50 protein-coding genes (1 of these 50 cut by a window edge) are annotated in these 56,350 nt (G+C 66.4%); 26 read left to right on the plus strand and 24 right to left on the minus strand.

What is annotated here, in order from left to right:
• From AC3WON_RS20175 to AC3WON_RS20190, 4 genes are all read left to right on the plus strand, one after another.
• Positions 1-1,027 (plus strand): fumarylacetoacetate hydrolase family protein (locus tag AC3WON_RS20175; protein ID WP_492352585.1); only part of this gene is annotated, 1,027 nt, incomplete at its 5' end.
• A 56-nt stretch (positions 1,028-1,083) separates the two neighbouring features.
• Entirely contained in the window at positions 1,084-2,076 is a 993-nt protein-coding gene (locus tag AC3WON_RS20180; RefSeq protein ID WP_492352586.1) for a Bug family tripartite tricarboxylate transporter substrate binding protein, read from the plus strand.
• A gap of 119 nt (positions 2,077-2,195) precedes the next feature.
• Entirely contained in the window at positions 2,196-4,070 is a 1,875-nt protein-coding gene (locus AC3WON_RS20185) for an amidohydrolase family protein (RefSeq protein ID WP_492352587.1), read from the plus strand.
• A 310-nt stretch (positions 4,071-4,380) separates the two neighbouring features.
• Positions 4,381-5,523 carry a porin gene (locus AC3WON_RS20190; protein ID WP_492352588.1) on the plus strand — a complete coding sequence of 381 codons (1,143 nt, stop codon included), beginning with the start codon at positions 4,381-4,383 and terminating at the stop codon, positions 5,521-5,523.
• Between the two features lie 114 nt (positions 5,524-5,637).
• On the opposite strand, the gene AC3WON_RS20195 is transcribed toward AC3WON_RS20190, so the two are convergent.
• Entirely contained in the window at positions 5,638-6,510 is an 873-nt protein-coding gene (locus AC3WON_RS20195; RefSeq protein ID WP_492352589.1) for an alkane 1-monooxygenase, read from the minus strand.
• Between AC3WON_RS20195 and AC3WON_RS20200 the strand changes: the two genes are divergently transcribed.
• Both AC3WON_RS20200 and AC3WON_RS20205 read left to right on the plus strand, forming a co-directional pair.
• Positions 6,497-6,727 carry a helix-turn-helix domain-containing protein gene (locus tag AC3WON_RS20200; RefSeq protein WP_492317721.1) on the plus strand — a complete coding sequence of 77 codons (231 nt, stop codon included), beginning with the start codon at positions 6,497-6,499 and terminating at the stop codon, positions 6,725-6,727. The genes AC3WON_RS20195 and AC3WON_RS20200 overlap by 14 nt on opposite strands.
• Before the next feature lie 118 nt (positions 6,728-6,845).
• On the plus strand, positions 6,846-8,546 hold the full coding sequence (locus tag AC3WON_RS20205; protein ID WP_492317722.1) for a site-specific integrase: 1,701 nt from the start codon (positions 6,846-6,848) through the stop codon (positions 8,544-8,546).
• Between the two features lie 91 nt (positions 8,547-8,637).
• On the opposite strand, the gene AC3WON_RS20210 is transcribed toward AC3WON_RS20205, so the two are convergent.
• Complete coding sequence (locus tag AC3WON_RS20210; RefSeq protein ID WP_492352590.1) at positions 8,638-10,179, minus strand: cryptochrome/photolyase family protein; 1,542 nt, start codon at positions 10,177-10,179, stop codon at positions 8,638-8,640.
• Positions 10,180-10,798: 619 nt separating this feature from the next.
• Here AC3WON_RS20210 and AC3WON_RS20215 point away from each other — a divergent pair.
• Together AC3WON_RS20215 and AC3WON_RS20220 are read left to right on the plus strand one after the other, a co-directional pair.
• Entirely contained in the window at positions 10,799-12,391 is a 1,593-nt protein-coding gene (locus tag AC3WON_RS20215) for an aspartate:alanine exchanger family transporter (protein WP_492317724.1), read from the plus strand.
• 53 nt (positions 12,392-12,444) lie between these two features.
• Positions 12,445-13,440, plus strand: coding sequence for a 2-hydroxyacid dehydrogenase (locus AC3WON_RS20220; protein ID WP_492352591.1), 996 nt, complete (start codon positions 12,445-12,447; stop codon positions 13,438-13,440).
• A gap of 266 nt (positions 13,441-13,706) precedes the next feature.
• Here AC3WON_RS20220 and AC3WON_RS20225 read toward each other — a convergent pair whose 3' ends face one another.
• A complete protein-coding gene (locus AC3WON_RS20225; protein ID WP_492352592.1) occupies positions 13,707-14,150 on the minus strand; it encodes a GNAT family N-acetyltransferase in 444 nt (147 codons plus the stop codon).
• A gap of 242 nt (positions 14,151-14,392) precedes the next feature.
• A complete protein-coding gene (locus AC3WON_RS20230) occupies positions 14,393-14,764 on the minus strand; it encodes a PHA-granule associated protein 4 (RefSeq protein WP_492317727.1) in 372 nt (123 codons plus the stop codon).
• A gap of 226 nt (positions 14,765-14,990) precedes the next feature.
• Between AC3WON_RS20230 and AC3WON_RS20235 the strand changes: the two genes are divergently transcribed.
• Complete coding sequence (locus tag AC3WON_RS20235) at positions 14,991-15,239, plus strand: diguanylate cyclase domain-containing protein (protein ID WP_492317938.1); 249 nt, start codon at positions 14,991-14,993, stop codon at positions 15,237-15,239.
• On the opposite strand, the gene AC3WON_RS20240 is transcribed toward AC3WON_RS20235, so the two are convergent.
• Both AC3WON_RS20240 and AC3WON_RS20245 read right to left on the minus strand, forming a co-directional pair.
• Positions 15,178-15,744, minus strand: coding sequence for a DUF6036 family nucleotidyltransferase (locus tag AC3WON_RS20240; RefSeq protein WP_492317728.1), 567 nt, complete (start codon positions 15,742-15,744; stop codon positions 15,178-15,180). The genes AC3WON_RS20235 and AC3WON_RS20240 overlap by 62 nt on opposite strands.
• On the minus strand, positions 15,741-16,406 hold the full coding sequence (locus tag AC3WON_RS20245; RefSeq protein ID WP_492317729.1) for a helix-turn-helix transcriptional regulator: 666 nt from the start codon (positions 16,404-16,406) through the stop codon (positions 15,741-15,743). The genes AC3WON_RS20240 and AC3WON_RS20245 overlap by 4 nt, the downstream gene beginning before the upstream one ends.
• Positions 16,407-16,721: 315 nt before the next feature.
• Here AC3WON_RS20245 and AC3WON_RS20250 point away from each other — a divergent pair, with 315 nt between their 5' ends.
• Genes AC3WON_RS20250 through AC3WON_RS20270 form a run of 5 tightly spaced genes read left to right on the plus strand, consistent with a single transcriptional unit; the run spans position 16,722 to position 21,988 of the window.
• On the plus strand, positions 16,722-17,762 hold the full coding sequence (locus tag AC3WON_RS20250; RefSeq protein ID WP_492352593.1) for a hypothetical protein: 1,041 nt from the start codon (positions 16,722-16,724) through the stop codon (positions 17,760-17,762).
• A complete protein-coding gene (locus AC3WON_RS20255; protein WP_492352594.1) occupies positions 17,759-18,643 on the plus strand; it encodes a HesA/MoeB/ThiF family protein in 885 nt (294 codons plus the stop codon). Before AC3WON_RS20250 ends, AC3WON_RS20255 begins: the two co-directional genes overlap by 4 nt.
• Before the next feature lie 3 nt (positions 18,644-18,646).
• Positions 18,647-19,870, plus strand: a complete 1,224-nt coding sequence (locus AC3WON_RS20260) for a hypothetical protein (protein ID WP_492352595.1) — start codon at positions 18,647-18,649, stop codon at positions 19,868-19,870.
• Complete coding sequence (locus AC3WON_RS20265) at positions 19,867-20,976, plus strand: GNAT family N-acetyltransferase (protein WP_492352596.1); 1,110 nt, start codon at positions 19,867-19,869, stop codon at positions 20,974-20,976. Before AC3WON_RS20260 ends, AC3WON_RS20265 begins: the two co-directional genes overlap by 4 nt.
• Before the next feature lie 4 nt (positions 20,977-20,980).
• Complete coding sequence (locus tag AC3WON_RS20270) at positions 20,981-21,988, plus strand: nitroreductase family protein (protein ID WP_492352597.1); 1,008 nt, start codon at positions 20,981-20,983, stop codon at positions 21,986-21,988.
• Between the two features lie 49 nt (positions 21,989-22,037).
• On the opposite strand, the gene AC3WON_RS20275 is transcribed toward AC3WON_RS20270, so the two are convergent.
• From AC3WON_RS20275 to AC3WON_RS20315, 9 genes are all read right to left on the minus strand, one after another.
• Positions 22,038-22,724, minus strand: coding sequence for a cyclase family protein (locus tag AC3WON_RS20275; RefSeq protein WP_492352598.1), 687 nt, complete (start codon positions 22,722-22,724; stop codon positions 22,038-22,040).
• A gap of 118 nt (positions 22,725-22,842) precedes the next feature.
• A complete protein-coding gene (locus tag AC3WON_RS20280; protein WP_492352599.1) occupies positions 22,843-24,603 on the minus strand; it encodes a c-type cytochrome in 1,761 nt (586 codons plus the stop codon).
• 37 nt (positions 24,604-24,640) lie between these two features.
• On the minus strand, positions 24,641-25,468 hold the full coding sequence (locus AC3WON_RS20285; RefSeq protein WP_492352600.1) for a class I SAM-dependent methyltransferase: 828 nt from the start codon (positions 25,466-25,468) through the stop codon (positions 24,641-24,643).
• An 89-nt stretch (positions 25,469-25,557) separates the two neighbouring features.
• Positions 25,558-25,902, minus strand: a complete 345-nt coding sequence (locus AC3WON_RS20290; RefSeq protein ID WP_013956828.1) for a Na+/H+ antiporter subunit G — start codon at positions 25,900-25,902, stop codon at positions 25,558-25,560.
• A 10-nt stretch (positions 25,903-25,912) separates the two neighbouring features.
• Positions 25,913-26,185 carry a K+/H+ antiporter subunit F gene (locus AC3WON_RS20295; RefSeq protein ID WP_013956829.1) on the minus strand — a complete coding sequence of 91 codons (273 nt, stop codon included), beginning with the start codon at positions 26,183-26,185 and terminating at the stop codon, positions 25,913-25,915.
• Complete coding sequence (locus AC3WON_RS20300; protein WP_010812079.1) at positions 26,170-26,673, minus strand: Na+/H+ antiporter subunit E; 504 nt, start codon at positions 26,671-26,673, stop codon at positions 26,170-26,172. Before AC3WON_RS20300 ends, AC3WON_RS20295 begins: the two co-directional genes overlap by 16 nt.
• Before the next feature lie 3 nt (positions 26,674-26,676).
• Entirely contained in the window at positions 26,677-28,218 is a 1,542-nt protein-coding gene (locus AC3WON_RS20305) for a monovalent cation/H+ antiporter subunit D (protein ID WP_492352601.1), read from the minus strand.
• Positions 28,215-28,583: a Na+/H+ antiporter subunit C gene (locus AC3WON_RS20310; protein WP_492317738.1), complete on the minus strand. Its 369-nt coding sequence runs from the start codon at positions 28,581-28,583 to the stop codon at positions 28,215-28,217. The genes AC3WON_RS20305 and AC3WON_RS20310 overlap by 4 nt, the downstream gene beginning before the upstream one ends.
• Complete coding sequence (locus AC3WON_RS20315; RefSeq protein WP_492352602.1) at positions 28,583-31,387, minus strand: monovalent cation/H+ antiporter subunit A; 2,805 nt, start codon at positions 31,385-31,387, stop codon at positions 28,583-28,585. Before AC3WON_RS20315 ends, AC3WON_RS20310 begins: the two co-directional genes overlap by 1 nt.
• A 316-nt stretch (positions 31,388-31,703) precedes the next feature.
• Between AC3WON_RS20315 and AC3WON_RS20320 the strand changes: the two genes are divergently transcribed.
• The gene (locus tag AC3WON_RS20320; protein WP_492352603.1) at positions 31,704-33,272 is read left to right on the plus strand and encodes an EAL domain-containing protein; all 1,569 of its coding nucleotides are present in this window, start codon (positions 31,704-31,706) and stop codon (positions 33,270-33,272) included.
• 21 nt (positions 33,273-33,293) lie between these two features.
• Here AC3WON_RS20320 and AC3WON_RS20325 read toward each other — a convergent pair whose 3' ends face one another.
• The 3 genes from AC3WON_RS20325 to AC3WON_RS20335 are packed head-to-tail and all read right to left on the minus strand — an operon-like array spanning position 33,294 to position 36,724.
• Positions 33,294-34,298 carry a Bug family tripartite tricarboxylate transporter substrate binding protein gene (locus AC3WON_RS20325; protein ID WP_492317741.1) on the minus strand — a complete coding sequence of 335 codons (1,005 nt, stop codon included), beginning with the start codon at positions 34,296-34,298 and terminating at the stop codon, positions 33,294-33,296.
• 51 nt (positions 34,299-34,349) lie between these two features.
• Entirely contained in the window at positions 34,350-35,498 is a 1,149-nt protein-coding gene (locus AC3WON_RS20330; protein ID WP_492352604.1) for an NAD(P)H-dependent flavin oxidoreductase, read from the minus strand.
• Entirely contained in the window at positions 35,495-36,724 is a 1,230-nt protein-coding gene (locus AC3WON_RS20335; protein ID WP_492352605.1) for an acyl-CoA dehydrogenase family protein, read from the minus strand. The genes AC3WON_RS20330 and AC3WON_RS20335 overlap by 4 nt, the downstream gene beginning before the upstream one ends.
• Before the next feature lie 148 nt (positions 36,725-36,872).
• Between AC3WON_RS20335 and AC3WON_RS20340 the strand changes: the two genes are divergently transcribed.
• The 3 genes from AC3WON_RS20340 (at position 36,873) to AC3WON_RS20350 (ending at position 40,420) form a co-directional block, all read left to right on the plus strand.
• Complete coding sequence (locus AC3WON_RS20340; RefSeq protein ID WP_492352606.1) at positions 36,873-37,820, plus strand: LysR family transcriptional regulator; 948 nt, start codon at positions 36,873-36,875, stop codon at positions 37,818-37,820.
• Positions 37,821-37,970: 150 nt separating this feature from the next.
• Positions 37,971-39,398 carry an amidase gene (locus AC3WON_RS20345; RefSeq protein WP_492352607.1) on the plus strand — a complete coding sequence of 476 codons (1,428 nt, stop codon included), beginning with the start codon at positions 37,971-37,973 and terminating at the stop codon, positions 39,396-39,398.
• 68 nt (positions 39,399-39,466) lie between these two features.
• The gene (locus tag AC3WON_RS20350) at positions 39,467-40,420 is read left to right on the plus strand and encodes a Bug family tripartite tricarboxylate transporter substrate binding protein (protein ID WP_492317939.1); all 954 of its coding nucleotides are present in this window, start codon (positions 39,467-39,469) and stop codon (positions 40,418-40,420) included.
• Positions 40,421-40,440: 20 nt separating this feature from the next.
• Here the strand turns inward: AC3WON_RS20350 and AC3WON_RS20355 are convergent, their stop codons facing one another.
• Positions 40,441-42,600, minus strand: a complete 2,160-nt coding sequence (locus AC3WON_RS20355; RefSeq protein WP_492352608.1) for a PQQ-dependent dehydrogenase, methanol/ethanol family — start codon at positions 42,598-42,600, stop codon at positions 40,441-40,443.
• A 299-nt stretch (positions 42,601-42,899) separates the two neighbouring features.
• Between AC3WON_RS20355 and AC3WON_RS20360 the strand changes: the two genes are divergently transcribed.
• On the plus strand, positions 42,900-43,697 hold the full coding sequence (locus AC3WON_RS20360; RefSeq protein WP_010812087.1) for a crotonase/enoyl-CoA hydratase family protein: 798 nt from the start codon (positions 42,900-42,902) through the stop codon (positions 43,695-43,697).
• Positions 43,698-43,711: 14 nt separating this feature from the next.
• Here AC3WON_RS20360 and AC3WON_RS20365 read toward each other — a convergent pair whose 3' ends face one another.
• The 3 genes from AC3WON_RS20365 to AC3WON_RS20375 all read right to left on the minus strand — a co-directional run bounded on the left by AC3WON_RS20365 (position 43,712) and on the right by AC3WON_RS20375 (position 47,364).
• Positions 43,712-45,190 (minus strand): acyl-CoA-binding protein, encoded by a 1,479-nt coding sequence (locus AC3WON_RS20365; protein WP_492352609.1) that lies wholly within the window; start codon positions 45,188-45,190, stop codon positions 43,712-43,714.
• Complete coding sequence (locus AC3WON_RS20370) at positions 45,183-46,460, minus strand: MASE1 domain-containing protein (RefSeq protein ID WP_492352610.1); 1,278 nt, start codon at positions 46,458-46,460, stop codon at positions 45,183-45,185. The genes AC3WON_RS20365 and AC3WON_RS20370 overlap by 8 nt, the downstream gene beginning before the upstream one ends.
• Positions 46,461-46,548: 88 nt before the next feature.
• Positions 46,549-47,364, minus strand: coding sequence for an IclR family transcriptional regulator (locus AC3WON_RS20375; protein ID WP_492352611.1), 816 nt, complete (start codon positions 47,362-47,364; stop codon positions 46,549-46,551).
• 217 nt (positions 47,365-47,581) lie between these two features.
• Between AC3WON_RS20375 and AC3WON_RS20380 the strand changes: the two genes are divergently transcribed.
• From AC3WON_RS20380 to purT, 6 genes are all read left to right on the plus strand, one after another.
• Complete coding sequence (locus AC3WON_RS20380) at positions 47,582-48,760, plus strand: thiolase family protein (protein ID WP_492352612.1); 1,179 nt, start codon at positions 47,582-47,584, stop codon at positions 48,758-48,760.
• Between the two features lie 39 nt (positions 48,761-48,799).
• Entirely contained in the window at positions 48,800-49,564 is a 765-nt protein-coding gene (locus tag AC3WON_RS20385; protein WP_492317751.1) for an SDR family NAD(P)-dependent oxidoreductase, read from the plus strand.
• A 29-nt stretch (positions 49,565-49,593) separates the two neighbouring features.
• Complete coding sequence (locus AC3WON_RS20390; protein ID WP_456807027.1) at positions 49,594-50,358, plus strand: crotonase/enoyl-CoA hydratase family protein; 765 nt, start codon at positions 49,594-49,596, stop codon at positions 50,356-50,358.
• Positions 50,359-50,476: 118 nt separating this feature from the next.
• The gene (locus AC3WON_RS20395) at positions 50,477-51,469 is read left to right on the plus strand and encodes a Bug family tripartite tricarboxylate transporter substrate binding protein (RefSeq protein WP_492352613.1); all 993 of its coding nucleotides are present in this window, start codon (positions 50,477-50,479) and stop codon (positions 51,467-51,469) included.
• Positions 51,470-51,650: 181 nt separating this feature from the next.
• Positions 51,651-52,895, plus strand: a complete 1,245-nt coding sequence (locus tag AC3WON_RS20400) for an MFS transporter (RefSeq protein ID WP_492352614.1) — start codon at positions 51,651-51,653, stop codon at positions 52,893-52,895.
• 262 nt (positions 52,896-53,157) lie between these two features.
• Positions 53,158-54,363, plus strand: coding sequence for a formate-dependent phosphoribosylglycinamide formyltransferase (gene purT, locus AC3WON_RS20405; RefSeq protein ID WP_492352615.1), 1,206 nt, complete (start codon positions 53,158-53,160; stop codon positions 54,361-54,363).
• Between the two features lie 14 nt (positions 54,364-54,377).
• On the opposite strand, the gene AC3WON_RS20410 is transcribed toward purT, so the two are convergent.
• Both AC3WON_RS20410 and AC3WON_RS20415 read right to left on the minus strand, forming a co-directional pair.
• Positions 54,378-55,709, minus strand: a complete 1,332-nt coding sequence (locus AC3WON_RS20410) for a mechanosensitive ion channel family protein (protein WP_492317755.1) — start codon at positions 55,707-55,709, stop codon at positions 54,378-54,380.
• Between the two features lie 92 nt (positions 55,710-55,801).
• Positions 55,802-56,119 (minus strand): DMT family transporter, encoded by a 318-nt coding sequence (locus AC3WON_RS20415; protein ID WP_492352619.1) that lies wholly within the window; start codon positions 56,117-56,119, stop codon positions 55,802-55,804.
• A gap of 117 nt (positions 56,120-56,236) precedes the next feature.
• Between AC3WON_RS20415 and AC3WON_RS20420 the strand changes: the two genes are divergently transcribed.
• Positions 56,237-56,350 carry the 5' portion of a LysR family transcriptional regulator gene (locus AC3WON_RS20420; protein ID WP_492352616.1) on the plus strand. Its footprint extends 795 nt past the window's final position, so the window shows 114 of its 909 coding nt (coding positions 1-114); it begins with the start codon at positions 56,237-56,239; the stop codon falls past the right edge of the window.

Genomic DNA, 56,350 nt, shown 5'->3' on the forward strand with positions numbered 1-56,350 from the left:
ATCGCTTCGGCGATGCCGACTCCGACCTGCATGGCGATCTCGGCGGCAACCGATAAGCAGTAACGACAAGACAGAAAACAAGGAAGGAGACAACATGGATTACCGTTTATTGACGTTCATGTCAGAAACAGGCCCGCGTGCCGGCATCCTGGTGGGCGAGCGTATCTATGACGTGGCGCACCTGACCACCGTGTCATCGTGGAGCACCGTGCTCGGCATCCTGGAGCAGTGGAGTATGGCCGGGAGCGCGCTCGAGGAAGCTGCCCGCCGCATCGAGGCCGGGGCCGCAAGGTCGGGCGGCCAGCCGCTTGCGCAAGCCCACCTGCTGGCCCCGGTGCTGCACCCCGGCACCATCTACTGTGCCGGCGCCAACTACAGCGATCACCGCGAAGAGATGGCGCGTGCGCTTGGCCTGGAGCCGACCCCGGATATGAAGGAGCTTGGCGAAACGCCATGGCATTTCATCAAGACAGGCCGCAGTTCCGTGGTCGGTCCCAACGCCGCCGTCACGCTGCCGGCATACGCCAAAAACGTCGACTGGGAAATCGAGCTTGCCGTAGTGATTGGAAAGCCCGCCAAGGACGTCCCGGTGGAGAAGGCGCTTGATCATGTTGCCGGATACACCATTGCCAACGACCTGTCGGCACGCGACGCGATGCGACGGGCCAAGATGCCGCCGACCAGCCCTTTTCACCTGGACTGGATTGGACACAAGAGCTTCGATGGCTCATGCCCGATCGGGCCGTGGATCGTGCCGGCGAGCCAGATCGCCGATCCGCATCGGCTTGCGCTCAAGCTCTGGGTATCCGGCGAGCTGATGCAGGACTCGAGCACGGACAAGCTGATCTTTGACATTCCAGAGCAGATCTCGATGCTGTCGTCGCGCGTCACGCTGCAGCCTGGCGACATGATCCTGACCGGCACGCCGGCCGGCACTGGCGCGCCGCAAAAGCGCTTCCTTCGCCCTGGCGAAACCGTGCGGCTGTCAATTGAAGGCATTGGCGAGTTCGAACACAGCATGGCCTGAACCTGCGCTGTTTCCTCCAATCGCCTTGCCATCTCAATTGCAGGAGAAGACCACACATGTCGGGCCTCAAATCAATCATGCTGTCCACGCTGGCCGGTATTGCGCTATGCGGAACAGGATCCAGCGTTTCAGCGGAAGAGTTTCCATCCAGGGTCGTCCGGGTGCTGTCCCCGTACGCACCAGGGCTGGCTCCGGACGTCGCGTTGCGCATTGTCGCGGGAAAACTCGAGCGGAGCTGGCAGGGGAAGCCGGTCGTGATCGAATCGCGCCCCGGTGCGAACGGCACGCTGGCGATCGGTGCTGCCAAGAAAGGCGACGCCAGCGGGCACACTTTGCTGCTGCTCGGCCATTCTCATCTCACCATCAATCCGGTGCTGCATTCGAATCTCAACTATGACGCGCAGCAGGACTTCATTCCGCTGGGCATGCTCTACCGGGCGCCGTTCTATATTTGCGTGGCGACAAACAGTCCGTACAAGACCGTGGGGGACTTGCTTGCCGCGGCCAGGGAGAAACCCGGCAAGCTGACCTACGCAACCAGCTACATCGGAAGCCCTTCGCACTTTGCCACCGCCAAGCTCGAATTCATGACCGGAACCGACATGCTCCCGGTCCACTATGCGACCGAAGGCACGCAGGCATATACCTCGATTGTCAATGGCGATGTGGTGTTCACGCTGGCGTCGGCAGCATCTGTCGAGCCGCTGGTGAAGTCCGGCCGCCTGCGCATGCTTGCCACGACTTCTCCCACGCGCGTGCCCAGTCACCCGGAGGTTCCCACGATCCGCGAATCCGGTGGGCCGGCGGACTACGAGTTCGAGACCTGGTCGGCCCTGGTGGCGCCGCGCGGCACCTCGGAGAGCGTGGTTCGCAAGATTCGCGCCGATATCAGCAAGGCACTGGCTGACCCTGAGGCGAGGGCGCGCCTCCAGTCCCTGGGCTTTGAACCGGCGCGGGAACGGACCCAGGAAGAATTCTCCTCGCTCATTCGCGATGACCTGAAGCGAAACCAGGACCTGATCAAGCGCACCGGCATTTCGCTGCAGTAGCGGTTGTCAGCGGGCGCCGCTTCGCCTCACAGATCAAGGAATTCCGGGAGCTGCCGCCATCGACTGCGGCAGCATCGCAACGCGTGTACTGAATGGCAAATCCATTGCGGGAGAATGACGTGTACGGCCACGACAAGAACGATGTTGATGAACGGGAAGCGCGGGATGGCGGAGGACGCCCGGCCGCACCAGCCGATCGCGGCGGCTTTTCCAGGCGCGATTTTCTACGAGGCGGCCTGGCCGGTGTAGGCGCGGTGGCGGGTGCCGCCGTGGCTGGCAACAGCCTTGCACAGAAGCCGGGGGGCATGGCCCCGCTTCATGGCCGTTACGGCGCGGCGGAGGCGACCGTGCCAGGACGGAGGATCCTGCTGAAGGGTGGGATCGTACTGACGCTTGACAAGAAAGTAGGCGACTTCGAAGTTGCGGATGTGCTGATCGAGGGAAAGAAGATCGTCGCAGTTGGCCCGAACCTCAAGGCCGAGGCGCAAACGATCGACTGCTCCGGCACCATTGTCATGCCAGGATTCATCAGCACCCATCATCACCAGTATGAAAGCCTGCTCCGCAGCCTGACCACCGACGTGCTGCACATCCGGAACATTCCCACCGACGCCGAGCAGCCAAAGGCGGTATGGCCGCTGGAGACCTATACCACGGTGGTCCAGCAGATCTGGACGCCAGGGCGCATTCCGAATCCCGCCGGCGGCGGGACGCCCGTATGGGATCTGGGACGCCCGCCCTATGATCCCGAGGATTGCTATCTCGCGGAGTTGCTTGCCAGCCTGAGCCAGATCACCCAGGGCATCACGACAAGCACTGACACCTCGCAGTCGTCGCATACGCCTGCCTATACCGACGCGATGATCCGGGGCCTGATGGATTCAGGGCAGCGCGCCGTCTTTGCCTATTCACCGGGGACTGACAGGTCCGCGCAGTTTCCGGACCAGCCCTATGAGTGGCCCGGCCGCAGCGGCGATACGTCGTTCGGCCTTGGCCGGCTGGCCAAGAAGTACTTCAGTTCGCGCGACCAGCTGGTGACGCTGGGCGCATGGGCCAGCTGGAAGCCGGTAGTCGATCCCAGGACGAAGCAGGAGCAGAACTATACGGGGTGGCAACTGGCGCGCGAATTCGGGGCGTTGATCAACAACCATGCCGCGCATGGCCAGATGGTCAAGGACATGGCTGCGGATCCGCGCAACGGCACCGACTGGTCTGACGTCACGCTGGTGCACTGCAACCTCTGGCAGGACGAGCCCGTGGCCCAGATCGGCGTCAACAACGTCACCTCCCGGGCCTGGCAGATCCTGTCTGAGAGGGGCGGGCATGCGTCCATCTCGCCGCTGGTCGAGATGCAGATGCGGCACGGGATGCCGCCGTTCCAGCTATGCCTGAACTATGGCATCTTGCCCAGCCTGAGCCCGGATATCGAGGCGAACATGACGGCGAATCCGTTTTCGCTGATGCGCAGCGCCTACACACTGCAGAGAGGCCTCGCCAATGACCTGGTCTATCTGCTCAGTGACCCCAACCAGCTCTCGGTACCGCAGCTCGTGACATCGCGGCAAGTCATCGAGATGATGACGGTCGCCGGCGCGGCGGGTTCCGGGCTGCTGGATAAGGTCGGGACACTGACGCCGGGCAAGGAAGCCGATATTGTCATCCTGGACGCGAACACCATCAATACCGCGCCAATGAACAACGTGCCCGGGACGATCGTGACCCTGATGGAATCGCGCAACGTCCGCGATGTACTGATTGCCGGAAAAGTCATGTACCGAAACGGCAAGCTGGTCGGTTGGGATGTCGGCAAGCTGGTGCGCGATATCAACAAGGCTCGCGACCGCATCCTCGCACGCATCAACGGCCCGGCGCTGGTGGGCTCCATTCCCAAGGGCCTGAACAGCCAGTCCGATCCCTACCGGCCGAACTTCCTCGGGTCAAACGGATATCACGGACAGAACAAGACCGCGCCGGAGTACGTGCTGCGGCCGTAGTCGCACGCAACCTTCTTGCGGCCGGTGCCGGGACCCCGCCGGTCCGGCCCGCAGTCATCCTTGATCCAGCTTCCATGGTGGCGGTTCGGCCAGGCCGAACCTGCCATGGGGACGGCCGCGTGCGCCGTGGAGAAATCGATTTCCGATCACGCGTCTTTGCGTGCCAAAGATGGAAGTGATCTGCCTTTCCTTTGTCGTCTTACAGATTGTGAGCAGGTAATTTGTTCTTGGAGGAGCGCTGTCGCCGGGAAGTACGAGGGCGGTTGGCCGGCGGCAAGCAAATTATTCTTATATATGGAGAGCATTGGACATGAAGAGATCACAGGCTTCGCTGGCGGCACTGACGCTGTTTTCCGGCGCCGCGTATTCGCAATCGAACGTCACCTTATATGGCGTGCTGGACGCCAATATCGAATACGTCAGCAATATCTCGCAGGCCCCCACGACCGTGAATCCCGCCACCGGGCAAGTCAACGCCGGCCCTGCGGAGAACAAGATCGGGCTTTCCAGCGGCGCACTGTCCGCTGCGCGCTGGGGCCTGCGCGGGGCTGAGGACCTTGGGGGAGGCATGCAGGCAGTGTTTTCGCTGGAGAACGGTTTTGGCGTGGACGATGGCAAGCTCAAGCAAGGCGGCCGCCTGTTCGGACGCCAGGCCTTCGTTGGCCTGAAAAGCGGGCTTGGCACGATTACCTTCGGCCGCCAGATGACCGCGCTCAGTACCGCGCTTGGCAATTACTCGCCGACGGCATTCGCGTATCAGTATGAGCCCGTTGATGTGATGACCGGCGTGAACTACCGGTCAGACAACACCGTCAAGTATGTGGGAACATTCGGCGGCCTCACCGCCGCGGCGCACTGGACCTTCGGCAATGGTGCCGCCGGCGCGGGCGAGGTGCCCGGCCAGCTCCGCAGGGACAGCGGCTATGGTGCCGGCCTGTCCTATGACAGCGGGCCTTTCGGTGTCAGTCTTGCCTATGACCAGTATGACCCGACCATCAATGCCGCGACCGGTGCCACCGGCAAGTTCCGCAAGGCTGCCAGCGCGGTCAAGTACAGCTTCAAGCGAGGCGTGGTCATGGCGGGCTATCGTTGGGAAAAGAACCTGTTCCCTGACGATTCCACGGCATTGCGCGATGATTTCTGGTGGATTGGCGGCAACTACGAAGTCCTTCCGGCGCTGACCCTGACGCTGGCTTACTACTACCAGAACATGAAGACCCTGAAGCTGGTGCCGACGGCGCCGACGACCAATCCGGCCAATCCCTGGCAAGTGTCCTTCATGGCCGACTACAATCTCTCCAAGCGGACAGACATTTACCTGACCGCCGCCTACGCCAAGAACGCCGGTCTGGCGCTTCACAATGCCACCCTCGGCTTCGCCAACATCTATGCGCTGGGGCAAGGCAAGAACAGCATGACGGGCGTCGCAGTCGGCCTTCGACACAAGTTCTGATTTCTGTCGAAGGGCGCGGTGCGCTGATGACGCGCGAAGTGAAGCAGGTGCAGACCAGCTCCCCTTCGCGCAATGCTTGCGAGCCGGCCGCGGTCACGTGGGGGTATCCCCGGCTTATCTGGCGTTCGTGAAGGCGGGGATACCGCTCCGCGCATTCGCCTGCCTTGCCAGCTCAAGCTCCTGCGCCGAAGCACGGTCGCGGACCCAAGCCAGCACCTTCGGCGTCATCAGCTTGTGCCATAACGGCGGAATCATCGCGATCACCATCGTTGTCAGGTAGCCGATCATCATCGGCGCCGCCGGAAATGGCCGCAGGTCCTGGAAGGGCACCTCACCCTGGGCATGACGATGCGAGTGCCGGGTCAGGTTGAACATGGCCCATGAGCTGACACGCTTGTTGGTATTCCATGAATGGTGCGGCAGGACCGGCGTATCCGGATCGCGAACCATGCCGTAGTGCTCCATATAGTTCACGACCTCGAGCAGGGCCTTGCCAAGGAGTGTGCTCACGGCAAAATTGCCCGCGCCTTGCCAGCCACCGATCGCATAGGCGGCAACCAGCAGGATTGCGCTCATCAGCTGGCCGCGGATGACGGCGTTATAGGCGGAAAAAATGCCATGACCCTCGCGTTTCAGGCGCTCCTCCTCGATCTTCCATGCACTGATATTGCCCTTGATGGTCGATGCGACGCTATGGAAGTAGACATTGCGTCCGCGCGGCGCCGTGGCAGGATCGTGCCTTGTCGACACATAGCGGTGGTGGCCATAGACGTGCTCGATCGAGAAGGTGGTGTCGAAGCTGAACGCCAGCAGCCATCTGCCAACCAGCATCGATACCGGGTCCCAGGTGCGATGCGTCAGTTCATGGCCCGGGATGGTGCCGATCATGCCGATCATCAGGCCGGTGAGGAGTGCACCGCAGACATGGTGCCCCCAATGCGTGGCAGCTCGCGCGGCGAGTGCGTCGTAGCCGATGAGTTGGTGCACGAGAGCGCCGATACTGGACGATATCCGCCGCCGGCTGGCAATAGAGCACCTGAAGGCGAATCGCCTGACCATCCAGGAGATCGCATTCACGCTCGGCTTCAGCGACCTGGCGAATTTCAGGCGCGCCTTCAGGCGCTGGGAGGGTATGGCGCCTTCCGATTACCAACGGCAAGTCCCCGGGATCGCTGCAACACCATCGGAACGTCGACGGCCCTGACCGTTGCGCGCATGGCGCAGCGATCCGGCATCAGCCCTTGCGCTACAAGCTACCAATCCAGCTATTACGATAAGTATCCTTATCGTAATAGCAACATCGATGCGCTAAACTGGCGTATATGAAAACTCGCTTGACCCTGACCGCCCCGGAACCGACCCCGCCATCCGGCTTCCCCGATGCCACCTCACTCGCCGCGCTGCGCGCCTGGCATGCCGGGCTGACGACGCGCGAAGCCGTCGCACGATATCTGGGCGAGGAGCGGGCGCAGGGCCAGTCGTCGCGCGGCATCCTCGGGCGCATCCGCCGCCAGCTTGCGGCATACGCCCGCAGCCGCCAGCGCGAGGACCTGGCTGCGCTGTTTGAAATTTCCGCAGCCGAGCGGGCGGAGAAGGGCAGGGCAGGGGACCATGCCATCGAGACGCTGCGCACGCTGCCGCCGCCGGCACCGGCCATCAGTGACGACATCGGCTTGTGGCTGGCGCCGCGCACGGTCGCTGCATTGCGGGCGCAGGGCATCGACACGCTGGCGGCACTGACCGTTCGGGTGCCGCGCCGGCGCCGCTGGTGGGCCGCGATCCCGGGCCTGGGCGCGGCCGGGGCCCGGCAGGTCGAAGCCTTCTTTGCCCGGCACCCGCAACTGACCGAACGCGCCCGGGCGCTGCTCGCGCAGGCGCCGCGGGGCATGGTCGTGCCATGGGAGCAACTGCGGCTGCCGCATGACGTGGATGGGTCGCAGGGGAAGTTCCGCGCGCCGCGTGCGACCTGCGCCCTCAATGCGGACAACGATTACGCGGCGATCCAGGCGTGGCTGGCCTTGCATGAGTCGCCAGCGACGCAGCGCACCTATCGCAAAGAGGCCGAGCGGCTGATCCTGTGGGCGATTGTCGAGCGCGAACGGCCGTTGTCGTCGCTGACCACTGAGGATGCGACGGCCTATCGCAGCTTCCTGCGGCGGCCGGCGCCCCGGGAACGCTGGGTAGGGCCAGCGAGACCACGTACCTCGCCCGACTGGCGTCCGTTCACCGGCAGCCTCTCGGCGCGCTCCACCGCCCATGCCTTGTCCATACTGGGGGCGATGTTCCGCTGGCTGATCCAGCAGCGCTATGTGCTGGCCAATCCGTTCGCCGGGATCAAGGTGCGCGGAGGAGGGCGGTCGGCGGCGCTGGACAGCTCGCACGCGTTCACGGAAGGCGAATGGCTGCTGATCCGCACCATTGCTGACGGCCTCGAATGGTCCTATGGCTGGGACGGCCCGGCGGCCCAGCGCCTGCGCTTTGTGCTGGACTTCGGCTACGCCACCGGACTGCGCGCCAGCGAGCTCGTCGGTGCGACGCTCGGGGACGTTGAAAGCGATCCCCATGGCGACCATTGGCTCAAGCTGGTTGGCAAAGGAGCCAAGGCTGGCAAGGTGGCACTGCCACCGTTGGCGCGCCTGGCGCTCGACAGCTATCTGGTGGAGCGAGGCCTGCCAGTCACGCCGGCGCGATGGGATCCGCATACCCCGCTGATCGGCGGCCTTGGCCAGGATCCGGCCAGTGGCATCACCGGCACGCGCCTGTGGGGCGTGTTGCGGCGCTTCTTCAGGCAAGTGGCGGACTTGATCCAGGCGGATCACCCTTCCGCCGCCGACAAGCTGCGGCAGGCGAGCCCGCACTGGATGCGGCACACCCATGCGACTCATGCACTAGCGCGCGGCGCGGAATTGACGACAGTGAGGGACAACCTGCGCCACGCCTCGATCTCGACCACCTCGATCTACCTGCACGGCGACGAGATGAAACGGGCCCGGCAAATCGGCGCGGCGTTTTCCGCGCCCTAGTGGCTTGGTGCGATGGCCCGGAGAACAGCCGGGGAGTGGAGGGCGCTCGAGCCGGTCGAACGCCATTAGCCGGAATCGCGGTCTGCAACGGCTATATCGATTTCTTTATCGCCGCATACCTTTCAAGGGTCTCTTTCCGCGCAACTTCGTGCTGCACGATCGGGGGTGGATAGTTCTCCCCAAGCTTCACCCCCGCTGTAGCCAGTACATTCACAGGCGCCGTCCATGGCGCATGGATGTACTTGTCTGGCATCTGTGTCAGCACCGGCAAGTACTTGCGGATAAATCGCCCCTGTGGATCAAATGTCTCCGATTGCTTGACCGGATTGAAGATACGGAAGTACGGCTGTGCATCGCAGCCCGTTGACGCAGCCCACTGCCACCCGCCGTTGTTGGCCGAGAAATCGAAATCATTGAGCTGGTCGGCGAAATATTGCTCGCCGCGTCGCCAGTCGACGCCGAGATCCTTGACGAGAAAGCTCGCAGTCACCATCCGTAGACGATTATGCATGTAGCCGCTCTGGCGGATCTGCAGCATCGCGGCGTCGACCAGCGGATAGCCGGTCTGCGCGTCGCACCATGCCTGAAAGTACCTGTCGCCCGTGACAGAGTCGACCCACTGCAGCGCATCGTATTCGGGGCGGAAAGACTTGCCGTCGGCCACGCGGGGATGGTGGTGGAGGATCATGAAATAGAAGTCGCGCCAGATCAGTTCGGATAGCCAGACGGCCGCGCCGGCGCTTTCGCTGCCGCCGCGCAGTACGGCGTCAAGCGCGGCTCGCGCCAGCGTGCGGATCGAGATCGTGCCGAAGCGCAGGTGTACCGACAGGTAGCTCGGGCCGCGCAGCGAGGGGAAATCCCGCCGGTAGCCATAATCGCCGATGCGGTCGATGAATTCATCGAACAGTGCATGGGCGCCATCCATGCCGGTGGGCATTGCAATCTCGGCAAGATTGCTGACAGCGAAGCCGAGATCGTGCAGCATTGGCGAAGCCTTTGGATACTGGCGGGGCGCCGGTGCCAGGGCGCCCAGATACTTGTCGACTGGATACGGTCGAAGGTCGAACGGCTGCACTGCGCGTAACCACGCGTTCTTGTACGGCGTGAAGACGCTGAACGGCTGGCCTTGGCCGGTCAAGAGCTCGTCAGCCTCGAAGATAACCTGGTCCTTGAATGTGAACAGCACCCGGGAGTCGGAAGCCAGTGCCTGACGCACGGCCGTGTCACGCCGCTTCGCGGCAGGTTCGTAGTCGTGGTTCGTGAAGACGGCTTCGGCATCGAGTTCGGCCGCCAGCCTGGGATTGGCATCGCGCGCGATATCGTCAAGCACAATCAGGCCGCCGCCCGCGTCGGTCAGCGTCCTGCGTAACGGCTCTAACGACCTCAGGATGAACTCTACACGTCGATCGACCTTGCGTCCGCGTGCAATCAGCGGGTCAAGGATTTCGCGATCGAAGACAAACACGCACCACACTTGGCGGCAGTGCTTGAGGGCATAGTGCAGCGCTGCATGGTCATCGGCGCGCAGGTCGCGCCGGAACCAGACCAGGCCACCCGCGAACTCCAGGTCGATTCGGTATGGCAGGCGTCCGGTGCCGGCTGTTTCGGGAGCAGGAGTAAGGGGATTCGGCATTGCCGTAATTTAGTCCCATGTAGCGTTGTCGCACAGCCCGATTTGCGGGTATTGCCTGCACCGCAGCCTGGCAGGATCAGCGTGACGCCAGAAACCGGGCTGTCTTCTGATGAATCCTGGAAGCTGAGCCGTACGTTGAATTGACCGGCGATAGCCTGCATATTCCGCACGGATTCGTGCCCGTTCCCACCCGACATACCGGATGCCAGCAGATTGGTGGATTTCCGGCGGCTTTGGATGCGCTGCGAAGATCTCGCCGACGCGATGATCGCCTCGATTGGTTAGCGCGCGGTTGGCCGCAGCATGTGGGGGGAAAGTAAGGCCGGCGCTACCGTAAGGTGGAGATAGGGCTTGAAGTCTGGAGGTGCCAACCGGCTGTTTGACCGCGCGCCGCTTCAATTCTTGAACTTGTGCGGCGCATCGTATATTTTCGAGGGGCATTCCGGTGGTTGCCGCCGTGCCGGCCGGTGCCTGTCACGATGATCGGGTTCATACAAGCCGCACTCGATAACGCATGCCCGGAACAACGGTTGTCAACCCCGTCCGCGCAGTCCGCGCGTGACCCTGCGCAGTTGCGTATCGCTGCCCCCTTGCTCCTGCCCATCAGAAAGGAGCTGCCATGGATGCAGTCCGGACATTGCTCGAAACCCAGCCGCTGCTCACGCTGTTCCTCACGGTTGCACTGGGCTATGTCTTCGGCGAGATCAATATCAAGGGCGTGTCGCTCGGTTCGGGCGCGGTGCTGTTCGTGGGGCTGGCGATCGGCGGGTTCGCGCCGAAGTCCGCGCCGCCTGCCATCCTTGGCACCCTAGGGCTGCTGCTCTTTCTCTATGGCATTGGGATCCAGTACGGGGAGCAGTTTTTTAAGGGTCTGACCAGCCCCGATGGCATCAAGGCCAACGCCGCTGCGGTCCTTGGCGTGGTTGGCTCCGGACTGCTCGCGGTTGCGTTGGTGCCGCTGGTCGGCGTGAAGCTAGACGAGTCGCTAGGCATGTTCGCCGGCGCGGGCACCAGCACGGCAAGCCTGCAGGCCGCGATGGCGGCGATGAAGAGCGACGGCGCCGCGGTGGGCTACAGCGTCGCATACCCAGTCGGCGTGGCAGGGCCGATCCTGTTTCTGTATGCCCTCACCGCGCTGCTCAAGCCGAATATCGTGCGGCCGCCGCCAAAGCTGATCGAGACCGCCGAGATTGCGCTGACGAACCCGGCGTTTATCGGCGCGCGGCTGTCGGAGGTGGTAGCGCGCCTACCGGACGGGGTGGCGATTGCCGCCGTGCGTCGCGCCCACCACAACCACCCCTCCGCCGACGACCTGGTCCTGCAGGCCAACGACGTGCTGCTCGCAACCGCCACCGACCCGGCCGTGCTGCGTGAAGCCACCTCGCTGTGCGGGGAACTGCAGCCGGGCCGCATGACAAGCCATCGCGAAGACCTGGACTATATGCGCGTGTTCGCCTCAAGCCGGCTCGTGGTCGGGCACACGCTGCGCGATATCCGTTTTCCCGAAGGCATGGTCTGCTCGATCGCCCATGTGCGGCGCGGTGATGCGGACCTGATGCCCCGCGATGACCTCACCCTCGAGTTCGGTGACCGCGTCGGCCTGCTGGTCAATCGCGCCCACATGAAGCCGATTCGCGCGCTGTTCGGCGACTCCATCAAGGGCACCGCCGAGCTGAGCTTTATCTCAATCGGCATCGGCGCGGCCCTCGGGCTGCTGGTGGGGCTGATCCCGGTGCCGATTCCCGGCGTCGGCACCCTGGCGCTGGGGCTAGCGGCGCTGCTGCTGGTCGCCCTCGTGCTCGGCCGGGTGCGCCGTCTCGGGCCGTTCGTCTGGACCATGCCGCTGTCGGCCAACCTGGTGCTGCGCAACTTCGGGCTGACCATCTTTCTCGCACAGGTGGGCATTGCATCCGGGCCGAAGTTCTTCGCCACCATCGGCGTGACCGGGGTGTCCTTCCTGATCTATGGCGTGGTGATTCTGCTTGCCCTGCTGCTGATTACTGCGATTTTCTGCCTCTGGGTCTTCAGGCTGCCGTTCGACCTGGCGGTGGGCGTGATCTGCGGCGCGACCGGCAATCCCGCCATCCTTGCCTTTGCCAACCGCGTCGCGCCCACCGACCGACCCGACCTCGGCTACTCGATGATCTTCCCGTCAATGACCATCGTGAAAATCCTGTTCGTACAGGTCGCCGCCACACTGGCTGGCGGATAGTGCAGGGCAACCTGGGCGAAGCGCGCCATGCGATTCGCCGCGGAGACCACATCATGGAAATCGCCGTCTTCAGCGCAAAGTCCTACGATCGTCAACATCTCGATGCCGCGAATGCGGCCGAAGGCCATCAGCTCAAGTACTTCGAAGTTTCCTTGGACAATGAGACGGTGGGCCTCGCCGCGGGCCACGGCGCAGTGTGCATCTTCGTCAATGACCGGGCCGATGCGACCGTGCTGGAAGCGCTCGGACGCGGCGGCACCAAGCTGGTCGCGCTGCGCTGCACGGGGTTCAATAACGTCGACCTGAACGCCGCGCAGGCGCTCGGGATCAAGGTAGTGCGCGTTGTCGACTACTCGCCCAACGCGGTCGCCGAGCACGCGGCGGCCCTGCTGATGGCGGTCAACCGCAAGATCCACCGGGCCTACAACCGCACGCGGGACTTCAATTTCTCGCTCGAAGGCCTGATGGGCTTCGACCTGTGCGGCAAGACCGTGGCCGTGATCGGCACCGGCAAGATCGGGCGCGTGTTTGCGAAAATCATGGTCGGGTTCGGTTGCAACGTGATCGGCTACGACAAGTACCCGTCCCCGGAATTCGAGGCCCTTGGTGGACGCTACGCGGACGAGGGAGAAATCGGCGCAAGCGCGGACTGCATCTCGCTGCATTGCCCGCTCACGCCCGAGACCCATCACATCATCAATGCCGAAACGCTGTCGCGCGCCAAGCCGGGGGCCTTGCTCATCAACACTAGCCGCGGCGGGCTGATCGACACGGAAGCAGTCATCGAAGCGCTCCGGAGCGGGCAACTCGGCGGGCTGGCGATCGACGTGTACGAGCAGGAGGCGGGCCTGTTCTTCCGCGACCTGTCCGGCACCATCGTCGACGACTCCGTGCTGCAGCAGCTAATCACGTTTCCTAACGTGATCGTGACCGGGCACCAAGCCTTCCTCACGCGCGAGGCCGTGACGACCATTTGCGAAACAACCTTGCGCAGCGTGACGGAGTTCGAAAGCGGCAAGCCGCTCACGAACGAAGTCGGTGCCGGTTGAACACGGCTGTCGGCCTCAAATCGTGCCCCGCTAATGGCTTAAACCGCTCCCCGAAAAGCCCACGGTCGGGAGAATGGCGCATGAAGAAGACTGCGGGAAATCAAGCCGCTCGAAGGGAATAGGGCAGCAAGGTCAAGGAAGCCAAAGCCGCGATGAGCCTGGCGTGGTGGAAATTCTTGCATCGACTTCAACCTTGCGAGCCGTCCTCCGTGGCTCCGCAACGCGCCTGGCTGCCCGCTCCGGCGAATGAACTTGCGAGCGAGCTACTACAAGGCAATTTGCATCAGCGTCCCGACATCGGCTGGGGGACAGTTGAGTTCCTGCGAGTGCATTACGGCAGGCGGCAGGTCAGAAAGGTTGATTGGCGCGAAGCCGAGGCGCGCGAAATAGCCGGATGCGGTCTTGGTCTGCAACACTATTGATGCGACCCCTTGCAGCCGGACGTCTGCCACGATTGCGGAAAGCAGAAGCTCGCCGAGACCTGCAGACCTTGCGCGCTGCGCAACAGCCAGTCCTCGAAGAAGTCCTGTTTCCCCATAGCGCTCCACGCCGGCACATCCGAGAAGCCCGGCATTGTCGCGGACCATGATGAAATGGGTGATATGTTCGCGTACCCCCTCGACGCAAAGTGAGGAAGCACGCAGGAGGGCCTCAACCTCAGGCCAATCCTTCTCAGTCGCATAGCGGGGACGCATGACATATTCCTTCATGCAAAGTTCGTCCCCGTCATCCTACTTTTGCCGGGATGCTTCCGCCCGTAGGGATTCTTCTTAAGTAGATTTGCTATCTCCCGGAAGCAGTCTGGCTGGCATGGCGGGCAGACAACATTCTTGCTCTTCAGCGGAGTTCTTTTGCGATGGCATGCGAGCGCGAAGTCCCTTGCCTGCGTCAGCCGGTGGCCCGACATGCGAGATGCCGCCCAACGTATCGCTGTTGGGACAGCATGAACTGGCTAGTTCCAGATGAGCGTGGCTTCTTGCAGCAAGTGACCAGGCAGGATGTAGTCGCCGTGCTCGATAGCGAGTGCCTCGAGTTCGCACAGACAGTCCTCGGACAATGCCGTCATGTCGAACCGGCAGTAGAGGTGTCGCTGTCGGAATGTGAGTTTTTCTCCGCGGAGCCCTCTGGCTAGCGCATCTGCAGACTCCACACAGACATGTTCGATGGTTCGGAACTGTACGACGATGCCGCGCTGTTGCCCAAGTCGTCCGAGTTCGAGCGCGTCTTCCCACGCGGTTTCATAGTCTAGATCGACAGTACTATCTATGCGCGAACTGATGTGCTCAAGCGCGCTTGCTCGATCACGTGCGACGTATACGCTCATAGGGGAGTCTCCCCGATGGGGTCCTTGTGGAGAGGAATATATTCCGAAATAGGGGGCTGGGCAACCCGACGCAGGCTCCAGCCGCAGCCCGAACGCATCAGATATCGTGGGCATCTGAAGATGGCCGATTCTGATTGCGCCGGGGGCATCCGCGAGGAAGCCCGGCAGACGCTGATGAATATCCACATAACCGGCGTAGCAGCGACCAGCCACCTCGTTGCTGCTGATGGATATCCACCACGTCAAGCGCATCAATGATCAGCACGGACACCTGGTGGGTGACCGCGTACTTGCTCGTTTCGCACAAACCGTGGGCCGGGCGCCGCCTTGCCGGCGCTGGCAGGCCCCTGGACGACGGCACGACAAGGCCGAAAGTGTCACGGCGAGAGTTGAGGCGTTTGCTGAAAGCAGAGCTAGGCTTCGTCTGCGGGAACCGCATGACCTTGATCCCGCAAGGCCTTTGTCCAGCGCTTGATACGTGCACGCAGTCGTCCCTGTGCAGCTCTTTCTATCGGCATGTCATTGACGCGGCTGATCGCTGTGCCGGGCAAGACGTAGCCGTGCTGCATCAGGGCCATACAGAAGACACGATCTTTGTCGCGATCCGCTGCCGCCTTGGCCATAAAGAGATCAACGACGTCCAGGCAATAGCCAACCCGCCCGTTCGTGCCCACGGTCTGGATACGCTGCAAGCGGCGTTGCCACCCGGCTGGAAGACACGCTGTCTCTGGCCCGACGCCCTGCGCGTAGTAACCGTATGTCTCGTGAAAGCGCGAGCCTTCGCCGATCGCCGCATCAATCGCATCCGCCTTGTGGGTGGCATTGAGCGGGTAGATGTCGGCCTCCGCGGACATCGTGAAGACCGCCGGGGGATTAGGGATCGGCCCCAGGATTGATTGGCTGCCAACGACAACGAACTCATATTCGTCTGTGATGTCGGCTGCAGCCCGAATGATGTGTTCCAGATTTTCCCGGTTCATTCCTGGTCTCCCAGGACAACGCCTGTCTTCAACGCTTGGACCTGTGCGAGCACATCCTGCCGAAGGGCATCTGGTAGAACTGTGGGCAGGGGAGAGGCCTGGCGAAGCTCTTGAGCACGCCGAGTCCGGCCGAGCGCTTTGCGCCACGACCGGTTCGCAAGAATCGTTTCCCACTCGGACCAGAGCGAATCGGACCGTGAGTCTCCCTGCGCACGCCATCGTCTGAGGACCTCTTGGGCCCGGGCCAGTAGCGCGGGGTCATCCTGAATCAGGCGGATCGCTTCCTTGTGAAGCGCCATGCTCTGCAAGTCCTGAACTTCATGGCGGCTGGGATCAGTCCTGACCCGAACCTGAACCTGCGGTATGGCCCGCTTGGATGAGGCGGCAGCGGAATTCGCCGGCGCCGGTTGGAAAGTATCGCTGACTAACAGGGCAAGGTCACCGGCAACTCCCAGGACGGACATGACGCGCAGGTATGTGCCCATGGTCGGCGCGGGGTCGCCTGCCTCAACGGCAGCGAGAGTCGTCCGGGAGATGCCAACGCGCTTGGACATCTCGACCGTGCCAAGCCCTTTGGCCTTCCGCAGGCGTTTGATGCGGTCGCCGAGTTGCAGCAGCAAGTGACGCTCGAGGACTGAGGTGGTATCAGTGAAGGCTGGCATATGTCCAGTATTTTAGGCAAAATCTGCAGATTCGACTAGTTTACTGAACAAATTATGGCATTTGGCTCATGCAGTAACCTTTGATCCGAATGCGCATTGTGGACACATAGAGTTTCGCTCCATCGGGCCGCTAAGGCAGAAGACCCTGAAACTGCCACCCAGGCCATCGCTAACGATCGAATCACAATTTAACATAATATACATTATGCGAGTATCGAGATATGGGCCAATTAGTATTGGCATACTTGGCCAAACAGCATGTCATACCCTTGCCAAAACTGACCTGCTGCCGGCTTTCTTCCGGTGGCTACGCCCGTGACACCACAGACCGGCTGTTATATGCTCCAAGCCACACTTGCCTTTCAGGCCGGCACACAAGAACAAGGCATCAGCCAAACCTGCATGTTCAAATTCATCGGGCGTTTTCGACAGCGGCTGCGCTACCTGGACCTGAGCCTGAAGGCCAGCCGGTCCGTCCGGATCCGCGTCGTCGAACGGCCTGGCTTGTGGATGGATGCCCGGCAGCTTGAAGCCATGCTGGCCGAGATGCGCGGCATCGTGCAGCGGGGAATCGGCAAGGATCTCGATTACGGGGTGCTTTCCGGCGACCCTGAAAGGCTGCGGCGGGCCGTGATCACGCTGCTTTATGACCGGGACAGCGGCCGGCCGATTGCGTTCAATGCGCTGTCGGTCATGCCGATCGAGGTCAAGGGCCGTCCGGTCGAGGCGATTCACCTTGGGCTGGTGATGGTCGATCCGGGCTATCGCACGCAAGGACTGTCCTGGGTGCTGTACGGGCTGACCTGCATCCTGCTTTTCTTCCGCCGCGGCCTGCGCCCGATCTGGATCAGCAATGTGACCCAGGTGCCGGCCATTATCGGCAAGGTCGCCGAGGTCTTTGTCACGGCCTATCCCAATCCCTTTGAGCCGTCGCGGCGCAGCTTTGAACACCTGAGCGTGGCCCGCGAGATCATGAAATCGCATCGGCATGTCTTTGGCGTTGACGGGGCGGCGGGATTTGACGAGGCGCGGTTCGTGATTACCGATGCCTATACCGGCGGCTCGGACAATCTCAAGAAGACGTTCGAGCAGGCGCCGAAGCATCGGGACGAGCGCGCCAACGAACTCTGCCGGCGGGAACTCGATTACCAGCGCGGCGACGATTTCCTGCAGGTCGCCTGCCTGGACCTGGCCAGCGCGCGGAAATACCTGTTGCGGGAAGTGCCTCGGGACTCGTTGCCCGCCATCCTTTATCAGATTGCGTTCCTGGCTGTCGGTCGGATCGTCCTGCCATTGTTCCACTGGCTGAATCCGCGCGAGCCGCTGGGAGACCTGCGCGCCAGGAAGAGTCAATGATTCCACCCTTCTCCTACGAGGAATTCACGACCCGCAACATCGGTTTCGTGACCGAGGCGGAACAGCAGCAATTGCGCAATGCACGGGTGCTGATCTGTGGCGTCGGCGGCATGGGCGGCGCCTGCCTGCAGGCGCTGGCACGGGTGGGCATTGGCGGCTTTGCGCTGGCGGACTTCGATGCGTTCGACGTGTCGAACCTGAACCGCCAGGTGTTTGCCAGCCTGGATACCGTTGGCGTGAACAAGGTCGAGGCCACCGTGGCGCAGATCCGGCGCATCAACCCGGAACTTGCCATCGAGACCTTCGGCGCCGAGTGGACCGACAGGCTCGATGACCTGCTGGGCCGTTACAAGATCGTGGTCAACGGCATGGATGACATGGCCGCGGGCCTCGCGCTCTATCGCAAGGCGCGGGAGCATGGTGCGACCGTCATCGACGCCTATACCGCTCCCCTGCCCTCCGTCACGGTTGTCCGTCCGCAAGATCCCCGGCCCGAGGAGCGTCTTTCCTATCCCACGGCCGGCATGGACTGGAAGTCCCTGACGCCGGAGCTCAGGCAGGAATGCCTGGGCAAGGAACTGGAATACGTGATGGTCCACTCGAGTTCGGTCCGGCATGTGGAGCTCGGCATCGCCAAGGACCTGCTGACCGGCAAGCGCAAGCGCATGTCGTTTGCGCCGATGGTGATCACCACCGGCAACCTGATGGCGTTCGAGGCGATCAAGCTGGTGCTCGGCCGGCCGCGGCTGGCCGGTGTGCGCGGCTATTTCTTCAATCCCTGGACCATGCGTGTCGAGACGCCGCGCAATGCGCTGACGGCATGGGCGGTGCGCGCGCTGGTACGGCGCTTCATGGCGAGGTTGATGCGAGATGAGGGTTGACGCGTGATTGACGCCCTGGCAAGCGATGTGGCCGTTACCTGGCTCGGCGCGGTGGGCTGTGGGCTCTGCCTGCATTTCCTTTGGTCCCGGCGCGAGGCCGGGGCCGGCACGGGCCTGTTTCTGTTCGGGGTGCTGACGGCGCTGCTGGCAGTGCGGGGCTTTTCCTGGCTGCTTGGCGGCACGGTGCTGGCTCAGCTGGTGTTTGCGGCGGCAACCCTGCTGCCCATTGCCATGACCCTGTTTGCCGAGCACCTGGTGCGGCGCCACCACCCGTTGTGGCTGAAACTGCTGGCGCTGGGCGTGTCGGTGGTGTTCTTCGTCATCAATCTCTTTACTGATCTGCCGGGCAATACGCCGCTGCTGCTGATGTTCCTTGGCTGCTTCGCCGTGGTGACCGCAAGCAATGGCTGGTTCCTGCTGTGGCTGCGCGATGCCGAACTGTCCGACAACGAGGAACGCCTGGCCCGGGCGGTAGTGGTGGTCGTGGCCCTGGCCGTCCCGCTCGCGGCCACCGACTTCCGCGAGGAGCTCGGCCATGTGCCGGTTCGCCTGGGGGCGCTCGGGGCGCTGGCATTTGTCTATGTGTTCCTGAACCTGTCGGAATCGCAGCGGGTCGTGCGCGGGCTGCTGGTGCATATCGCAGCGGCCCTGCTCTTCGCCGTCGTGCTGGCCAGCGTGATGGCGCTGGCTTCGCGCGGGCCCGGCCCGGGCTTTGCCGAGGCCGGCCTGCGCGGCATGCCGGTTGCCATCGCGTGGGTGCTGCTGACTGCGATCTTTGTCCGCATTCGCGCCGTTTCGCTGGCCGGTGAAGGCAACGCGTTCCTGCGCTGGCTGCTCCACGCCCGGCTGGATACGCCAGAGGGTTTCCTGCATTCGCTCAGGCGCCTGCCGCAGACCACCGACCATGTGGTGCTCGGCAACGCGGAGCTTGCGGGCTACGCGCTGGACGCGTTGTTCGACCTGGCAGGAAGGCGGCGTGAGCCCGTCTCGATCGGCGACGCCAGGGCCTGGGCCAGGATCCGGGAAGGCGATGGGGTCGAGGCCGCGGAACAGCTGGTAGACCTGCTCGAGCGCCATGAAATGACCCATGCCCTGCTGATCGCGCGCCAGCCCGCGCAGGTGGTGCTGCTGAACCTGCCGCAAGGCGCCAACGCGGCGATCGGCGAGCTGCGCGCGGCGGTGATCCTGCGGCTGGCGCGCCATCTCGGGCAGCGGGAGGCCGCATGACAACCGTGCTGCGTGAAGGCGATTTCGACGCGTTCTTTGAGGCGCCCTTCGCCTGCTATGGCCGTGATACCCATTTTGTCTCGCCGATGAAGGGGGATCTTGCGCGCGCACTGGACCCGGCGAAGAACCCGCTGTTCCGGCAGTTTGCGCGCCGCACCTGGTTCACCGCCCATCGGGACGGACGGATCGTGGGCCGTATCCTGGCCCATATCCACGATGCATCCAATCATCAATACGGCCAGAAGCGCGGCTGCTTCGGCATGTTCGACTGCGTCGATGACGTGGAGGTCGCGCAAGCGCTGCTCGACGCGGCGGCGGCCTGGGTGAAGCGCAACGGCTGTGACGAACTGGCTGGCAGCTTCAACCTGACGATCACGCAGATGATCGGCATCGTCACCGAGGGCTTCGAGCATCCGCCATACACCTACCAGGAATACACACCGCCGCATATTGCCAGGCTGCTCCAGGCATGCGGCTTCGAGCCGTTCTTTCCGATGCGCACGTTCGAGCTCGACGTGCGCAGCTACGATCCGCAGCAGTTGATCGGCAACAAGCAACGCGCGCTGCTGGATGATCCCGCCTGGCAATTCAAGCCGATCCGGCGGCGCGGCTTTGACCGGCGCCTGCTGGAGGCATGCGCTGTCCTGAACGATGGTTTCTCCGGCAACCCGATGTTCGTGCCGCTGACGGCGGAGGAATTCCTGTTTCCCTGCGCCGGCATGATGTGGATCATCGACGAGCGGCTGTCCTGTACCGCTTATTTCAACGGGGAGCCGATCGGGGTGCTGCTGTGCGTGCCGGATCTCAACCCGTTTCTGCGCGCCACCGGCTTCCGCCTGAAGCTGTCCACGCTCTGGCATCTGATCAGGTTCCGCGCCAGCCGCAAGCGTGCGGCGATCATCTTCTTTTCCGTGCGCAGGGACTACCACAGCCGCGGCGTCAACGGCGTCATGCTGCACCATCTGCTCACGGCGATGCGCGGTGCCGGGTACTCGCACCTGGGCATCAGCTGGGTGTCGGATTCGAATGGCGCCAGCCAGAAGCAAATGGAGAAGATGTGCGCCAGGCCACTGCATCGGCTGCATCTCTTCAAAAAGGCCATCTAGCGACATGCTCACGCTCGATCAGCATCTCACCCTGGTTGCCCAGGCTGGCCGCGCTCCCAGCGCGCACAATATCCAGCCCGCGCGCTGGCGCTTTGCCGGCGACAAGGTTGAACTGTTTGAAGAGCCTGCGCGATGGCTGTCCGTGGGCGACCCCACCGGGCGGGACAACCAGATCGCCCTGGGCATGGCCTGGGAAGGCATGGCCATGGCGTTGTCGACGCTCGGGTTGGGGCTCACGCAGCCTGCGGTCTCCGGCCTGCCCTACCCGCCCGCTACCCCGGGCTTGCGCGCGGCCGCATCCGGCCTGATCACATCAGGTGCGGGCCCGGATCCCCTAGCCGCCTTCGTGGACGCGCGCCGCGCCTATCGAGGCAAGTTTCTCCGTGCGACCCCGGCACAGATCAAGTCGTTGGGCGAATGCGCTGCAGCCCACGCGGAGTTCGTCACGCTGGCCAGCGAGAACAGCACGGCGCAAATCGCCAGATGGTATGACGACGCCGCGGCTGCGGGATTGAATGACCCACGGTTTGCCGAGGAGCTCTGCCACTGGCTGCGCTTGTCACCGCACGATCCAGGCTGGCCGCGCGACGGGCTTTCGGCCGAATGCATGGCACTGTCGCGGTGGGAAGCCTGGGGCGCGTCGATTGCGCTGAGACCTCGTGTGCTCCGGCTGCTCTCGGCGCTTTCGCTAAGCGGCCTGCTGACATCGGAAAGCGCAAAAGTGAAAAGCGCGGCGCGGATCGTCCTGATCCATGCCGCACCCGAGGTCACGAGCTTTGACATCGGGCGCCGCTGGTACCGGTTCTGGCTGGCCATGACTGCCAGGGGCTTTGCCGGCGTGCCGATGTCGGCGCTGGCCGATTCACCTGGCCATGCCGCCATGCTTGCCGAAAGCCAGCGCTTGCCGCGGGGGAATCGGCTCGTGAACATCATGCGCTTTGGGCCTGTGCCGGTCCGCGGCATCCCCCGGAGCGCAAGACTTCCCACCGCGGAGCTGATGCAGGCATCCTGAGCCAACGACGCTTGCGGGGTTGCGGCCCTTACCCAGGGCCCGGCCCTGGCTATGCGTGTTCGCGCACCTCGGCGAAGGCGCGGACAGGGAAAGCCGCCGCGTCCCGCGCCTTCAGCGGGATAGAAAAGAAGCGAAACGGCACGCCATGCAAGCGCGACAGTCCGGTGAGGTTCTCGACGATCAGGATGCCTCGTCCCAGCAACCGGGTGTGCGCCGGGCGTTCCGGATCCTGGGTCGAGTCGACGTTGGCGCAGTCCACCCCGAACAAGGCAATGCCCGCATCGCAGAGCCGACTGATCACGTCGCGTGAGATAAACGGGTGCGATCGATAGATCTCCGTCCCCCAATGGCGGTCCCAGTCGAAATTCACCAGCACGGCCCGGCCTGCGAGATGCTCGGGAAACTGCAGGTCATTCCACGCCAGTTGTTGCCCGGGGGTTGCGTGGCGGGCATCGATGACCACGCCGTCAAGCACCAGCCGGCTGAGATCGAGGGCAGCAATGTCTTCCGCGCCTTCGAAGCGGTGACGGGGTGCATCCAGCTTGGTGCCGACCGATGTCTGGAACGCCACCTCGGAAATCTCGAACGAGGCTTTGCCCTCGTAGTGCCAGCCTGATTGCGCATGTGTCATGAACGGCCGGATATGCGCGGTCAGCTCGACCGCTTCGCCGGTTTCGCGCTTGAAGAGGACGCCAGGCATCCCGTCGTGGAACACATGAGAGAGATCGACAATCATCGCCTGCGCTCCATCCTGGTTGCGCTGAACTGATGCTACTGCCGTGCCTTCATCCGGGTCAAGCTGCCGAAGGGGGCATCGTGAGCCATTCAGTCATGACCCGGGACAACCCACAAGGCTAAAGCAGCTTCAGGAATTCCAGCAGCGCATCCTTGTCGCTTTCGGCAAGGGCCGAGAACGCCCGTTCATGGCCGCGGTTGTCGCGCCCCGCGGTCGCCGTGTCGTAGAGCACGGGTTTCGACCACGGCTGGTAGCTGGCCGGATAGGCCCAGGTACCGTCGGCATCAAGCCTGCCGGCGATGCCCAGCTTGCCGTAGTCCAGTGCATGACCGCCGACCCAGAAGCGCCTGGGCCGCGCCTGCGGATGCATGAGATGCCAGAGCGTGGGCACGGAGCCGTTGTGAAGGTACGGTGCCGTCGCCCACACGCCGGAGAGGATGGGCGCGACATAGCCCCCGGTGTTTGCCGCGTCGATATGCTTGCCCAGCTCGGAGCGCGAGATGGCTTGCAGCAGGCCGGGATCGATCGCTTGCCAGCGTGTCGGGTCAGTACCGATATCCGCCTGTGCCACCAGCCGGTTGGGGAAGCTGACAAGGCGCGGGCGCTCTGGGTCCTGGCTGTAGCTGCCATGGCACTGCGCGCAGTTGGCATCAAAGACGGCGCGGCCGCGCGCGGCGCGGGGGCGGTCAACCGGCCCCGGAAACGGCGGCGGGGTGTAGCCCGCCATGAACCGCATGACGTCTTCCACCTGCGGAATCGCGCGGCCGGCGCGATCCGGTGGCATGCCCATGGTCGGCACGGTAAAGAAGGCCACGATATGCGCCAGCCTCCCGGCATCGCTGGCGGCACCGGGTGCCACCGGCGCAAAGCGCGGCGTGCCATTGCTGGTATAGACGCCGTCGTAGAGCAGCGATGAGCGCAGGCTGCGGTAGCCCAGTTCCGGAATCGAGGTGGAACCACTGGCGGCCGTGCCCGCCGAGAGCAGATGAAACTGGAACTTGAGTGCCGCGACCCCATTGGTGCTGCCGGCCGCGCCGTTGCTGAACGGCAGCGGCTCGTCACCGCTGGCTTCGAGTTCCGCCACCCGTTTTACCAGCCGCGGCCAGACGAATTTCCGGATGGTATCCAGTTCCTCCTTGCTGGTTTCGGGGTAAAGCTGGTGGATGGCCGAGAGGAGCTTTTCCGGATCGGATTTCACCCGCTTCACCGCCTGATAGACCGCGGCGACGAAGGCGTCGAGGTTGAGGGAGGTATTCGGCAGGCCCAGCCAGACATCGTTGGTGGGACGCCCGTCCTTGCCGTAGGTGATGCCCGCATGGCACGATGCGCATCCCAGGTTGGACACTTCCAGGCGGATCTTCGGTAGGTCCCGGCCGATCATTCCGCTGACCACGCCCAGGGGCTTGTCGAACCTGGGCTGTTGCTGGCGCGGCCAGTTGCGGACCGCATCGGGATAGATGAAGCCGAACTCGCGCAGGGCCCGGCGCAAGGCATCCTGGGTGACCGGAACGCCGGGGCCGCCGGCCAGCAGCAGCGCCGTCGTCGCCAGCTTCCACGGCAGTGCATTGGTCTCAAGGGTATCGGTGCTCAGGCCGCCGAAGTCATCGAAGACAAAGCGCGCCGCCCCGAGGTCATCGGCACGATCCCCGGCCCGGAAGTCCCGCATGACCGCGGATTCGCCTTCAGCATAGCCGCGCAGGAAATCGCATCCCGACAGCGAAGCCAGGGACAGACCGATCGCGAGCACGCGTACAAGGGGCATCGTAGTCAACGTCCGACAGTGCGCGCCAGGGAATCCGGACCGCGCCGCGCTGATGGTAGCCGACGATCCGTGCTGTCTCAAGCCAGCCGCTGCAGCCAGCCGCTGCAGCCAGGCCACTGCCCAGGTGGCGCCGCGACGAACTGCCGAGGCAGGTTTACCCGGCGGGCGCCGTTACCATCACCACGTGCGCCTGCATCGGCACAGCCAGTGGACCCGCGCCGTAAGCCTTCAGGAGTGCCTGTTCGCAGTGGTCGGTTGCCCGGCCGAGCGCATCCGGCCCGCGCCGCTCAAGGTCGGCGCGCAACGGCGTGCCCTGGCAGAATGCGACCGCCGGGATGCGGGCGGCGCTGGCGCGGCTGGTTGCCGCGACGGTTTCAAAGACCGGGGATGACTGGAAGCCGCCCAGGCACAGGTCCTGCTCGATGGCGGACTGGCTGTGGTAGCCATGCGGAACGCGGGCCATGAACTCGGGCGGTGAGTCGGGAAACAGCGTGGCGAGCGCCGCGGTGACATCGCGGGCAAATGCGTTGAACTCCAGCTGGTCCCAGACATTGAAGATCAGCGTGCCGCCCGGCACCAGCACACGGCGGGCTTCGGCGAAGGCGCGGCCCTTGTCGGGGAAGAACATCACGCCAAACTGGCAGGCGACCATGTCGAAGCTGCCATCAGCGAACGGCAGCGCCATGGCGTCGGCCTCGCGCCAGTGCACCGGACGGCTGGTGCCGGCCTGCTCCGCCCGCGCCAGCATCGGCGCGTTGAGGTCGGTGGCAACGATCAGGGTATCGGCCGGCAGCCGCCCGGCGATTTCCCGGGTCAGCACGCCGGTGCCGGCGGCCAGTTCCAGCACCCGGCGCGGCTGCAGCGCGGCGATGCGGGCAGCCATGTCGGCAGCGTATGGCGCAAAGATCATCGGCACCATCAGGGCCTCATAGACTTCCGGAATCGCGCCCGCGAAGACTTTGTCCGAGTGTTGCAAGTCCATGAAACCCCCTGCCCTGGCGTGGAAGATGCCGGCATCGCCTGACTGGGTGTAGGACACATTGGAGCGAAAGTAAACCGTGGCGGCCATTCCTAATCGCGGATGCGCGGCATCCAGCCGCTGCCGCGCGTGCGCGGATCCACCGGCAGCTGGCGCTGCAGCGCGGCCTTGGCCAGCATGTGGGCACTGATCGGCGCGGTCAGGAACAGGAAGGCGGTCACCAGCAGTTCATGCAGGCTGGCATCGCCCCGGAAGCTGAAGTACGCCACCGAGGCCAGCACCACCCCGCCCACGCCCAGCGTGGTCGACTTGGTCGGCCCATGCAGCCGCATGAAGAAGTCCGGCAGCCGGAACAGCCCGATCGCCCCGACCAGCATGAACACGCTGCCCACCAGCAGCAGCGCGCACACAATAAATTCCGCAACAGGATGCAGCATCTGACATTCCCTAGTATTCGATGATGTCGCCGCGCTGCAGGTACTTGGACAGCGCCACGGTGCCGACGAAGCCCATCACCGCGATCAGCAGCGCGGCCTCGAAGAACAGTGCCGAATCCAGGCTGATGCCTAGCACCACGATCAGCGCGATGGCGTTGATATTCAGCGTGTCCAGCGCCACGATGCGGTCCGGCAGGCTGGGTCCGCGCAGCAGCCGCGCCAGGGTCAGCAGGAAGGCCAGGCCCAGGATCACCAGGCAGACCGGTATCACGATGGCAAGCATTGGAAGATCTCCTTGAGCGGGGTTTCATAGCGCGACTTGATCAGCTCGACCAGCGCGGCTTCTTCCTCCAGATCCAGCACGTGCACGAGCAAGGCGCGGCGGTCGTCGCTCAGTTCTGCGCACAGCGTGCCGGGGCTGAGCGAGACGATGCTGATCAGTGCGGTGGTGGCGAGTTCGTGCTCGACATCGAGCGGCACCACGATAAAGGCGGGGCGCAGGCGCGCGGTGGGGCCCAGCACCATGATGGCCACTTCCACGTTGGCTTTCACGATATCGAACAGCACATGGATGCTGAGCCGCAGGATCAGGTCCGGCCGCGACAAGCGGAAGGCGCCCAGCACCAGCCAGCGGTCGGCCAGCCGGCCGATGGCCCAGCCCAGCAGTGCCCCCAGCAGCCAGTGCCCGGGGGCCAGGCTGTTGGTCAGCAGCAGCCACATGATCATCAGGATCAGGCTCAGCCAGGGATGGGGAAGCAGGCGCTGCAGCATGGCCTACCCCGGCTGCCCGGGCAGCACTGCCCGGAGATAGGCGGCGCGGTCCAGCAACTGCGCCGCCGCGTCGGCCACATAGTCGCTGACCGGCCGCGCGCATACCGTCAGCGCGACATTGCCCGCCAGCAGCAGTGCGCAGCAGGCCAGCTTGCGCGCGTCGGGCCGCACGCGCACGCGTGCCGCGCCGGGATGGTCTTCGTCGAGGTATTCATCCCCTTCCGGCACGCGCTCCGCCTCATGCGGCAGCCGCCACAGCAGCCGCGTGCCGGTGCGGGACACGGCAATCAGCAGCAGCAGGCCCGACACCAGCACCGCGGACCACAGCGCAGGCACCCACGGCGGCGGGGTCGCGCGCAGCACAATGGCCTTGCCGAGGAAGCCCGACAGCGGCGGCAGCCCCACCGCTGCCACCACGCCCACCAGGTACAGCAGCCCGGCCAGCCGCGAGGCACTGACCGGGGCCCCGTCCTCGCGCCCAGGCTCCGGCTCCAGCGCGTCGGCCAGCAGGAACAGCGCGGCGGTGCACAGCGTGGTGCTGAGCAGGTAGAACATCGCCGCGGCCCAGCCGGCTTGCGTCTGCATCGATACGCAGGCGGCCAGCAATCCGACCGATGCCACCACCAGGTAGCTGGTCATCGCGCGCAGCGTGCCGGCGGCGACCGCGCCCAGTGCGCCGACCGCCAGCGTGACCAGCGCCAGCACGAACACCCAGTCATGCAGGAACGGCCCCAACAGCCCCTGCGGGCCGCCGAAGATCAGCGCATCGCAACGCAGCATCGCGTAGATGCCGACCTTGGTCATGATGGCAAACAGCGCCGCGACCGGGCCGGTGGCGCTGGCGTAGGCGCGCGGCAGCCAGAAATACAGCGGAAACAACGCCGCCTTCAGCGCAAAGACCAGCATCAGCATGGCGCCGGCGGCCACCGCCAGCGGCAGGTCCTGGGCCGGCAGGCCGGCCAGGCGCAGGCCCAGGTGCGCCATGTTCAGCGTGCCCGACAGCCCGTACAGCACGCCGACCGCCACCAGGAAGAACGACGACGCCACCAGGTTCAGGATCACGTAGTGCAGCCCGGCGCCGACCCGCGCCCGCCCTGCCCCATGCACCAGCAGGGCATAGGACGCGATCAGCAGGATCTCGAAGAAGACGAACAGGTTGAACAGGTCGCCCGCCAGGAAGGCGCCGTTCAGGCCCATCACCTGGAACTGGAACAGCGCATGGAAATGCCGGCCCTGCCGGGCCGTGCCCTCTCCCGCCGCCGCCAGCGCTGCCACGGCCAGCACCACGGTCAGGGCTAGCATCATCGCGCCGGTGCGGTCCAGTTGCAGCACGATGCCGAACGGGGCGGACCAGTTGCCCACCGCATAGACCGCAATCTCGCCGCCAGCCGCCTGGCGCAGCAGGTGCACCGCCACTGGTGCCAGCATCAGCGTGGCCACGGCGCAGACGATGCGCTGCGCGCGCAGCCGCTGGGCCGGCATCGCGGTCAGCAGCGCACCGGCAAACATGGGGATCAGGATGGGCAGCAGCACGGCGTGGTTCATGGCCGCGGCCCCTGCTTACCGCCATCGGCGGCGCGCCCCTCGGGCTGGCCGGCGGCGTCGACGTGGTCGCTGCCGGTAAGCCCCAGCGAGCGCAGCGCCAGCACCACCGCGAACGCCGTCATGCCGAACGCGATCACGATCGCGGTCAGCACCAGCGCCTGGGGCAGCGGATCGGCATAGCTGGCGCCCGCCACGATCACCGGCGGCCGCCCGATCGACAGGCGGCCCATGCCCAGCAGGAACAGGCTGACCGCATACGACAGCAGCGTCAGCCCCAGCACCACGGTGAAGACGCGCTCGCGCAGCAGCAGGTAGATGCCGCCCGCGGCCAGGATGCCGACGGTGATGGCGTAGAGCGCGGCCATCAGGCGTCCTCCGCGGCCTGTGCCGGCGGCAGGTTGCGCACGCCCAGGTGCGATACGATCACCAGCGTGGTTCCGGTCACGGTGCAGAAGACTCCCAGGTCAAAGAGCATCGCCGTGGCCAGTTCCACCTCGCCGATGCCCGGTATGTGGAAATGCCCGAAGGCAGTGGTCAGGAACGGATAGCCGAAGGCCAGGCTGCCCAGTCCGGTCAGGCCCGCCAGCAGGATGCCCCCGCCGGCAATAGCGCGATAGTCCGGCGCAATGCGCGCTTCGGTCCAGCGCACGCCGCTGGCAACGTACTGCAGCAGCAGCGCCACCGATGTGATCAGCGCCGCGACAAAGCCGCCGCCCGGCAGGTTGTGCCCGCGCAGCAGGATAAAGACCGCCACCAGCAGCGTCAGCGGCAGCATCAGCCGCGCCAGCATGGCCAGCAGCAGCGGATGCGCCTGGCTGCTCCACGGCAGGCCATCGGGCGCTGCCGACGGCGTGTCCAGCCGCATGCCCTTGAGCAGCGCCTGCACCGCCAGCCCTGCGATCAGCAGCACGCAGATCTCGCCCATGGTGTCGAAGCCCCGGAAATCCACCAGCAGCACGTTGACCACGTTGTGCCCGCCGCCGCCGGGCACGGACTGGTCGATGTAGAAGGCAGACACCGGGTCATAAGGCCGTGTCATCACCGCGTAGGCCGCCACTGCCAGCAAAGTGCCGCCGCCGAGCGCCAGCACCGCATCCCGCCCGCGGCGCGCAGCCCCGGCGTGCTCCGGCGTGTCGCGCGGCAGGTAGAACAGCGCCAGCACCAGCACCAGGATCGTCACCACCTCAACCGAGATCTGCGTCAGCGCCAGGTCCGGCGCGGAGAACCGCAGGAACGCCATCGACACCATCAACCCGCAGCCGCCCAGCAGCACCAGCGCGAGCAGCCGCTGGCGGTGCGTCACCACCACGCCTACCCCGAACAGCCCGAGCAGCGCCAGCGTGGCGGCCCCGATCAGGTCGATGGCGCCCGCCGGCACGCTGCCGCCGAGCCATTCCAGGTCGGCCAGGAAGTATGCCGGCACGGCCAGCAGCGCCAGCAGCATCCAGGCGACATAGGTCTGCAGCGAGCCGTTCTCGAGCCAGCGCGTGACGGCCGCGGCAAAGCGTTCCAGCGCATGCATGCCATGCTCGAACGACTGGCGCGCGCTCAGGTGGTCGATCGCCTGCTGCAGGCGCCGCAGCGCGTCGCGGCGCAGGAAGAACAGCGCCGCGCCGCCGGCCATCGACACCAGGCTCATCAGCAGCGGCAGGTTGACCCCGTGCCACAGGTTCAGGCTGTACTCCGGCAGGGGCGCGCGCAGCGTGGCCAGCGAAGCCGCCGCCAGCAGGTCGCCCACGGTATAGGCCGGCACCAGTCCGACCACCAGGCAGATCACCACCAGGAACTCCACCGGCACCTTCATGAAGCGCGGCGGCTCGTGCGGCGGGTAGTTGGGCACGTCGGGCTGCCGGGCGCCGAAGAACACCCCGTAGATAAAGCGCAGCGAATAGGCCATCGTCAGCGCCCCCGCCAGCGTCGCCGCGGTCGGGATCACCCAGTTGAAGTCGCCCAGCAGGCCCTGCGCCAGGGTCTCGCCGAAGAACATTTCCTTGCTGAGGAAGCCATTGAACAACGGCACCCCCGCCATCGACAGCGATGCCACGATGGCCAGCACCGCGGTGTGCGGCATGTAGCGCGCCAGCCCGTGCAGGCGGTCCAGGTCGCGCGTGCCGGTTTCATGGTCGATGATGCCTGCCGCCATGAACAGCGACGCCTTGAACACCGCGTGGTTGATGATATGGAAGATGGCCGCCACCGTGCTGAGCTGGGTATCGAGCCCGAACAGCAGCGTGATCAGGCCCAGGTGGCTGATGGTGGAATAAGCCAGCAGCCCTTTCAGGTCCCGCTGCAGCAGCGCCAGGCCGGCGCCCACGATGAGCGTGGCCAGCCCCGTCATGCTGACCAGGTAGAACCAGCCGTTGGTGCCGTCCAGCACCGGATAGAGCCGCGCCAGCAGGAACACGCCGGCCTTGACCATGGTGGCCGAGTGCAGGTAGGCCGAGACCGGCGTGGGCGCGGCCATGGCATGCGGCAGCCAGAAGCTGAACGGGAACTGCGCTGACTTGGTGAAGACCGCCAGCAGGACCAGCACCAGCATCGGCAGGTACAGCGGGTGGTGCTGCACCTTGCCGGCCTGCGCCAGCACCACGGACAGCTCGAAGCTGCCGCAGATATGGCCCAGCAGCAGCACCCCGGCCAGCAGCGCCAGCCCGCCGCCGCCCGTGACCGCCAGCGCCATGCGCGCGCCCTGGCGCGCATCGGTGCGCCATGACCAGAAGCCGATCAGCAGGAACGACAGGATGCTGGTCAGCTCCCAGAACACCACCAGCAGCAGCAGGTTGCCTGCCAGCACCACGCCCAGCATGGCCGCCATGAACAGCAGCAGCAGGCAGAAGAAGCGCACCGCGGATTCATTGCGCGCGAGGTAGTAGCGCGCGTACAGGATCACCAGCAGGCCCACGCCGAGCACCAGCAGCGCAAACAGGTACGACAGGCCGTCCAGCCGCAGCGACAGGTCCAGCCCGAGCTGCGGCAGCCACGCCACGCGCCAGCCCAGCGCATGCCCCGGCTGCTCGAAGACCGCGCCGCGCAGGCTCAGCAGCAGCACCAGCGCGGCCAGCGGCAAGCCGATGACGACAGGCGCCAGCATGCGCGCGGCGCGCATGCCGATCAACCACGTCAGCGCCGCGGCCAGCAGGGGCAGCGCGATCAGCAGCACCAGCGCCATGCGCCCCCCTCAGCCGTTGCCCGGGGGCACGGCCGGCGCGTGCCGGCCGCCGACGCGCCGGGCGGCAAGCCGGGCCGATGGTAATTGTCTTGCAAATGGGGCGGTGGTCATGGGCCAAGTCCTCTATGCGGGCATTCGTGCCCCCTACTTTCCGGATTCTGCCGGCATTGCGCAAGTCATGCTTGCCTTATTGCGCGGCGCACGAAAAAATTCATCGCTTTGCAAAAAGAATCTGAATGCGCGCGACGATGGCGCATGCTGCGCAGCAGCGACGGCGCGTAGTACCCTTCGACAACGCATGGCTGACAGGACAACAATGAAGCGGCCTTTGTTCCTTGCGATGGCAGTGATACTGGCGTTTGCCGCGGCCGTGTTGCCGATTGCGGCCAGCATGCGCGTGGCCGAAGAGGAGGTCGCACGGCGCGAGGTGGCGGAACTGCAGATGCTTGCCAATGCTGCCGTCGCCCGCATGGGGATGGTCATGGCAGACGCCACCGGCGCGCTGCATGAAATGGAAGACCTGCCCGACGCGCCTTGCTCAGACGGCAACCTGGCCAGCCTGAGGCGAATCACCTTCACCTTCCACCACCTGCGCGATGCCGGGCGCTATGCCGGCAATTACCGCTTGTGCTCGGCACTGCTGGGCGACGTCTTCCGGCGGCATATGACATTGCCAGAGCCAGACTGGCGCGACACCCAGGGCTTTGAATACTGGTTCGACCTCGACAACCCGTTTGGCGCGCCCGGCCCCGCCATGCTGGTAGGGCGCCACGGCCACTACGTATCGATCGACCCCAAGTCATTCGTCGACATCGTTGAGCTCGATGGCCGGCACATCGGTGCAGTCAATACCGCCACGGGCGTCTTCATCGCCACCACCACCGGCTCCGACGTGGCGCAGATGGAGCGGGAATACCGGCGCAACGCCAACGGCGCCGACGAACTCGACAATCCCGGCAGTTCCGTGCGCCGTTCCACCCGGATTCCGTTCGCGGCCGTGGTTCTGGCGCCGCCCACCGCGCTGCTGGCCACCTGGCCAATGCTGGTAGGCTCCTTCGTCGTGGCCGGGCTGGCGATCGGCGTGCTGCTGGCCGCGCTGGTGTTTCGCGCCATGTCGCGCCGCGTGACCATGGAGGGCGCGCTGCGCAATGCCGTGCGCCGCCGCCGGCTGGAGGTGCATTACCAGCCGATCGTCGCGCTGCACGACGGCCGCTGCGTGGGCGCGGAGGCACTGCTGCGCTGGAAGCGCGACGGCCAGCCGGTGCCGCCCGACCTGCTGATCACGCTGGCCGAGCAGGCCGGGCTGATGCCGCAGATCACCGACCTCGTGCTCGACCGCACCATCGCCGAACTGGGTCCGCTGCTGCGCGCCAGGCCCGGCTTCTATGTGTCGATCAATGTTTGCGCGGATGACGTCAGCTCGCCGCGTTTTCTCGACGTACTTACCGCGCGCCTGAGGGGCACCGGGATCGCGCCCCGGCAGATCCGCATCGAGATCACCGAACGCAGCTTCCTGCACGCCGAGACCGCGCTCGAAGTGATCCAGGCCTTCCGCGATGCCGGGCACCCGATCTACATCGACGACTTCGGCACCGGCTACTCCAGCCTGTCTTACCTGCAGGTGTTCAAGGTCGATGTGCTGAAAATCGACAAGTCGTTCATCGACACCATCGGCCGCGAGGCGGCTTCCAGCTCGGTGGCGCCGCACATCATCGCCATGGCCGAGGCGCTGGGCTTCGAGGTCGTGGCCGAGGGCATCGAGCATGAGGAGCAGGCGCGCTTCCTGCGCGAGCGCGGTGCGCAGTTCGGCCAGGGGTGGCTGTTTTCACGCGCCTTGCCGGCAGACGGCCTTCAGGCGTACCTGGCATCCCCGGCGCGTCCCTGAGTTGTGACGCGCCGCGAGACACTAGGCACTTGCCTGGATATTGCGGGCCTTGATCAGCGCGGCCCAGCGGACCTGCTCCGCCGCGATCAGCCGGTCGAAGGCCGGCGCGTCTAGCGCCAGGATCTCCGCATCGAGTCCGGCCAGCTTGGTGCGCACGTCGGCCGTTCCCATGGCCTGCTGCAGCACCCCGCTCAGGTAGGCGATCACCTTGTCCGGGGTGCGCGCCGGCGCCGCCAGGCCATACCAGGAGCGCACCAGCACGCCGGGGTAGCCGGCCTCGGCAATGGTTGGCACCTCGGGCAGCGACTGGGTGCGCTGCCCGGCGTTGGCGGCCAGCGCGCGCACGCGCCCGGCCTTGATCAGCGGCAAGGCAATCGACTGCGACAACAGCGCGAAATGCAGCTGCCCCTGGCCCAGGTCCGGAACGGACGGCGGCTGCCCCTTGTAGCCGATATTGACGGCCTTGATGCCGGTGGCCTCGAAGAACAGCTCCTGCCCCAGGTGGATGGAGCTGCCGGTGCCGGGATTGGGCACGTTGATGCGGCCGGGCCGTTCGCGGGCCCAGGCGACAAACTCCGCCAGCGTCCTGGCAGGCACCGAGTCCGCCACCACGAATATGGCCGGCACCGCGGCCACGGCGCCGATGGCACGGAAGTCCCTGACCCGGATCGATGTCTGCGAATACAGGCTCTCGCTCACCGACAGTACCGGCGTGGCCGCCAGCAAGGTGTAGCCGTCCGGCTCGGCCCGCGACACGGCCTCAACGCCGATCTTGCCATCGGCGCCTGGCCGGTTTTCCACCAGGATGCGCTGCGGCATGGCCAGCGACATGCGGTCCGTGGCGGTGCGGATGGTGATATCGACCACGCCGCCGGCCGGATATGGCACCACGGCGTGCACCACGCGGCCCGGGTAGCCAGCCGGCGGGGGCGGCGCGGACGCGCGCGCCGCGGCTGGCAGCCATGCCGGCACGGACAGTCCCAGTGCCGCCTGCATTGTCGAAATGGTGAATTGTCTGCGGTTCATGCGGGTCTCCATGCGTGTCACGGTCTTTGCCGTTTGAGGGTCTGCGGGACGTCAGGCGCTGCGGGCCTCCAGGTAAGGCCGCAGCGCCGCCAGTGCCTCGCGCGTCTGCTGCACCAGGCGGTGCATCACGGTTGCCACCGGTTCGACCTGGCGGACCCAGGCCACGCTCTGGCCGGCTGCTTCGTACATCAGCGGCGCCACGGCATGCTGTTCAACGGCTGCCAGCAGCCGCCCGGTGAGCGCCTGCTGGTATGGCATCTCCAGCGGGGCAGGCGCGCCCGGTTCCTCCCACGCGTCCGAGAAGGCGCTGCGCACCACGCGGCAAGGCTTGCCGCTATGTGCGCGCGTGATGACGGTGTCTTCGCTGCCGGCGGCGATCAGCTTGTCGGCCAGCGGGCCGGCCAGCTGTTGCTCGCTGGTGCCCAGCCACAGCGTGCCCAGCCATGCGCCTTGCGCACCCATTGCCAGCGCCGCGGCAATCTGCGCTCCGGTGCCGACCCCGCCGGCGGCCAGCACCGGCCGCCCCTGCGCCGCGGCAATGATCTGCGGCACCAGGGTGAAGGTGCCGATCGGGCCGGTATGGCCCCCGGCGTCATAGCCCTGTGCCACCAGGATATCGACGCCGGCCTCGATGGCCTTGTGCGCATGCCGCGCCGAGCCGACCAGCGCCATAGTGGTCCTGCCGGCCTTGCGCACGCGCGCCAGCGTGCCGGCCGGCGTCCCCACGCCGGCGGCAAAGACTTCGATGTCGCTCTGCGCCACGGCCTCGACCTGCTCTTCGAAGAGCGCCTGCGAGCGGACATACTGCGAGAAGAAGTTGCCCTGCGTGGCTGGCGGCACCGCGAAGCGCGTAAACAGGGTGTCGATGAATGCCTTGTGCCCTTCGGGCACCGCCGCGGCGACGGTGTCCGCATCCACCGCGCCCGGCAAGGCGGTGGGCAACAGCAGGTCCACGCCGACCGGGCGATCCGGGCACAGGCGGCACAGGTCGCGCAGCTTGCCGGCCAGTTCGTCGGGGCCGTCGCGCGCGGCCGCGTAGACCCCAAGCCCGCCCGCATTGGAGATGGCGGCGGCCACTTCGATGCTGTGTGCCAGCCCATACACGGGCCAGCGGATGCCCAGCCGCCGGCACAGGGGATTGGTGAGCGGATCATGGCCGGCGTCCTGCTGCCGCGCTTGCTCAGGCGTGTGCGTCATCATGCGGCTCCGAACAGGTCGGGTGCCAGGTCCAGGCACGGGTGGCATGGCATTGCCGCCGCGGTCTTCATCAGGTAGCGCCCGATCAGGTTCTTGTGCACCTCGCTGGTCCCCTCGCCGATCTGGTTCATCTTGGCGTCGCGCATGAAGCGCTCCAGCGGATAGGCCTTCAGGTAGCCGTTGCCGCCGAGCAATTGCAGGCAGTCCACCACCACCTTCATGCACAGGTCAGTGCTGTGCATCTTGGCGATCGAGGCATGGATCGAGGTATCGGGATCCTGCCGGTCGTAGCGCTGCGCGCAGGCATAGACCAGGCAGCGGGCGGCCTCGATGCGTGCGCCCATGTCCGCCAGCATCCACTGGATGCCCTGGTGCTCTCCCTCCGTGCGCCCGAATACCTGCCGCACATCCGCGTACTGGGCCGCGATCTGCAGCGCCCCGCTCATGCGGCCCAGCGCGATGGCGGCGTGCCCGATGCGCGCCCGCACCAGCGTATCCTGCGCCAGCGCCATCCCCTGCCCTTCTTCGCCCAGGCGGTTCCCGACCGGCACGGCTACCTCATCGAAATACACCTCGGCGATCGGCACACCGTTCCAGCCCATCTTGGGGATGGTCGGCGACACCGAGATCCCGGCGCTGGCGCGCGGCACCAGGAAGGCGCTCAGCCCCTTGCTGCCGGCCGGGCCGTCCGCCAGGCGCGCCACCACCACGTACATGTCGGCCACGCCCGCGCGGGTGATGAACTTCTTGGTGCCGTTCAGTACATAGTGGCCGCCATCGCGTCGGACCGTGGCCTGCAGCCCGGCCAGGTCCGACCCGGCACCCGGCTCGGACAGCGCAAAGGCCGCCTGCAACTCGCCCGATGCCAGTTTCGGTACCACGGCACTGCACAGCGCATCCGAGCCACCGGCGACGATCGGCCGCGACGACAGGTCCGTGCCGGTGACCAGCGACGCGGCCGTGCTGCATGCCCGCGCCAGTTCCTCGATGATGCGCACGCGCAGCAGCATCGAAGCCCCGGTGCCGCCCAGGCTGCGCGGAAAGGCGGTGGCGATGACGCCCTCGGCCGCCAGCAGCCGGAACGTGTCCCAGGCAAAAACGTCCTCGCGCCCGACCTGCTCGGCCTGCGGCCCGATCTGCTCCCGGACCAGGGCCTGGACCCGCGCCAGCATGTCGGCTTCCGGGGCTTCCAGTGAGATAAGCGGATGATGTTCGGCGTGGATTGGCATGCTGCATGTCTCCTTTTGGTCTGGCCATCGGGCACGGCCATGGCGTAGAGGGGACGATAGACGCCTCCGATGGCATCGATCAATGTCTACAATGCATAGCAGAATTCCACTAACAGCAAATCCAGGCTGACCTCGAAAACGCTGCAACATGCAAGACGAACTTACCCTGAAGGCACTTGGCATCTTTGTGGAGGTGGCCCGCACCGGCAGCGTCACCAGCGCCGCGGCACGGCTGGGGCTGGCGCAGTCGGTGGTCAGCCGGCAAGTCGCGGCGCTGGAGCGCCTGATCGGTGGCGCCCTCTTTTATCGCAACGGGCGCGGCGTGGCGCTGACTTCGCTCGCCGGCCAGTTGCTGGCGCAGGCCGTGCCGCTGCTGGACGGCGCGACCGAGCTGCTGGACACCGCGCGCGGCCACGCCGGCCATGTCAGCGGCGTGGTCACCATCGGCCTGGTGCCAGCGGTGTCGCCGGCGCTGTCCAGTGCACTGCTGGCCGAGATCGGCACGCGCTATCCCGGTGTGCGTCTGCGCATCGTGGAGGGATATAGCGGCGATATCGAAACGCGCCTGTCGCAGGGCGAGATCGATCTCGGCGTGGTCAACCGCTACCGCGCCGCCGGGCGCAACAGCTACCGGCGCCTGTTCGAGACCCCGCTGATGCTGGTCGGGCACCGCGAGCGGCTGGCCGAACGGTGCCGCGAGCTGGGCATCGGGCCAGGTCCGCTGGCCACGCGGCAGCTGGCGCGTTTCCCACTGGTGCTGCCGGTGCCGCCCAATGCCATCCGCACGCTCCTCGACGACCTCGCCACGCGGCAGAAATTCAGCCTGGCGGTGGTGATGCAGGCCGGCTCCTCCGCCGTGATCAAGCGGATCATGGCCGATCACATGGCCTTCAGCGTGCTGCCTTACCACGCCGTGGCGGAAGAACTGGCCAGCGGCCTGATGGATGCCCTGCCGCTGGGCGAGCGCGCCATGCGCCAGTCGGTGGTGCTGGCGGCCAGCAGCCTGCGTCCGTTCACGCAGGCTGCGCGCACGGTGGCGCAGTGCATCCCGGAGCTTGCCGAACGCTTCCTCGCCGATGGCACCTGGCGGCGATAGTCCCCGCGTGCGGGCCGGTTGTAAGATGGCTGTTCCAGGGCCTGTTCACATATAAAACGTTTTATATGTGAACAGGCCCTGGCTTATCGCCATCACGCCTGCGCGCGCCGATACCGGCACGCGCGGCCATCTTCAGGAGACGCCCGTCCAATGAGCGAAGCGCTTTGTCTTGCCAGCGCCGCCGAACTGCAGCAGCGCATCCGGCGCAAGGAAATCTCGCCGGTGGAACTGACCGCTGCGGTGCTGGCGCGCGCCGAGCGGCTGCAGCCGGTGCTGAACTGCTTTATCACGCTGTGCGCGGACGAGGCCATGGCCGCGGCGCGCGCGGCGGAAGCGGCAGTGATGTCCGGCCGGCCGCTGCCTCCGTTGCACGGCATTCCGTTCACCGCCAAGGACATCGTCAACACGCGCGGCGTGCGCACTACCTTTGGCGCCGTGCCGATGCGCGACAACGTGCCGGCCGACGACGCCGTGGCGGTGGCGCGGTTGCGCGCGCAGGGCGCGATCCTGGTCGGCAAGACCACCACGCCGGAATTCGGCTCCAAATGCCTGACCGATTCGCCGCTGTTCGGGCGCACCCGCAATGCCTGGCACGCCGAGCGCACCAGTGGCGGCTCCAGCGGCGGCGCCGCGGTGGCAGTGGCCAGCGGCATCGCGCCGCTGGCGGTGGCGACCGATGGCGGCGGCTCCACGCGCATTCCCGCCGCCTGCAATGGCGTGGTAGGCATCAAGCAGAGCCAGGGGGTGATTCCGCACAGCCAGGCGCAGGACCTGTTCGGCAACCAGACCTACGTGACGCCGACCACGCGCACGGTGGCCGACACCGGCCTGATGCTGCAGGCCATGGCCGGCGAACACCCGTGCGACCCGTGGTCGATCGGCGTACCCGCCGCCGACTACGTGGCCGCAGCGCAGCCGCAGGGCGACCTGCGTGGCCGGCGCATCCTGTATTGCCTGGCGCCGCCGGGCCGTCCGGTGTCGGCGGACGTGGCGCGCGCGTTCGAGGCCAGCCTGGACAAGCTGCGCGCGCTGGGCGCCGAACTGGAGCCGTTCGGCGGCGAGGGGTTCGACGTCGAGCCCGTCTGGCGTGCCATCAACCACACCGTATGGCGCACGCGCTTTGCGCCGATCCTGGCCCAGCACCGCGAGGCGCTGAGCCCGACCTTCGTGCGCCAGGTAGAATCCGCCGCCGCATTCACCGCAGTGGAATACCAGCAGGCGATGTTCGAGCGCTCGCAACTGTTCCTGCGCGTGCAGGCGCTGCTGGGACGCGCCGACCTGCTCGCCATGCCCACCATCACACGCACCGCGCTGCCGCTGGAGCAAGACCTGTTCGGCCAGATCGAAATCGACGGCCAGGACTATCCCGATGTGCGCGCGAACTGGTTCCCGTGGACCATGCCGTTCAACATGACCGGGCATCCGGCCATCAGCCTGCCCTGCGGCTTTGGCGGCGACGGGCTGCCGATCGGGCTGCAGCTGGTCGGGCGCTTCCGCGGCGACGCGCCGCTGCTGCGTGCGGCGGCCTTGTATGAATCGATCCATGACCTCACGGGCCAGTGGCCCACCCTGCCCTGACACCCTCTCAACATCGTTCCCTGACTGCCATGACTGATCAAATCCGATTGACGCGCCGGCTGCTGGCCATGACCGCCGTCGCTGCCGCCACCTTCGCCATGACCGCTCCGGTTAGCGCGGCCGATGCCGAGCCGATGCATATCATCGTCGGCTACGCCCCCGGCGGCGCCGCCGACAGCCTGGCGCGCCTGTATGCCGAGCAGCTGCGCCAGGACGGCCACGGCACGGTGGTGGTCGAAAACCGCCCCGGCGCATCGGCGCGCCTTGCGCTCGACTACGTCAAGCGCGCCAGGCCCGATGGCAAGACCGTGTTCATTGGCCCCTCGCCCCTGTTCACGATCTTTCCGCTGACCTACAAGAAGCTGTCTTACGACGCCGACAAGGACCTTGTGCCCGCGGCGGTGCTGACCGATGTGCCGACCGCGGTCGCGACCGGCGTGCAGCAGCCTTACCAGAACATGAAGGAATACGTGAGCTGGGCCAGGCGCAACCCGGGCGGCGCCAGCCTGGGCCTGGCCACCATCGGCAGCGCCGGCCACCTGGGCACGGTGGCGCTGGGCAAGGCCGAAGGCATCGCCATCACGCCCGCGGCGTATCGCGGCGCGTCGCCGATGCTGGTGGATGTGGTCAGCGGCAATGTGTCGATCGGCTGGGATGCCGTGGCCAGCATGATGCCGCTGTACAAGGGCGGCAAGCTGCGCTTCCTTGGGGTGAGCGGCACGCGCCGCGCCAAGGCGCTGCCCGAAGTGCCCACCATGAAGGAACAGGGCTTCAGCCAGTATGACCACGCCACCAGCTGGTACGGCGTGTTCGTGCCCGCTGGCACGCAGCCTGACGTGGTGGCGCAGGTGGAAAAGATGTTCCTCGCCGCCTCGGCCAACGCCGCCACTGCGGCCAAGCTGGAAGCGCTGGGCCTGGAAGTGGTGGCGCGCCCCGGCCAGGAGGGCCGCCGCCGCATCCAGCTGGAACGCGCCGCCTGGAAGCCGATCGTGGAGGCGACCGGCTTCCAGGCCGAGGACTGAGGCTCCGCCCGGCCCAGCCCTCAGGGCTTGGGCCGCACCGCGTCAGCGGTTCCCTGGATGAAGGCCTTGATCTTCTCGACGTCGTCCGGCGTCAGCTTGCCGGTGAAGTCAGGCATGCCGCGCGCCATCGCCGGCCCCTTGAAGACCACCTTGTCCAGGTTCTCGATATAGGCGGCATCGATATAGCCCAGGTTGGGGATATTGCCGCCGCGGTCCACGCCGGGAACGCCGTGGCACAGGACGCAGTTGCTGACGTACAGGCCGGTGCCCGCCTTGACCTGCGCCGGGTCATATTTCACGCCCTGCAGCAGCTTGGCGGTGCGGTACTCGGCAAAGACCGGCAGCGGTGCCTTGCCGCCGAGGGCGAAGGTGTAGACCGTGCCCGGCCCCTGCCGGTTGGTGGCGCGCTGGGCCTGTCCGTAGACCCCGCCCCAACCCACTGCCACCGACACATACTGCTTGCCGTTCAACTCGAAGCTGACCGGCGCCGCCACCACGCCCGTGCCGGTGGGCGACTCCCACAGCTTGTCGCCGCTGCGCGCGTCATAGGCGACAAAGCGGCCGTCGGCGGTGCCCTGGAACACCAGGTTGCCGGCCGTGGTCAGCGTGCCTCCGTTCCACGGCGACACATGTTCCTGCGTCCACGCGGCCTTCTGCCGCACCGGGTCCCAGGCAATCAGCCGGCCGAAGGGCTTGCCCTTGGGCGGCTCGGCGTTCAGGAACTTGGCGGTGTTCCAGCCCACGTTGCCATGCGGCGTGCCGGGCTTGCCTTCATTGAAGTTCCAGGCCTTGTCGTCCATCAGGTTGATCGGCACGTTCTGCGCCGGCAGGTAGACCAGCCCGGTCTGCGGGTTGAACGACATCGGATGCCAGTTGTGCGCGCCGTACGGACCGGGGACGGAGTCATAAGGCTTGTCGGCGGCGCGTGCCTCGGGCCGCTCGATGGGGCGGCCATTGGCGTCATAGCCGGTGGCCCAGTTCACGTCGACGAAGTTCTTTGCCGAGATGAACTTGCCGTTGGTGCGGTCGATGACGAAGAAGAAGCCGTTCTTGGGCGCGTGCAGGATGACCTTGCGCATCTGGCCATCGAGCTTCAGGTCGGCCAGGATCATCGGCTGGGTCGAGGTGTAGTCCCAGTTCTCGCCCGGGGTCTCCTGGTAGTGCCAGACATACTTGCCGGTGTCGGGATCGAGCGCGACGATCGACGCCAGGTAGAGGTTGTCGCCCCCGGCCGGGCTGCGCTTGCTGTGCGACCACGGCGCGCCGTTGCCGGTGCCCACGTACATCAGGTTCAGCTCGGGGTCGAAGGCCAGCGTGTCCCAGGCCGTGCCGCCGCCGCCCGCCTCCCAGTATTTGCCGCTGGGGTCCCAGGTCTTGGCCGCCGCAGCCATCGACTCATCCTCGAACGGCTTGGAAGGGTCGCCCGGCACCGTGAACCAGCGCCACTTCTGCTCGCCGCTGCCGGCGTCATAGGCGGTGATGTAGCCGCGCACGCCATATTCGGCGCCGCCGTTGCCGATGATGACCTTGCCCTTGAACACGCGCGGCGCGCCGGTGATGGTGTACGAGTACTTGCGGTCGATGATGGTGTCCTTCTCCCACAGCTTGCGGCCGCTCGCCGCATCCAGCGCGATCAGCCGGCCATCGTAGGCAGCCACGAACACCTTGCCCTGGTACAGCGCCACGCCGCGGTTGACCACGTCGCAGCAGCCGCGATAGCCGAGCGAACGGTCCACCTTGGGATCGAAGGTCCAGAGCCGCTTGCCGGTGCGCGCATCGACCGCATGCACCACACTCCATGACGCGGTGACGTACATCACGCCGTCCACCACCAGCGGGGTTGCCTCCACGCCGCGGGTCGACTCCAGGTTGTAGGTCCACACCAGTCCCAGGTCGCGCACGTTGGCGGCATCGATCTGCCTGAGCCGGCTGAAGCGGGTCTCGGCATAGTCCAGGCCGTGGCTGGGCCAGTCGCGGGCGGTGCTGGCGTTGGCACTGATAAAGGCGCCGTCAACCTTGGCTGCCGCATTGCGCGGCGCCGCGGCGCCGGCGGGCAAGACCTGCATCACCAGCGCCAGGGCCGCTGCCAGGAAGCCTGTGGCGCGCCTCATGACGCGGTGGGTGTGGATTGCAACATCGGGGGCAACGGGGTCCGTCGCCTGCGTCAACGCATGGCTCATATCGTCTCCTGGAGGGCATTCTTGTTGGAATTCGGGACTGCAGGATTACGGAACTGCGCGATGCCGGGCGGTGGCCTGGGCCTATAGATAATCGGTGAGCGATTCGATTATGGGTACAGGGATTACCCGCAGAAAGTCGTGCAGCCGGCGCAAGGCGGCTGGCGTCCCGAGCCTGCCGAGCGATATGCGTCGGATATTGCTGATGAAGAAATGAATATTGGACGGTGCAGGCGCCGGTGGCTTAGCCTTGGCGCCAAGGCAGGCAACCAGCCCGCATCGCCGTATCCGGAGACATCACCATGAGCAACTTCCTTCTCTACGAGCAGCAGGACCATATCGTCACGCTGACGATGAACGAGCCCGAGCGCCGCAACCCGCTGACCGGCAATACCGCCGTGGCGGAGTTCCTGGCCGCGATCGACCGCATCCACGGCGACCGCAGCGTGCGCGCGGTGGTCATTACCGGCGCGGGCACGGCGTTCTCGTCTGGCGGCAATATCAAGGACATGGAACGCCAGGCCTCCGGCGCAGTGCCGGGCATGGAAATCCGGCAGGACTACCGCTGCGGCATCCAGCGGCTGCCGCTGGCGCTGTTCAACCTGGAAGTGCCGGTCATCGCCGCGGTCAATGGCGCGGCCATGGGCGCGGGGCTGGACCTGGCGTGCATGTGCGACATCCGCATTGCCTCGGAGCGGGCGCAGTTTGCCGAGTCCTTCGTCAAGCTCGGCATCATCCCCGGCGACGGCGGCGCGTGGCTGCTGCCGCGCGTGATCGGCCTGTCGCGGGCGGCGGAAATGACCTTCACCGGCCAGCCGATCGATGCCAGGCTGGCGCTGGAATGGAACCTGGTGTCGCGCGTGGTCGCGCCCGAGGCGCTGCTGCCCACGGCCTATGAACTGGCCGGCCGCATCGCCGCCAACCCGCCGCACGCGGTGCGCCTGGCCAAGCGCCTGATGCGCGAGGCCATGCATACCCGCCTGGATACGCTGCTGGAACTGTCCGCCGGCTTCCAGGCGCTGTCGCACCAGACCGCCGACCACCGTGAGGCAGTGCAGGCGTTTCTGGATAAGCGCACCCCGGTGTTTACCGGCAACTGAGGGGCAACTGTGGTTCAGGCGGACTGCGTTTCCGCCGACTTCAGCTGGTTGACCAGCGTCACGTAGTCGCGCATGGCCTGCTCGCGTGCCAGCCCGCGGCGCGCGGCCCAGGCGTCGTACTTGGCGCGGCCGACCATGTCCATCAGGCCCGGCCGCTCGCCGCTGACATCGCCCACGCTGCCCTGCTTGTAGAGCGCGTACAGGTCCAGCAGCGTGTCGTTGCCGGGTGCGTGGCGCAGGGTCTTCGACAAGGCTGCCGCGGCTTCGAAGGCCTGTTCGGCGGGGCTTGGCCCCTGCGCCGCCAGCGCGCCGCCGAAGTGCGCGTCTTCCAGCGCGATCTCGTCCGGGAACCAGCGCCCCTCCAGCAGCCTGCCGTCGCGCAGCGCAAACGCCAGCACGCCTTGCGAGTCCAGCGAGCCGCTGCGCAGCGTGGCCGGCACCACCGCCATGCCGGCATTGAGCACCGGCGCGCCGAACGCGGTAAACGCCGCTCCCGCATCCGCCCACGCGCGCAGCCGCGGCAGCGCACGCTCGCCCCGGTAGACGCCGCTGGCGCGGTTGCTGCCGGGCTGGAACCACGCAAAATCGCCCTTGCCGCGTGCATACAGCGCGGCAAAATCGCCGCGCTCCAGGTCGGCGCGCGCGGCGGCAAGCAGCTCGGTCATCTGCGCCGGGGTCATGCGGGCGTCGTCGCTGGGCATGCCGAGCGAGGTGGGGACGCTGGCCCCGAAGAACTCCAGCACGCTTCTCGCTACCAGTTCGCGGTCGTTGTCGACGCAGACCATGTGGTAGCTGTCTTCCAGCACCAGCATGCGCGCCTGGCCGGCACGCTTGCCGTGCCCGATCTGCTCGACCAGGTAGTTGGCCGAGCGCAGGCTGGTCAGCTCGTCCAGGCGCGCATGGACCACCAGCGTCGGGCAGGCGATGCGCTGCAGCCCCTGGCGCACGAAGCCGCGCAGGCGGTCCACCTCGCGGAGGCAGGCCAGCGGCACCCAGCGGTAGTGGAAGTTCTCGCCGCGCGCGAACTTGGCCTTGACGATCTCGCGCAGCTGCTCGTTCTTGATGCCGTAAGGCTCTTCCTCTTCGACCTTCATGCGGTCCGCCACGCCGGGAACGCGGTAGAGCACGGTGCGCAGCGCGCGGTACCAGGGCGTGGCCCAGCCGTCGATATAGACCGGCGGCGCCAGCGCCACCAGGCGGCCCTTGGTGTGCTGCTCGCGCTTGACCGTTTCCACCGCCAGCAGCGCGCCCATGCACATGCCCATCACGTGCAGCGTGTCATGCTGGTCGACGATCTCGCGGTATTTGACGCGCACCGCCTCCAGCCAGTCTTCGGCGCGCACGCCGCACAGGTCCTCGGGACGCGAGCCGTGGCCAGGCAGCGTCAGCGAATGGGTGACGAAGCCCGCGCGCTTGAGGCGCTTGTGCATCGAGCCCAGGTCATACTGCGTGCCGCCCAGGCCGTGGATCAGGAACACCCCGGGCTCAGCCATGGGCCGGCTCCGGCGTGGCCCGGCGCAGCAAGGCGGCAACCTGCTCCACCTGGCCGTCGGCGCCGCGGATGCCGGCCAGGCGCTCATGGATGCGCACCTTGCCGCTGTCTGGCAGCGTCACCGCGTATTCCTGCACGCTGTCGGGCGCGTCGCCGCGCGCCACGGCCGACCAGTTGGCCTGCACCAGCCCGCGCTCGGCGGCATCGACGCGGTCCAGCCATTCATCGACGCTGTTGACCTGGCGGATGGTGCCGCCCAGCAGTTCGGCAGCGCCTTCGCTCCAGGTGGCGCGGCCGGTGACGGCGTCATATTCGACACTGGCCACGCCCACTGCCTGCAGCGTGCGCGCGTAGCGCAGGCGCCAGGCGCGGGCATCTTCCAGCGCCGAGCGGCGCCCTTCGGACAGTGCGCGGCCAAGCAGCATCACCAGTGCCCAGACGATGACAAAGCCCTGCACCTCGACCACGGCCTCGCCGGGAAAGCCTTCGATGACATTGAACGGACCCGCGCCGCCCGCGGTGCGGTAGATGATCAGCAGGCAGCCGACAAGCGTGGCGACGGCGCCGCCGCGCGGCCCCCACAGCAGCGCCGTGGCCAGCAGGAATGGCATCGGCACATAGGCCAGCGTGGAGGCCAGGCCGCCGAAGCGTTGCGTGGCATTGGCCGAGAACACCACCAGCACCGCCAGCACGAAGATGATGAAGGCGAGTCCGCCGGCGGCGAACTGCTGCATCGGCATGCCGCCCGAGCGGCGCACGCGAAAGCCGCGGAACGCTACCACCACGGGGGCCACCAGCAGCAGCCCCGCGGCCGTGGAGAAGAACCAGGCGCGCCACTCGATCGGCAAATCCAGCCCGGGCCGCTGCCAGCGCCACAACTCGACCGCCAGCGTAGCCTCCAGCGCGGCGCCCGCCAGCGCGCCCCCGATCAGCAGCGTGGCACCGAGCGGGCTTTGCGGATCGCGCCGGCGGCCATAGGTGGCAATCCAGCCCGCCGTGCCCAGGCTGACCACCTCGATCAGCCCGAATGCCGCCGCGCCGGGCAGCGGCAGGCCATGGATCACCGTGCCCCACCCCGCCAGCGCGATGCCGGCACCAGCCAGCACCGCCGGCCACGACCAGCGCGCGCACACCAGCAGCGCGGCAAAGGTGACGCCGCTGCCCAGCCACACCGGTACGGCCTCGGTTGCCGCTTGCCCGAGCGTGCGCGACACGCACGCCGCCAGCAGCACCAGCACGCCAACCGTTACCGCCAAGCGGATCTGCTGCATCGGATTCCCCTCCCGTGGCACATGCGACTCAGAATAGTCGCAGGGCATGGCAGGGCCAAGTTAAGTCACTCGGAGCAAGCCGTGGCGACTATCCGGCCACGCCCAGCGCCCCCTCTACATTGCGCACCAGGCTCACCAGGCGCGGGCCGATGTCTTCCTCCATCTGCTTGCTCTGCTGGCTGAACACCGGCACTGAGGCGGCAAAGATCCACGCCTCGCCGTCGCGGCGGGTGCGCATCGGCACGGCAACCGATTCGACCTCGCGGTGCAGGTCGCGGTGGCCGCGGCAGAAGCCGTGGTCTTGCAGGTCGCGGGCGGCATCGGCCAGGCGTTCCTGCAGCCAGTCGGCGCGCTGCGGATCGGCGGCGCGGAGCTGGGCGAGATACACCTCGCGCTCGGCCTCGGTCAACAGCATCAGATAGCCGCGTCCGGAACCCGTGCGCGAGACCGACACGCGCGTGCCGACCTCGGGCCGGAACACATGGCTGCCCACGCCCTGGGCGATTTCGACGTAGGTCAGCGCATTGCCGCTGCCGACGATCAGCTCGACCTGTCCGGCGATATGGTCGGCCAGCTCCTGCATGGCCGGGCGCGCCAGCTGGCGGATCGTCATGCGTGCCAGCGCGGGCGCGGCCAGGTTGATCAGCCCGACCCCGGGCACGTAGCGCGACAAGCGCTCCGAATAGTGCAGCAGGCCCAGCTCGCACAAGGTGTCGAGCAGCCGGAACAGGGTCGGCTTGGCCAGGCCGGTGCGTTCCATCAGTTCGCGGCTGCTGAGCTCCTGCACTGTCGGCGAAAAGCAGTTGAGGATCGAAATGCCCCGCGCCAGCGCGCTGACAAGGCGCGCCTCGCCGTCGGCATCGGCGGGCGGCGGGGCCAGGGAGGCGTGTGGTGCATTCGTCATGTTATTGCCTTGATTCAAGGTTTTTTTGATACGCGAGTCTCAAAACCCGGATGTTGCCCTTCGCCTTTTCCAAAGTCAAACCGTGGTTTTTGAGTTTACAGGACGATTTTCCGAAGCCAGAATCCCAATTCATCGTATTGGACGATCAAATTTCGGTACAAACGTCTCAGTATCCCAGCCACGACTCGCAACGCTCAGCCTTTTCAGGAGACACCGCATGCAACAAGCCGTCATCGTCGACGCCATCCGCAGCCCGATGGGCCGCTCCAAGCCCGGCTCGGCCTTCACCGAACTCCATGCCACCGAGTTGCTGGCCCAGGTCCTCAAGGGCCTGGTCGAGCGCAACCAGCTGGACCCGGGTTTGGTCGACGACGTCATCACCGGCTGCGTGACCCAGGCGGGCGAGCAATCCGCCGGCCCGGGCCGCGTGGCGTGGCTGGCGGCAGGCTTTCCTGACCACGTGCCGGCCACCACCATCGACCGCAAGTGCGGCTCCAGCCAGCAGGCGGTGCATTTCGCCGCGCAGGGCATCATGGCCGGGGCCTATGACATCGTCATCGCCTGCGGCATCGAGTCGATGAGCCGCGTGCCGATGGGCTCGGCCCGCATCGGCCAGAACCCGTACGGCCCGTCGATGGAAGCGCGCTATGCGCCGGGTTTGGTGTCACAGGGTGTTGCGGCCGAGCTGGTGGCCGCCAAGTACGAACTGTCGCGCCACGACATGGACAGCTATTCGGCCCGCTCGCACGAGCTGGCCGCCGCCGCGCGCGAAAGCGGCGCCTTCCGCCGCGAGATCCTCGGCATCAGCACGCCCAACGGGCTGGTCGAGCAGGATGAAACCATCCGCCCGGGCACCTCGGTGGAAAAGCTGGGCACGCTGCAGGCCTCGTTCCGCAATGACGAACTCAGCGCGCGCTTCCCGCAGATCGGCTGGAACGTGACCGCGGGCAATGCCTCGCAGATCAGTGACGGCGCCTCCGCCATGCTGCTGATGAGCGAATCGATGGCGCAGCGCCTGGGCCTGAAGCCGCGCGCTCGCTTCGTGGCGTTCGACGTGTGCGGCGACGATCCGGTCATGATGCTGACCGCCCCGATCCCCGCCAGCCAGCGCGCGATCAGGAAGAGCGGCCTGAAGCTGGACCAGATCGACCACTACGAGATCAACGAAGCCTTTGCCTGCGTGCCGCTGGCCTGGCAGCGCGCGCTCGGCGCCGACCCGGCACGCCTGAACCCGCGCGGCGGCGCCATTGCGCTCGGCCATCCGCTGGGCGCCTCCGGCGTGCGGCTGATGACCACCATGCTGCATGCGCTGGAAGACAGCGGCCAGCGCTATGGCCTGCAGTCGATGTGCGAAGCCGGCGGCATGGCCAACGCCACCATCATCGAGCGCCTGTAAGCGGCGCCTGAACCAGACATCCAGTCAAGGAGACACAACATGAAACTGACCAATATGTCCGCCGTCGTGACCGGCGGCGCTTCCGGCCTGGGCCTGGCCTGCGTGCGGCGCCTGGTGGAACGCGGCGTCGACGTCGTGATCGCCGACCTGTCGGAAGAGCGCGGCAATGCCGCGGTCGACGAATTCGGCGGCAAGGTCCGCTTCCTCAAGGCCGACGTAACCGACACCGACCAGATGAACGCCGTCTACGACGCCGCCGAAGCCATTGCCCCGCTGCGCGCGCTGATCCATTGCGCCGGCCTGGGCGGCCCGGTGCGCGTGGTCGAGAAGGACGGCTCGCCGGGTTCGCTGGAAAAGTACGAGTCGATCGTGCGCATCAACCTGATCGGCACCTTCAACGCACTGCGCCTGGGGGCCGCGCGCATGGCCAAGAACGAACCGATCGACGGCGAGCGCGGCGCGTGCGTGCTGACCGCGTCGGTGGCCGCGTACGAAGGCCAGATCGGCCAGATTCCCTATGCCTCGGCCAAGGCCGGCATCGTCGGCATGACCCTGGTGGCCGCGCGCGACCTGGCGCAGCGCGCGATCCGCGTCTGCACCATCGCCCCGGGGCTGTTCGACACCCCGCTGCTGGCCAAGCTGCCGGAGAACGTGCGCGCCTCGCTCGGCGCCATGGTGCCGCACCCGCCCCGCCTGGGCGCACCGGATGAATACGCGTCCACCGCGCTGCACATCCTGGAGAACCCCATGCTCAACGGCGAAACCATCCGCCTGGACGGCGCCATTCGCATGGCACCGCGCTGAGCCGGATAAGGACAAAAACTGGAGAACCCATGAGCGACACGCTGCAACTGGAAACCCGCGGCAATACGCTGCTGATCACCATGAACCGGCCCCAGGCGAAAAACGCCATGGACTTCGAGACCGCGACCGCGCTGGCCGCCGCCATCGACCAGCTGGAAAGCCGCGACGACCTGAGCGTGGCCATCCTGACCGGCGCGGGCGGCACCTTCTGCTCGGGCATGGACCTGAAGGGCTTCCTGGAAGGCAAGCGTCCCAGCCTGCCTGGCCGCGGCTTTGGCGGGCTGACCGAGAAGCCGCCGCGCAAGGTGCTGATCGCCGCGGTGGAAGGCTATGCGCTGGCCGGCGGCTTCGAGCTGGCGCTGGCATGCGACCTGATCGTGTCGTCGAAGGCGGCCAAGTTCGGCCTGCCTGAAGTCAAGCGCGGGCTGGTGGCCGGCGCCGGCGGCCTGATGCGCCTGCCGCGCCGGGTGCCGTACCACATCGCCATGGAATACGCGCTGACCGGCAATATGCTGGGCGCCGAGCAGGCCCACGCCTATGGCCTGATCAACCGCCTGACCGAACCGGGCCAGGCGCTGGCTGGCGCGCTGGCGCTGGCCGACGAGATCGGCGCCAACGGCCCGCTGGCAGTAGCGGTCAGCAAGCAGATCGTGGCCGAGTCCGCAGACTGGAGCGCCGAGGAGATGTTCGAGCGCCAGCGCCCGCTGCTGGCGCCGGTGTTCACCTCGGCCGATGCCCGCGAGGGTGCCGCCGCATTCGCCGAGAAGCGCAAGCCGGTGTGGACGGGCAAGTGATGGCCCACGCCAGACCGAGGGCATCGATGTCATCCGCCCTAGGCTAGAGAACGGCCGGCCGCAAGCCGGCCGTTCGCACATTCCAAGCAGCACACAGACCAGAACATGGAGGAGACCCATGAAACACAAGCTGCCAGAATCGCTGTTCAACACGTCCGCGGCCCTGCTGCTGGCGTCCGCCGCCGCCACGCTGCCGCTGCCCGCCAGCGCCGCGGCCTGGCCTGAGCGCCCCATCACCATCATCGTGCCCGGCGCGCCGGGCGGCACCACGGACATCCCGACGCGCCTGGTGGCGCAGAAGCTATCGGCCATCCTGGGCCAGCCGGTGGTGGTCGACAACAAGCCCGGCAGCGGCGGCATCATCGGCACGCAGGCCTTCACGCGCGCGGCGCCGGATGGCTACACGCTGCTGGTCGGCAATACCGGCTCGCACGCGATCAACTACAGCGCCTACAAGCAGTTGTCCTACCAGCCGCAGGACTTCATGCCGCTGACGGACCTGATCTCGTTCGCCAACGTGCTGGTGGTCGGCGCGCAGGCGCCGGCGCGCAGCGTGGCCGAGCTGGTGGCGCAGCTCAAGCAGTCCCCGGGCAAGTATTCCTACGCGTCGGCCGGCATCGGGCAGACCACGCACCTGACGGCGGAACTGTTCCGGCTGCGCACTGGCACCGAAGTGATTCACGTGCCGTACAAGGGGTCGACACCAGCCACCACCTCGGTGCTGGCGGGCGAAACCACCTTCATGTTCGACAACCTGACGCAGGCGCTGCCGCAGATCCGCGCCGGCAAGCTGCGCGCGCTCGCGGTGACCAGCGCCGAGCGCCTGCCGGCCCTGCCGGACGTGCCGACGATGGCGCAGGCCGGCGTGAAGGATTTCGTGGTGATGGGCTGGCTGGGCTTCTTTGCGCCGGCCAAGACCCCGCCGGCCATAGCCGCCACGCTGCAGGAAGCGCTGGGCAAGGCCATGCGCGACCCCGAGGTGGTGGCCAGGTTCCGCGGCATGGGCGGCATCCCGGGCGGCGAACCGCAGCCGAAGTTCGCCGCGCTGGTCAGCGGCGACATCAAGCGCTGGGGCGAGACCATCCGGGCATCCAAGGTCAGTCTGGACTAGCGAGGTGTGGGGCCGCCTTTGGCAAAGCGGAAGGCGGACCCGCCCAAAGCCAAATTGACACGGTTGGGCCTGGGGCATACCCTCACCCTACCCTGCGGTATATTCAGCGCACGCTTAAATGTAAAGACATGGAAAGCGCCCCGGGGCTCACAACGATAACGACAAGCGACGAGACCACACCGTGCCTACCCCCACCGCGCCTTCCCGCTATGAAGCCCTGCGCCCGGCATTGCCGATCCTGATCGGCGCCTCCGTGATGCTCAGCCTGGCCATGGGCCTGCGCCAGAGCCTTGGCATCTTCATGCCGCCGCTGACGCGGGACATCGGCATCTCGGTATCGGATTTCACCATCGCCATCGCGGTACAGAACCTGGCGTGGGGCCTGCTGCAGCCGCTGGCCGGGGCCTGGGCCACGCGGATCGGCTTCCGGCCGCTGATGCTGGCCGGCTCGCTGCTCTATGTGACCGGACTGGTGCTGCTGGCGACCGCGCACAGCATGGTCGGCGTCACGCTGGGCGCGGGCGTGGCCATTGGCGCGTCGATGGCCTGCACCGGCAGCGCCCTGGCGATGGCGGTGGCGGCGCGGCCGGTGTCGGCGGCACTGCGCAGCACGGTGCTGGGGCTGGTGTCTGGCGCGGGCTCGCTGGGCGCGCTGCTGGCGGCGCCGATCGGGCAGATGGTGACGCAGGCCTACGGCTGGCGCGCCGGGCTGGCAGCGTTCGTGCTGCTGGCGCTGGTGATGCTGCCCGCGGCGTGGTTTGCCGGGCGCGTGGACCGGCTGCCGCTGGTGTCGCCCGCAGGGCGCGGCCAGGACAGCGCGCGTGAAGCGCTGGGCACCGCGCTGCGGCACGCGCCGTTCGTGGTGATGGCGCTGGCGTATTTCGTCTGCGGCATGCAGCTGGTCTTCCTGACCACGCACCTGCCGTCGTATCTGGACGTATGCGGCATGGACCCGATGCTGAGCGCGCAGGCGCTGGGCGTGATCGGCGGCTTCAACGTGCTGGGCAGCATCTTCTTCGGCTGGGCCGGCGGCCGCTTCAACAAGCTGATGCTGCTGGGCGGCATCTATACGATTCGCTCGCTGGCGCTGACCTGGTACTTCACGTCGGCGCCCACGCCGCAGAGCACGCTGGTGTTCGCCGCGGTGATGGGCTTTCTGTGGCTGGGCGTGGCGCCGCTGGTATCGGGCTGGATCGCCGAGACCTTCGGCCTGCGCTGGCAGGCCATGCTGGGCGGCGTGGCGTTCTTCAGCCACCAGATCGGCAGCTTTTTCGGCGCCTTCGGCGGTGGGCTGGTCTACGACGCGCTGGGTTCCTACACCGTGGCGTGGCAGGTCGGCGTGACGCTGGGGCTGGCCGCGGGTCTGGCGCAAATTGCATTTGCCGTGGCCACGCGGCGGCAGCCACCGCTGATGGCCACTTCCTGAAACACTGTGCCGGGCCGCCCCGAACGGGGGATGCGGAGGGCGCGCTTAGCACCTAGCATGAACACTGAGCGGTCCGGTCTTGGATCCTCAGGCCTTTTCAAGCCCGCCCCCGCGCGGGTTTTTTTATGGTTCGTCGCTGAATTGGGTGGCACGCGCGCCAGGCGCCCTTCCCTGGCCCATACCAATATGCGCCCCCCTTCGGCGCCGCAGACAGCCCCCAGCACGTACAATCTCGGCTTTCCTTCCCGTCCCACCCGCTGCCATGACCACACTCGGAACGCCCCTCTCCCCCTCTGCCACCAAAGTGATGCTGCTCGGCTCCGGCGAGCTGGGCAAGGAAGTGCTGATTGCATTGCAGCGCCTGGGCGTGGAAACCATCGCCGTCGACCGCTATGACAATGCCCCCGGCCAGCAGGTAGCCCACCACGCGCGCACCATCGCCATGAGCGACCCGGACCAGCTCAAGGCGCTGATCGAGGCGGAAAAGCCGCACCTGGTCGTGCCCGAGATCGAGGCCATCGCCACGCCCATGCTGGAAACCCTGGAAGCCGCCGGCACCGTGCGCGTGATCCCCACCGCCCGCGCCGCGCGCCTGACCATGGACCGCGAAGGCATCCGCCGCCTGGCCGCCGAATCGCTCGGCCTGCCCACCAGCCCGTACAAGTTCTGCGATTCGCTGGATGAACTGCAGGCTGCCATCGACGGCGGCATCGGCTACCCGTGCGTGGTCAAGCCGGTGATGAGCAGTTCCGGCAAGGGCCAGAGCAAGATCGACGGCCCCGAGGGCGTCAAGGCGGCCTGGGACTACGCCATGGCCGGCGGCCGCGTCAGCCACGGCCGCGTGATCGTGGAAGGCTTTATCGATTTCGACTACGAGATCACGCTGCTGACCGTGCGCGCCATGGGCGCCAGCGGCCAGGTGGAAACGCAGTTCTGCGCCCCGATCGGCCACGTCCAGGTCAGCGGCGACTACGTCGAAAGCTGGCAGCCGCAGCCGATGCACCCCGCCGCGCTGGAAACCGCCCAGCGCATCGCGCAGGCGGTCACGGCAGACCTGGGCGGCATGGGCCTGTTCGGCGTGGAGCTGTTCATCAAGGACGAGCAGGTCTGGTTCAGCGAAGTCAGCCCGCGCCCGCACGACACCGGCATGGTCACCATGGCCACGCAATGGCAGAACGAGTTCGAGCTGCATGCCCGCGCCATCCTGGGCCTGCCGGTCGACACCACGCTGCGCAGCCCCGGCGCCAGCGCCGTGATCTACGGTGGCGTGGATGCCCAGGGCGTGGTCTTCGATGGCGTGGACCAGGCACTGAGCGTGCCGCAGACCGAGGTGCGCCTGTTCGGCAAGCCCGAGAGCTTCGTCAAGCGCCGCATGGGCGTGGCGCTGGCGTACGCCGACGATGTCGACACCGCCCGCACCCGCGCCAAGGAAGCTGCCAGCCGCGTGCGTCCGCGCGCGGTCGGCTGAGCGTCAGGCGCAGCTCAGATCGGATGGCTGCTCGCGGCGGCGCCGTGGGCAGGCGCATGATGGACGGCGGCCTGTGCCGCCGCCACCTGCGCCGCGGCCAGCACCGGCGAGATGCGCACGCCGGTCAGGTCCGCGCCTGACGGCGCCTGGTACAGGCGCAGGCCCAGTTCGGGCAGGATCGCCAGCAGGTGGTCGAAGACATCGCCCTGGATGCGCTCATAGTCCATCCACGCGGTCAGCGCGGTAAAGCAGTAGATCTCTACCGGGATGCCCTGCGAATCGGGCTCCATCATGCGCACGTTCAGCAGCAGGTCGTGGTGGATCTCCGGGTGCGCCTTCAGGTAGGCAATGCCATAGGCGCGGAAGGTGCCGACATTGGTCAGCCGGCGCCGGTTGACCGGGTCATTGCCGGCGGCAATCAGCAGGCGGTTGGCCTCGTCGACCTCGGCCTGCTTCTCTTCCAGGTAGTCGTGCAGCAGCCGGAAGCGCATCAGCGCCTGCACTTCCCGGTCCTCCAGGAAGCGCACGCTGCCCGCATCCAGCCGCAACGTGCGCTTGATGCGCCGCGCGCCGGATTCGAACATCTGCCGGTAGTTGCGGTAGCTCTCGGAGAACAGCTTGTAGGTCGGCACCGTGGTCACGGTGTTGTCCCAGTTCTGCACCTTGACGGTATGCAGCGCGATGTCCTTGACGTAGCCGTCGGCATTGCACTGGGGCATCTCGATCCAGTCGCCGATGCGCAGCATGTCGTTGGAGGTCAGCTGGGTACTGGCCACCAGCGACAGCAGTGTGTCCTTGAACACCAGCAGCAGCACCGCCGACAGCGCGCCCAGGCCAGACAGCATCCACAGTGGCGAGCGGTTGATCAGGATCGACAGCACCAGCACCGAGCACACCAGCCCCAGCCCGAGGCGCCCCACCTGGATATAGCCCTTGATCGAGCGCGTCTGCGCCTGGCGGCTGCTGGCGTATACGTCCTGCCAGGCGCTCAGCACGCCGCCAAGCATCAGGAAGAAGCAGATCCACAGGCCGGCATGGGCCAGGCGCTCGATGGCCAGCGCATAGCGGCCCATGTGCGGCACTTCGCCAATGCCGACGGTGATCACCCCGAACCCGACCGCATAGCCGAAGCGCCGATAGGCACGATATCGCGTCAGCGCCTTGCTCCAGGGCGCCTTGCCCCATACCGTCAGCAAGCGATGGGCGATGCGCGACATCACATGGCCGAACAGCCACTGCGCGACCACGGCGATCAGCACCAGCACCAGCAGGTACAAGGCAATCTGGGCCCACGGATGGGCCGGAATACGTTGCTGGAACAGCTCCAGCAGGGCATCGAAACTCATGGAGGGGCGACTTTATAGCCTGGGAGTTGGCCAGATAGTGTACAGAACGTGCCCGCCACACCCCGAATCCGTAACGGATTCCCCCCAAGGTCCTACGCCGGCAGCAGCTTCAATCCGCCAATCCCCACGAAGATCAGCCCGATCAGCACCAGCCGCATCGGCGCGGCGCTTTCGCCCAGGAACAGGATGCCGATCACCGTCACCCCGATCGCCCCGATCCCGGTCCAGATTGCGTATGCCGTCCCGACCGGCAGATGCCGCAGCGCCGCGCTGAGCAGGAAGATACTGACCAGCGCCGCCCCGATGCCCAGTGCCGTCGGCCCGGGCCGCGTCCAGCCGTCGGTATGTTTGAGCGCCAGCGCCATCACGATCTCGATCAGGCCCGCCAGCACCAGCAGCATCCACGCCATCGCCATGTCTTTCATCCAGGTGTGCCGCCCGACACCCATTGCCGGGCACGCCACGCCACTGTAGGCTGTGCAGATCAGCACGAAAACTGGCGAATTCTGCAAAGGGGCTATGCAAACATGCAGGAAGCAGACTGGGACGACCTGAAGTACTTCCTTGCCGTGGGCCAGTCCGGCTCGCTCGCTGGCGCCGCGCGCGCCCTGCACGTCAACCATTCCACGGTCCTGCGCCGG

Source organism: Cupriavidus sp. FW305-46 (assembly GCF_058787075.1).

What these genes read in the sequence shown, in the direction of transcription:
- AC3WON_RS20220 (WP_492352591.1), top strand. Translation starts at nt 12,445, where the DNA reads ATGGAAATCGCCGTCTTCAGCGCAAAGTCCTACGATCGTCAACATCTC.
- AC3WON_RS20415 (WP_492352619.1), bottom strand. Translation starts at nt 56,119, where the DNA reads ATGGCGTGGATGCTGCTGGTGCTGGCGGGCCTGATCGAGATCGTGATG.
- AC3WON_RS20310 (WP_492317738.1), bottom strand. Translation starts at nt 28,583, where the DNA reads ATGGCCGCGCTCTACGCCATCACCGTCGGCATCCTGGCCGCGGGCGGC.
- AC3WON_RS20410 (WP_492317755.1), bottom strand. Translation starts at nt 55,709, where the DNA reads ATGAGTTTCGATGCCCTGCTGGAGCTGTTCCAGCAACGTATTCCGGCC.
- AC3WON_RS20370 (WP_492352610.1), bottom strand. Translation starts at nt 46,460, where the DNA reads ATGCAGCAGATCCGCTTGGCGGTAACGGTTGGCGTGCTGGTGCTGCTG.
- AC3WON_RS20305 (WP_492352601.1), bottom strand. Translation starts at nt 28,218, where the DNA reads ATGAACCACGCCGTGCTGCTGCCCATCCTGATCCCCATGTTTGCCGGT.
- AC3WON_RS20205 (WP_492317722.1), top strand. Translation starts at nt 6,846, where the DNA reads ATGAAAACTCGCTTGACCCTGACCGCCCCGGAACCGACCCCGCCATCC.
- AC3WON_RS20395 (WP_492352613.1), top strand. Translation starts at nt 50,477, where the DNA reads ATGAAACACAAGCTGCCAGAATCGCTGTTCAACACGTCCGCGGCCCTG.
- AC3WON_RS20200 (WP_492317721.1), top strand. Translation starts at nt 6,497, where the DNA reads ATGAGTTGGTGCACGAGAGCGCCGATACTGGACGATATCCGCCGCCGG.
- AC3WON_RS20240 (WP_492317728.1), bottom strand. Translation starts at nt 15,744, where the DNA reads ATGAACCGGGAAAATCTGGAACACATCATTCGGGCTGCAGCCGACATC.
- AC3WON_RS20335 (WP_492352605.1), bottom strand. Translation starts at nt 36,724, where the DNA reads ATGCCAATCCACGCCGAACATCATCCGCTTATCTCACTGGAAGCCCCG.
- AC3WON_RS20180 (WP_492352586.1), top strand. Translation starts at nt 1,084, where the DNA reads ATGTCGGGCCTCAAATCAATCATGCTGTCCACGCTGGCCGGTATTGCG.
- AC3WON_RS20270 (WP_492352597.1), top strand. Translation starts at nt 20,981, where the DNA reads ATGCTCACGCTCGATCAGCATCTCACCCTGGTTGCCCAGGCTGGCCGC.
- AC3WON_RS20320 (WP_492352603.1), top strand. Translation starts at nt 31,704, where the DNA reads ATGAAGCGGCCTTTGTTCCTTGCGATGGCAGTGATACTGGCGTTTGCC.
- AC3WON_RS20365 (WP_492352609.1), bottom strand. Translation starts at nt 45,190, where the DNA reads ATGGCTGAGCCCGGGGTGTTCCTGATCCACGGCCTGGGCGGCACGCAG.
- AC3WON_RS20325 (WP_492317741.1), bottom strand. Translation starts at nt 34,298, where the DNA reads ATGAACCGCAGACAATTCACCATTTCGACAATGCAGGCGGCACTGGGA.
- AC3WON_RS20295 (WP_013956829.1), bottom strand. Translation starts at nt 26,185, where the DNA reads ATGCTTGCCATCGTGATACCGGTCTGCCTGGTGATCCTGGGCCTGGCC.
- AC3WON_RS20245 (WP_492317729.1), bottom strand. Translation starts at nt 16,406, where the DNA reads ATGCCAGCCTTCACTGATACCACCTCAGTCCTCGAGCGTCACTTGCTG.
- AC3WON_RS20215 (WP_492317724.1), top strand. Translation starts at nt 10,799, where the DNA reads ATGGATGCAGTCCGGACATTGCTCGAAACCCAGCCGCTGCTCACGCTG.
- AC3WON_RS20225 (WP_492352592.1), bottom strand. Translation starts at nt 14,150, where the DNA reads ATGAAGGAATATGTCATGCGTCCCCGCTATGCGACTGAGAAGGATTGG.
- AC3WON_RS20360 (WP_010812087.1), top strand. Translation starts at nt 42,900, where the DNA reads ATGAGCAACTTCCTTCTCTACGAGCAGCAGGACCATATCGTCACGCTG.
- AC3WON_RS20210 (WP_492352590.1), bottom strand. Translation starts at nt 10,179, where the DNA reads ATGCCGAATCCCCTTACTCCTGCTCCCGAAACAGCCGGCACCGGACGC.
- AC3WON_RS20375 (WP_492352611.1), bottom strand. Translation starts at nt 47,364, where the DNA reads ATGACGAATGCACCACACGCCTCCCTGGCCCCGCCGCCCGCCGATGCC.
- AC3WON_RS20330 (WP_492352604.1), bottom strand. Translation starts at nt 35,498, where the DNA reads ATGATGACGCACACGCCTGAGCAAGCGCGGCAGCAGGACGCCGGCCAT.
- AC3WON_RS20350 (WP_492317939.1), top strand. Translation starts at nt 39,467, where the DNA reads ATGACCGCCGTCGCTGCCGCCACCTTCGCCATGACCGCTCCGGTTAGC.
- AC3WON_RS20345 (WP_492352607.1), top strand. Translation starts at nt 37,971, where the DNA reads ATGAGCGAAGCGCTTTGTCTTGCCAGCGCCGCCGAACTGCAGCAGCGC.
- AC3WON_RS20265 (WP_492352596.1), top strand. Translation starts at nt 19,867, where the DNA reads ATGACAACCGTGCTGCGTGAAGGCGATTTCGACGCGTTCTTTGAGGCG.
- AC3WON_RS20235 (WP_492317938.1), top strand. Translation starts at nt 14,991, where the DNA reads ATGGATATCCACCACGTCAAGCGCATCAATGATCAGCACGGACACCTG.
- AC3WON_RS20390 (WP_456807027.1), top strand. Translation starts at nt 49,594, where the DNA reads ATGAGCGACACGCTGCAACTGGAAACCCGCGGCAATACGCTGCTGATC.
- AC3WON_RS20385 (WP_492317751.1), top strand. Translation starts at nt 48,800, where the DNA reads ATGAAACTGACCAATATGTCCGCCGTCGTGACCGGCGGCGCTTCCGGC.
- AC3WON_RS20190 (WP_492352588.1), top strand. Translation starts at nt 4,381, where the DNA reads ATGAAGAGATCACAGGCTTCGCTGGCGGCACTGACGCTGTTTTCCGGC.
- AC3WON_RS20355 (WP_492352608.1), bottom strand. Translation starts at nt 42,600, where the DNA reads ATGAGCCATGCGTTGACGCAGGCGACGGACCCCGTTGCCCCCGATGTT.
- AC3WON_RS20315 (WP_492352602.1), bottom strand. Translation starts at nt 31,387, where the DNA reads ATGGCGCTGGTGCTGCTGATCGCGCTGCCCCTGCTGGCCGCGGCGCTG.
- AC3WON_RS20230 (WP_492317727.1), bottom strand. Translation starts at nt 14,764, where the DNA reads ATGAGCGTATACGTCGCACGTGATCGAGCAAGCGCGCTTGAGCACATC.
- purT (WP_492352615.1), top strand. Translation starts at nt 53,158, where the DNA reads ATGACCACACTCGGAACGCCCCTCTCCCCCTCTGCCACCAAAGTGATG.
- AC3WON_RS20380 (WP_492352612.1), top strand. Translation starts at nt 47,582, where the DNA reads ATGCAACAAGCCGTCATCGTCGACGCCATCCGCAGCCCGATGGGCCGC.
- AC3WON_RS20255 (WP_492352594.1), top strand. Translation starts at nt 17,759, where the DNA reads ATGATTCCACCCTTCTCCTACGAGGAATTCACGACCCGCAACATCGGT.
- AC3WON_RS20285 (WP_492352600.1), bottom strand. Translation starts at nt 25,468, where the DNA reads ATGGACTTGCAACACTCGGACAAAGTCTTCGCGGGCGCGATTCCGGAA.
- AC3WON_RS20275 (WP_492352598.1), bottom strand. Translation starts at nt 22,724, where the DNA reads ATGATTGTCGATCTCTCTCATGTGTTCCACGACGGGATGCCTGGCGTC.
- AC3WON_RS20300 (WP_010812079.1), bottom strand. Translation starts at nt 26,673, where the DNA reads ATGCTGCAGCGCCTGCTTCCCCATCCCTGGCTGAGCCTGATCCTGATG.
- AC3WON_RS20290 (WP_013956828.1), bottom strand. Translation starts at nt 25,902, where the DNA reads ATGCTGCATCCTGTTGCGGAATTTATTGTGTGCGCGCTGCTGCTGGTG.
- AC3WON_RS20340 (WP_492352606.1), top strand. Translation starts at nt 36,873, where the DNA reads ATGCAAGACGAACTTACCCTGAAGGCACTTGGCATCTTTGTGGAGGTG.